Source organism: Microvirga vignae (assembly GCF_001017175.1).
Lineage (GTDB): Bacteria > Pseudomonadota > Alphaproteobacteria > Rhizobiales > Beijerinckiaceae > Microvirga > Microvirga vignae.
In genome coordinates, this window is sequence record NZ_LCYG01000032.1 from 169,052 (window position 1) to 225,043 (window position 55,992).

Annotated in this window: 53 protein-coding genes, 1 tRNA gene and 1 pseudogene (2 of these 55 only partly in view); 19 read left to right on the top strand and 36 right to left on the bottom strand. The window is 62.1% G+C overall.

Features of this window, described 5'->3' with window-relative positions; translation table 11 throughout:
- The 3 genes from cimA to cysS all read right to left on the bottom strand — a co-directional run.
- Positions 1–234 carry the beginning of a citramalate synthase gene (gene cimA / locus AA309_RS13340; protein WP_047189483.1) on the bottom strand. The gene continues 1,362 nt to the left of window position 1, outside the view, so only the first 234 of its 1,596 coding nucleotides appear in the window; the start codon lies at positions 232–234; its stop codon lies beyond the left edge, outside the window.
- Positions 231–740 (bottom strand): GNAT family N-acetyltransferase, encoded by a 510-nt coding sequence (locus tag AA309_RS13345; RefSeq protein WP_047189484.1) that lies wholly within the window; start codon positions 738–740, stop codon positions 231–233. The genes cimA and AA309_RS13345 overlap by 4 nt, the downstream gene beginning before the upstream one ends.
- A gap of 148 nt (positions 741–888) precedes the next feature.
- Positions 889–2,358, bottom strand: coding sequence for a cysteine--tRNA ligase (gene cysS, locus AA309_RS13350; protein ID WP_047189485.1), 1,470 nt, complete (start codon positions 2,356–2,358; stop codon positions 889–891).
- Between the two features lie 294 nt (positions 2,359–2,652).
- Between cysS and AA309_RS13355 the strand changes: the two genes are divergently transcribed.
- Positions 2,653–2,979 carry a hypothetical protein gene (locus tag AA309_RS13355; protein ID WP_052954697.1) on the top strand — a complete coding sequence of 109 codons (327 nt, stop codon included), beginning with the start codon at positions 2,653–2,655 and terminating at the stop codon, positions 2,977–2,979.
- A 19-nt stretch (positions 2,980–2,998) separates the two neighbouring features.
- Here the strand turns inward: AA309_RS13355 and AA309_RS13360 are convergent, their stop codons facing one another.
- Genes AA309_RS13360 through AA309_RS13370 form a run of 3 tightly spaced genes read right to left on the bottom strand, consistent with a single transcriptional unit; the run spans position 2,999 to position 4,452 of the window.
- A complete protein-coding gene (locus tag AA309_RS13360) occupies positions 2,999–3,460 on the bottom strand; it encodes a DUF4265 domain-containing protein (RefSeq protein WP_047189623.1) in 462 nt (153 codons plus the stop codon).
- Positions 3,461–3,502: 42 nt separating this feature from the next.
- Entirely contained in the window at positions 3,503–4,009 is a 507-nt protein-coding gene (locus AA309_RS13365; RefSeq protein ID WP_047189486.1) for a CreA family protein, read from the bottom strand.
- Between the two features lie 59 nt (positions 4,010–4,068).
- Complete coding sequence (locus AA309_RS13370; protein ID WP_047189487.1) at positions 4,069–4,452, bottom strand: VOC family protein; 384 nt, start codon at positions 4,450–4,452, stop codon at positions 4,069–4,071.
- Between the two features lie 154 nt (positions 4,453–4,606).
- Between AA309_RS13370 and AA309_RS13375 the strand changes: the two genes are divergently transcribed.
- From AA309_RS13375 to AA309_RS13385, 3 genes are all read left to right on the top strand, one after another.
- Positions 4,607–5,731: a DUF2865 domain-containing protein gene (locus AA309_RS13375; protein WP_052954698.1), complete on the top strand. Its 1,125-nt coding sequence runs from the start codon at positions 4,607–4,609 to the stop codon at positions 5,729–5,731.
- Positions 5,732–5,832: 101 nt separating this feature from the next.
- Positions 5,833–6,804, top strand: coding sequence for an ABC transporter ATP-binding protein (locus AA309_RS13380; RefSeq protein ID WP_244470345.1), 972 nt, complete (start codon positions 5,833–5,835; stop codon positions 6,802–6,804).
- Positions 6,801–7,562: an ABC transporter permease gene (locus AA309_RS13385; protein WP_047189489.1), complete on the top strand. Its 762-nt coding sequence runs from the start codon at positions 6,801–6,803 to the stop codon at positions 7,560–7,562. The genes AA309_RS13380 and AA309_RS13385 overlap by 4 nt, the downstream gene beginning before the upstream one ends.
- A gap of 133 nt (positions 7,563–7,695) precedes the next feature.
- Here the strand turns inward: AA309_RS13385 and gltX are convergent, their stop codons facing one another.
- From gltX to AA309_RS13415, 6 genes are all read right to left on the bottom strand, one after another.
- Positions 7,696–9,036, bottom strand: coding sequence for a glutamate--tRNA ligase (gene gltX, locus AA309_RS13390; RefSeq protein ID WP_047189490.1), 1,341 nt, complete (start codon positions 9,034–9,036; stop codon positions 7,696–7,698).
- Between the two features lie 57 nt (positions 9,037–9,093).
- On the bottom strand, positions 9,094–10,827 hold the full coding sequence (locus AA309_RS13395; RefSeq protein ID WP_047189491.1) for an NAD+ synthase: 1,734 nt from the start codon (positions 10,825–10,827) through the stop codon (positions 9,094–9,096).
- Positions 10,828–11,173: 346 nt separating this feature from the next.
- Complete coding sequence (locus AA309_RS13400; RefSeq protein ID WP_047189492.1) at positions 11,174–12,559, bottom strand: class II 3-deoxy-7-phosphoheptulonate synthase; 1,386 nt, start codon at positions 12,557–12,559, stop codon at positions 11,174–11,176.
- Positions 12,560–12,749: 190 nt separating this feature from the next.
- Positions 12,750–13,577, bottom strand: coding sequence for a M48 family metallopeptidase (locus tag AA309_RS13405; RefSeq protein WP_047189625.1), 828 nt, complete (start codon positions 13,575–13,577; stop codon positions 12,750–12,752).
- Positions 13,578–13,683: 106 nt separating this feature from the next.
- Positions 13,684–15,069, bottom strand: a complete 1,386-nt coding sequence (gene gor, locus AA309_RS13410) for a glutathione-disulfide reductase (protein ID WP_047189493.1) — start codon at positions 15,067–15,069, stop codon at positions 13,684–13,686.
- Entirely contained in the window at positions 15,066–16,310 is a 1,245-nt protein-coding gene (locus AA309_RS13415) for an O-antigen ligase family protein (RefSeq protein ID WP_052954700.1), read from the bottom strand. The genes gor and AA309_RS13415 overlap by 4 nt, the downstream gene beginning before the upstream one ends.
- Positions 16,311–16,465: 155 nt before the next feature.
- Here AA309_RS13415 and AA309_RS13420 point away from each other — a divergent pair, with 155 nt between their 5' ends.
- The 3 genes from AA309_RS13420 to AA309_RS13430 all read left to right on the top strand — a co-directional run bounded on the left by AA309_RS13420 (position 16,466) and on the right by AA309_RS13430 (position 19,485).
- Positions 16,466–17,437: a Bug family tripartite tricarboxylate transporter substrate binding protein gene (locus AA309_RS13420; RefSeq protein ID WP_047189494.1), complete on the top strand. Its 972-nt coding sequence runs from the start codon at positions 16,466–16,468 to the stop codon at positions 17,435–17,437.
- 66 nt (positions 17,438–17,503) lie between these two features.
- Entirely contained in the window at positions 17,504–17,977 is a 474-nt protein-coding gene (locus tag AA309_RS13425; RefSeq protein WP_047189495.1) for a tripartite tricarboxylate transporter TctB family protein, read from the top strand.
- 8 nt (positions 17,978–17,985) lie between these two features.
- A complete protein-coding gene (locus tag AA309_RS13430) occupies positions 17,986–19,485 on the top strand; it encodes a tripartite tricarboxylate transporter permease (RefSeq protein ID WP_047189496.1) in 1,500 nt (499 codons plus the stop codon).
- A gap of 82 nt (positions 19,486–19,567) precedes the next feature.
- Here the strand turns inward: AA309_RS13430 and AA309_RS13435 are convergent, their stop codons facing one another.
- The 3 genes from AA309_RS13435 to AA309_RS13445 form a co-directional block, all read right to left on the bottom strand.
- Positions 19,568–20,071, bottom strand: coding sequence for a DUF2059 domain-containing protein (locus tag AA309_RS13435; protein ID WP_047189497.1), 504 nt, complete (start codon positions 20,069–20,071; stop codon positions 19,568–19,570).
- A 30-nt stretch (positions 20,072–20,101) separates the two neighbouring features.
- The gene (gene rpiA, locus AA309_RS13440) at positions 20,102–20,797 is read right to left on the bottom strand and encodes a ribose-5-phosphate isomerase RpiA (protein WP_047189498.1); all 696 of its coding nucleotides are present in this window, start codon (positions 20,795–20,797) and stop codon (positions 20,102–20,104) included.
- Between the two features lie 234 nt (positions 20,798–21,031).
- Positions 21,032–21,487, bottom strand: a complete 456-nt coding sequence (locus AA309_RS13445; protein ID WP_244470346.1) for a hypothetical protein — start codon at positions 21,485–21,487, stop codon at positions 21,032–21,034.
- Between the two features lie 93 nt (positions 21,488–21,580).
- Here AA309_RS13445 and AA309_RS13450 point away from each other — a divergent pair, with 93 nt between their 5' ends.
- Positions 21,581–22,282: an HAD family hydrolase gene (locus tag AA309_RS13450; RefSeq protein ID WP_047189499.1), complete on the top strand. Its 702-nt coding sequence runs from the start codon at positions 21,581–21,583 to the stop codon at positions 22,280–22,282.
- A 65-nt stretch (positions 22,283–22,347) separates the two neighbouring features.
- Here the strand turns inward: AA309_RS13450 and AA309_RS13455 are convergent.
- Positions 22,348–22,422, bottom strand: a tRNA-Val gene (locus tag AA309_RS13455).
- 248 nt (positions 22,423–22,670) lie between these two features.
- Here AA309_RS13455 and AA309_RS13460 point away from each other — a divergent pair.
- On the top strand, positions 22,671–23,258 hold the full coding sequence (locus tag AA309_RS13460; RefSeq protein ID WP_047189500.1) for a L,D-transpeptidase: 588 nt from the start codon (positions 22,671–22,673) through the stop codon (positions 23,256–23,258).
- Positions 23,259–23,313: 55 nt separating this feature from the next.
- Here AA309_RS13460 and AA309_RS13465 read toward each other — a convergent pair whose 3' ends face one another.
- Complete coding sequence (locus tag AA309_RS13465; protein ID WP_047189501.1) at positions 23,314–23,682, bottom strand: gamma-butyrobetaine hydroxylase family protein; 369 nt, start codon at positions 23,680–23,682, stop codon at positions 23,314–23,316.
- A 99-nt stretch (positions 23,683–23,781) separates the two neighbouring features.
- On the opposite strand from AA309_RS13465, the gene moaA reads away from it, so the two are divergent.
- The 3 genes from moaA to AA309_RS13480 all read left to right on the top strand — a co-directional run bounded on the left by moaA (position 23,782) and on the right by AA309_RS13480 (position 26,651).
- Positions 23,782–24,819: a GTP 3',8-cyclase MoaA gene (moaA, locus tag AA309_RS13470; RefSeq protein WP_047189502.1), complete on the top strand. Its 1,038-nt coding sequence runs from the start codon at positions 23,782–23,784 to the stop codon at positions 24,817–24,819.
- Between the two features lie 164 nt (positions 24,820–24,983).
- A complete protein-coding gene (locus AA309_RS13475; protein ID WP_160310462.1) occupies positions 24,984–25,724 on the top strand; it encodes a transporter substrate-binding domain-containing protein in 741 nt (246 codons plus the stop codon).
- Positions 25,725–25,784: 60 nt separating this feature from the next.
- The gene (locus AA309_RS13480; protein ID WP_047189503.1) at positions 25,785–26,651 is read left to right on the top strand and encodes an NAD(P)-dependent oxidoreductase; all 867 of its coding nucleotides are present in this window, start codon (positions 25,785–25,787) and stop codon (positions 26,649–26,651) included.
- A 69-nt stretch (positions 26,652–26,720) separates the two neighbouring features.
- Here the strand turns inward: AA309_RS13480 and AA309_RS13485 are convergent, their stop codons facing one another.
- From AA309_RS13485 to AA309_RS13500, 4 genes are all read right to left on the bottom strand, one after another.
- Positions 26,721–29,228: a caspase family protein gene (locus AA309_RS13485; protein WP_052954702.1), complete on the bottom strand. Its 2,508-nt coding sequence runs from the start codon at positions 29,226–29,228 to the stop codon at positions 26,721–26,723.
- A 101-nt stretch (positions 29,229–29,329) separates the two neighbouring features.
- Complete coding sequence (locus tag AA309_RS13490; protein ID WP_047189504.1) at positions 29,330–29,536, bottom strand: hypothetical protein; 207 nt, start codon at positions 29,534–29,536, stop codon at positions 29,330–29,332.
- Positions 29,537–29,547: 11 nt separating this feature from the next.
- Positions 29,548–30,339, bottom strand: coding sequence for an enoyl-CoA hydratase-related protein (locus AA309_RS13495; RefSeq protein ID WP_047189505.1), 792 nt, complete (start codon positions 30,337–30,339; stop codon positions 29,548–29,550).
- A 13-nt stretch (positions 30,340–30,352) separates the two neighbouring features.
- Positions 30,353–30,997, bottom strand: coding sequence for a uracil-DNA glycosylase family protein (locus AA309_RS13500; protein WP_200901987.1), 645 nt, complete (start codon positions 30,995–30,997; stop codon positions 30,353–30,355).
- Between the two features lie 76 nt (positions 30,998–31,073).
- Between AA309_RS13500 and AA309_RS13505 the strand changes: the two genes are divergently transcribed.
- Entirely contained in the window at positions 31,074–31,655 is a 582-nt protein-coding gene (locus AA309_RS13505) for a LysE family translocator (RefSeq protein ID WP_047189506.1), read from the top strand.
- On the opposite strand, the gene AA309_RS13510 is transcribed toward AA309_RS13505, so the two are convergent.
- Both AA309_RS13510 and cobT read right to left on the bottom strand, forming a co-directional pair.
- Positions 31,652–32,155, bottom strand: a complete 504-nt coding sequence (locus AA309_RS13510) for a thermonuclease family protein (RefSeq protein WP_047189507.1) — start codon at positions 32,153–32,155, stop codon at positions 31,652–31,654. The genes AA309_RS13505 and AA309_RS13510 overlap by 4 nt on opposite strands.
- 2 nt (positions 32,156–32,157) lie before the next feature.
- Entirely contained in the window at positions 32,158–33,183 is a 1,026-nt protein-coding gene (gene cobT, locus AA309_RS13515) for a nicotinate-nucleotide--dimethylbenzimidazole phosphoribosyltransferase (RefSeq protein WP_047189508.1), read from the bottom strand.
- Between the two features lie 139 nt (positions 33,184–33,322).
- Between cobT and AA309_RS13520 the strand changes: the two genes are divergently transcribed.
- The 3 genes from AA309_RS13520 to AA309_RS13530 are packed head-to-tail and all read left to right on the top strand — an operon-like array spanning position 33,323 to position 35,073.
- Positions 33,323–34,159, top strand: coding sequence for an adenosylcobinamide-GDP ribazoletransferase (locus tag AA309_RS13520; RefSeq protein ID WP_084731217.1), 837 nt, complete (start codon positions 33,323–33,325; stop codon positions 34,157–34,159).
- Between the two features lie 15 nt (positions 34,160–34,174).
- On the top strand, positions 34,175–34,372 hold the full coding sequence (locus AA309_RS13525) for a DUF1289 domain-containing protein (RefSeq protein WP_047189509.1): 198 nt from the start codon (positions 34,175–34,177) through the stop codon (positions 34,370–34,372).
- A complete protein-coding gene (locus tag AA309_RS13530; RefSeq protein WP_047189510.1) occupies positions 34,372–35,073 on the top strand; it encodes a retropepsin-like aspartic protease family protein in 702 nt (233 codons plus the stop codon). Before AA309_RS13525 ends, AA309_RS13530 begins: the two co-directional genes overlap by 1 nt.
- Positions 35,074–35,125: 52 nt before the next feature.
- Here the strand turns inward: AA309_RS13530 and AA309_RS34250 are convergent, their stop codons facing one another.
- From AA309_RS34250 to dusA, 4 genes are all read right to left on the bottom strand, one after another.
- Positions 35,126–35,908: an ADYC domain-containing protein gene (locus AA309_RS34250; RefSeq protein ID WP_150117547.1), complete on the bottom strand. Its 783-nt coding sequence runs from the start codon at positions 35,906–35,908 to the stop codon at positions 35,126–35,128.
- A gap of 65 nt (positions 35,909–35,973) precedes the next feature.
- Positions 35,974–36,231 (bottom strand): hypothetical protein, encoded by a 258-nt coding sequence (locus AA309_RS35820; protein ID WP_047189511.1) that lies wholly within the window; start codon positions 36,229–36,231, stop codon positions 35,974–35,976.
- 478 nt (positions 36,232–36,709) lie between these two features.
- Positions 36,710–36,925, bottom strand: a complete 216-nt coding sequence (locus AA309_RS13545) for a hypothetical protein (RefSeq protein ID WP_047189512.1) — start codon at positions 36,923–36,925, stop codon at positions 36,710–36,712.
- Positions 36,926–37,180: 255 nt separating this feature from the next.
- Complete coding sequence (gene dusA, locus AA309_RS13550; protein WP_047189513.1) at positions 37,181–38,167, bottom strand: tRNA dihydrouridine(20/20a) synthase DusA; 987 nt, start codon at positions 38,165–38,167, stop codon at positions 37,181–37,183.
- A gap of 238 nt (positions 38,168–38,405) precedes the next feature.
- Here dusA and AA309_RS13555 point away from each other — a divergent pair, with 238 nt between their 5' ends.
- On the top strand, positions 38,406–38,726 hold the full coding sequence (locus AA309_RS13555) for a hypothetical protein (RefSeq protein ID WP_052954705.1): 321 nt from the start codon (positions 38,406–38,408) through the stop codon (positions 38,724–38,726).
- 53 nt (positions 38,727–38,779) lie between these two features.
- On the opposite strand, the pseudogene ybaK reads toward AA309_RS13555, so the two are convergent.
- The 7 genes and pseudogenes from ybaK to AA309_RS13590 all read right to left on the bottom strand — a co-directional run bounded on the left by ybaK (position 38,780) and on the right by AA309_RS13590 (position 45,796).
- Positions 38,780–39,251: pseudogene (ybaK, locus tag AA309_RS13560) on the bottom strand (Cys-tRNA(Pro) deacylase).
- 25 nt (positions 39,252–39,276) lie between these two features.
- The gene (locus AA309_RS13565) at positions 39,277–39,906 is read right to left on the bottom strand and encodes an urease accessory protein UreE (protein WP_047189514.1); all 630 of its coding nucleotides are present in this window, start codon (positions 39,904–39,906) and stop codon (positions 39,277–39,279) included.
- Positions 39,907–39,964: 58 nt separating this feature from the next.
- Positions 39,965–40,450, bottom strand: coding sequence for a nucleoside deaminase (locus AA309_RS13570; RefSeq protein ID WP_280136901.1), 486 nt, complete (start codon positions 40,448–40,450; stop codon positions 39,965–39,967).
- A 5-nt stretch (positions 40,451–40,455) separates the two neighbouring features.
- Positions 40,456–41,421, bottom strand: coding sequence for a xanthine dehydrogenase accessory protein XdhC (xdhC, locus tag AA309_RS13575; protein WP_047189515.1), 966 nt, complete (start codon positions 41,419–41,421; stop codon positions 40,456–40,458).
- Entirely contained in the window at positions 41,418–43,745 is a 2,328-nt protein-coding gene (xdhB, locus tag AA309_RS13580) for a xanthine dehydrogenase molybdopterin binding subunit (RefSeq protein ID WP_052954719.1), read from the bottom strand. Before xdhB ends, xdhC begins: the two co-directional genes overlap by 4 nt.
- Before the next feature lie 5 nt (positions 43,746–43,750).
- Positions 43,751–45,232 (bottom strand): xanthine dehydrogenase small subunit, encoded by a 1,482-nt coding sequence (xdhA, locus tag AA309_RS13585; protein WP_047189516.1) that lies wholly within the window; start codon positions 45,230–45,232, stop codon positions 43,751–43,753.
- Positions 45,233–45,355: 123 nt separating this feature from the next.
- Positions 45,356–45,796, bottom strand: a complete 441-nt coding sequence (locus AA309_RS13590; protein ID WP_047189517.1) for a VOC family protein — start codon at positions 45,794–45,796, stop codon at positions 45,356–45,358.
- 200 nt (positions 45,797–45,996) lie between these two features.
- Between AA309_RS13590 and pepN the strand changes: the two genes are divergently transcribed.
- Both pepN and AA309_RS13600 read left to right on the top strand, forming a co-directional pair.
- Complete coding sequence (pepN, locus tag AA309_RS13595) at positions 45,997–48,654, top strand: aminopeptidase N (protein ID WP_047189518.1); 2,658 nt, start codon at positions 45,997–45,999, stop codon at positions 48,652–48,654.
- A gap of 193 nt (positions 48,655–48,847) precedes the next feature.
- Entirely contained in the window at positions 48,848–51,178 is a 2,331-nt protein-coding gene (locus AA309_RS13600; RefSeq protein WP_047189519.1) for a PAS domain-containing sensor histidine kinase, read from the top strand.
- 102 nt (positions 51,179–51,280) lie between these two features.
- On the opposite strand, the gene AA309_RS37225 is transcribed toward AA309_RS13600, so the two are convergent.
- Positions 51,281–54,031, bottom strand: coding sequence for a calcium-binding protein (locus AA309_RS37225; protein WP_052954706.1), 2,751 nt, complete (start codon positions 54,029–54,031; stop codon positions 51,281–51,283).
- Positions 54,032–54,519: 488 nt separating this feature from the next.
- On the bottom strand, positions 54,520–55,992 hold the final stretch of the coding sequence (locus tag AA309_RS13610; RefSeq protein WP_047189637.1) for a bifunctional [glutamine synthetase] adenylyltransferase/[glutamine synthetase]-adenylyl-L-tyrosine phosphorylase. 1,512 nt of this gene lie beyond the right edge of the window; 1,473 of the gene's 2,985 nt are visible here — the last part of the coding sequence; its start codon lies off the right edge, out of view — the gene reads right to left on this strand; its stop codon occupies positions 54,520–54,522.

The window sequence follows — 55,992 nt, forward strand, 5'->3', positions numbered from 1 at the left end:
TGCCCGCTTCGTCATCCCGAAGGCCGTGAACTTGGCCTTCTTCGTGCGTTTCTCAGAGAAAAAGGCGGTATCCAGCGGGTTCGCCCCCGGATAACCGCCTTCCACGTAATCGATGCCGAGCCTGTCGAGGAGCGTGGCAATCGCCCGCTTGTCTTCAAGCGAGAAATCCACACCTGTGGTCTGCGCGCCATCGCGCAGAGTGGTGTCGAAGAGATAGACGCGCTCAACGCTCATGACGACATCTTCCTGTCCTCGACGGGTGCGAGGCGCTTTTCCATGGTGGTGGTGCCGAGCCACTCGTCGCCGAGCGACAGGGTATTGCGGCGCTGAGGCTGAAAGCCCTGCTTCTGAAAGAAAGGCTGCGCGTTGTCGCTGACCTCGGCCACGAGGCGCGCCGCACCGCGCGCGGTCGCGAGTTTTTCGACCGCATCATAGAGCATCGTGCCGATCCCCTGCCCTGCCACCGTGGGATGCACATGGAACAGCTCGATCAGCTCATTGCCCTTCAGCGCAATGAAGCCGACGGCCGCCCCCTCGATGGTCGCCACGAGGGTGAGATCCTTCGCCAGTTTCTCGGCGAAATCCTCCTCCTCGGATTGCATCATCCAGGCTTCCTGCTGGGCCTCGCTGTAATCCTCGCCTGTCAGTTCCTCGATGCTCGCCTGAAAAATCTCAACGAGCACCGGCAGGTCGGCGGGAAGGAAGGGACGCAGTCCCGGTTTCGGCAGTGACTGTCCCATCAGCGTGTCTCCAGCGCGAATGCGCAGCACAACGATTCCTCGTCATGGCAGCACTTGTTGCGGCAATCCACGTCTTGAAAGCGCCGCGCCAGAAAGACGTGGATACCTGGGACAAGCCCGGGCATGACGGAGGAGGATGACGAAACGCTCATCGCGCAACCTCCCAGGTGGTGGTGCCGTCCTTGTTGTCCTTCACGACAACGTTGAGCGCTGCGAGTTCGTCGCGAATGCGGTCTGACTCGGCCCAGTTCTTCGCAGCGCGGGCTTCCTTGCGGGCGGCGATCAGGCGCTCGACCACGGCGGGATCGACCGAAAGCGAAGCCTGCTTTCGTGCCTTCCACGCCTCGGCCCCTTCGAGAAGGAAGCCGAGCGCGCGCAGGTTCGCGCCGAGCTCATCGTGATCCCCCTGCCCATCGAGGGCATGAAGTTCCGCCAGCATCTTCGGGGTGTTGAGATCGTCCGCCAAAGCCTCGACGATCTGCTCCGAAAGCTGAGCCGATTGCCCATGGCCCGCCAGCTCGTACCAGCGGTCGAGGGTCTTCTGGCTTTCCTCCAGGCCCTTCTCCGTCCAGTCGATAGGCTGGCGATAATGGGTGCGCAGCATGTTGAAGCGCAGCACCTCGCCCGGCCATTGCTGCAGCAGATCGTGGATGGTGAAGAAGTTGCCGAGAGACTTCGACATCTTCTCGCCTTCCACCTGCAGGAAGCCGTTGTGCATCCAGACATTGGCCATGCGCGGCGTCTCGAAGGCGCAGCAGCTCTGGGCGATCTCGTTCTCGTGGTGCGGGAAGACGAGATCGATGCCGCCGCCATGGATGTCGAAGATCTCGCGCTCTGCCGGGTCGCTGCAGGTGAGACGCGTCTCGAAGGCTTGGATCAGATGCTTCCACGACATGGCGGAGCACTCGATGTGCCAGCCGGGGCGGCCCGGCGTCTTGATGCCGGCGGGAGCCGGCCAGGCCGGATCGTTCGGGCCAGAAGGCTTCCAGAGCACGAAATCCATGGGATCGCGCTTGTAGGGAGCAACGTCCACCCGGGCGCCGGAGAGCAGTTCGTCGAGGGAACGCTTGGAGAGGGCGCCGTATTTCGGCAGACCGGGCAGCTTCTGCATGCCGGCAACCGAGAAGAGCACGTGGTCCTCTGCCACGTAGGCGGTACCTCGTTCGATCAGCCGCTCGATGATCATGCGCATCTCGTCGATGTGCTCGGTGGCCCTAGGTTCCACGAAGCTTGGCCGTTTGCCGGGGACGTTCACATCTTCCGGCATGAGGACACCAAGTGCACGGATATCGGTGTGGAACTGCTCCTCCGTCTTCCGGGTCACCTCGCGGATGGCGTCGTTGTGGGGCAGGTCCGGGTAATCGCGGGCGGCGCGGGCGTTAATCTTGTCGTCCACATCCGTGATGTTGCGCACATACGTGACCGCTTCCGCACCGTAAACATGCCTGAGCAGACGGAAGAGAAGGTCGAAGACGATGATGGGGCGGGCGTTACCGATATGAGCGTAGTCGTAGACCGTGGGGCCGCAGACATACATGCGCACGTTCTTGAGGTCGACGGGGACGAACGCGTCCTTCGACCGGGTGAGCGTGTTGTAGAGCTTCAGCTGGGGCGCCATGAAACCAAATCCCTGTCAGGCCACAAGGCCGGAGGTTGGTTTCGATCTTGGAGTGAGAACGAGACGGCTCCAGCCAGCGTGGTGCGCTAGCCGCAAATAATCCCGGAAATGAGGATCGTTGCCGTGTTCATGAACCAATCAATGCCCCGTCCGGCGACAGGCGTCAAGGTTCCCGTGCTGGAGAGCACAGTTCCTTTGCAGGCATGCAAGAAACGGGTTTTTACCAAACCCGTTAGAGCTTTGTTCACGGGCTTCCGTGACAATAAAGCTCGAATTCAATCAATGAGGTTTTCTATGCGCCGCGCATTTGCCGTGCTCGGGTTGAGCACAGCCATGTTCATTGGAGCCGCGTCCCTGACGCTGCTTCCCAACGGCACCCAGGCCTCATCGACCGAAGCGACCTTCCTGGTCCCCGCCGCCGATGGCTACGGCGTTGCGGAATGCCTCATCTCAAACCAGGCTTGTGGCCAAGTTGTGGCAGATACCTGGTGCGAGGCTCAAGGCTATACGCGCGCGATTTCCTTCCGCCAGGTCGAGGCCGAGGAGACGACAGGGTCGATTCGCAAGGTATCAATGACCGTTCCCGAGCATCGCCCGATCTCGATTACCTGTTCGAACTGAAGGGTGCGTGCGGCAACAGTTACGCTTTATCCCACCACTTTAGGGGTGTTACCCCATCGGTAGGATCGTAAACATTGCCATAGTACCACTCGGCGTCGGGAAACAGAGCCGTCATTTCCCTGAAAGCTGCCTCAATGGCCTCAAAGCCACCTGCAACCGATACAGTGTAGACGAGTTGCATGTGGCTCTTACCATCAAGGTATCCGCCTAGCTGACCCAAATTTCCAGTTATATGCTGTTCGAGGGCGTTCAAATCACCTCTCGAAAAGATTTGGACGCAAACGTTTCCGCTACGTTCAATGATCTTGAACTGCCCATCGGGAATAGCCTCAAATACATCACCGGCTGCCAAACCCTGCACTAGACCTGGGGATTTGAGCAGCCTATACCATCCGTTTGCCTGCGACTCAGCAAGAACCTCCTCATGGACAGACGTCCCATTGGACCTCTGCCCTGCAAGCAATTGTAGTCTTTCGATCATCTCCAAATGCCCATTCGATGCTGGACGCAGCCTAAGCTGATTTCACTTATTGAGCCAGTCGCCGCATTTGGGCGGAACATCCGTCCCCCAGGGCATGAGCGGCACGGTGGAGGTCGAGTTCTTGGGCGAGCCCTCGATAGGCCGGTCCGAATAGACCATGTAGACCAGGGTGTTCCGCTTCGCGTCGCAACCGCGCACGATCTGCATCCGCTTGAAGATAAGGGAGCGACGCTCGCTGAACACCACGTCGCCCTGGCCGAACCGCTGCTTGAACTTCACCGGACCGACCTGACGGCAGGCGAGCGAGATGTCGGACACCTCCTCCGCCACCCCGAAGGTACCGGAGATGCCGCCCCGCTCCGGGGTCGTGTAATGGCAGGCCACCCCCTCCACCACGGGATCGTCGATGCCGTAGACGGCGAGCTTGTCGTCAGGCGTCAGGGCCCGCCAGACGGTGGACTTCTTGAAGATCAGATCCGGCTCCTGGGCTGCAGCGCCGATGACTGCTCCCATCACGAGGGCCAAAGCCAGAGCGATTCGAGCAAGCATTCCCGTTGTCTCCTAAAGTTACGCTGTCATGTGGGAATTCCGCCCGCCTTTGACGAGGGCTATTCGGCGTGGTGGCTGCAGATGCAGATCTTGTTGCCGTCGAGGTCGCGAAAGTAAGCCCCGTAGTAGTTGCGGTGATAGTGAGGCCGCAAACCCGGCCCGCCCTCATCCGTCCCGCCCTGCTTCATCGCAAGCTCATAGCAGGCATCGACCAGCGCACGCCTGGGGGCCAGAAGCGCGATCATGGAGCCGTTGCCCACGGAGGGTTCAGCTCTATCGAACGGCCGGACAACCAGGAACTGGGGACGCCCGCCCGGCAGGCCATAGCCCACCATGTCCTCGTCCGTGAACCGGACCTCGAGGCTCAAGGGAGTCAGCACGGCATCGTAGAAGACGCGCGCTCGCGCCAGGTCATTTGCTCCGATGGTCGTATGAGAGTACATGCAAGATCTCGTCAGGGTCGTTTTTCGACGGGCAGGCTAGAGGCCTTCCCCCGGAGCGGGCAAGACGGTAATCACAATAGGGCCCCATTCCGGCGTCAGATGACCAGCTTCCTGGCCATGGCGCCGTATCGGACCCGATTCTGCGATCAGCTTGATGACAAAGACATTCTTTCTCCGCTCATTCTTCGCCGTGATGGCCTTCCTGGCCGCCGGACAGGCAGCTCTCGCCCAGTCGCCCGAGTGCCAGCGCTACCGCGCGGAACTGGCGAATCTCGATCGCAGCAGCGGCGGAGCGCCGACTGGGCAGATGCAGGCCCAGCGGGCAGAGATCAACCGTCTGGTGCGCTACTACAGTTCCATCGGCTGCGAGCGCGGTCCATTGGGCTTCTTTGCAGGCCCCGCCCCGCGCGAGTGCGGCCCCATCGCCGCACAGATTCGCCAGCTCGAGGCCGGCTATGCCCGCTTGGCCCAGCAGGCCCTGGACCCCGCCGATGTGGAGGCCCGCCGTCGCCAGCTTCAGGCTGCCGTGCAGCAGACCTGCTCCACCGATCAGCCCCGCGGCTTCTTCGAATCGCTCTTTGGCCCCCCGCGTGGTCAGCAGCAGCAGGAGATCGCGCCTGAGGGACAGCCGATTATCGCCGATGAAGGGCAGCGTGCCCTCGGCGGCGGCCGCCTGATCTGCGTGAAGACCTGCGACGGCTCGTTCTTCCCGCTAACCACCCCGCCCGGCGGCCAGCAGAGCGCCGACGAGATGTGCCAGGCCCTCTGCCCCGGCACGGAAACGACGGCTTATGCGTATCCGGGCGGCGACGACGGCCTGACACGCGCCGTCTCGCTCTCGAGCAACCGGGCCTACACGTCGCTCGCCAACGCCTTCAAGTTCCGCAAGACCTTCGACGAAAGCTGCGCCTGCAAGAAGCCCAATGAGAGTTGGGCGGTTGTCCTGCGCAAGGCCGAGGGCATGCTGGAGCAGCGCAAGGGCGACATGATCGTGACTGCCGAGAAGGCGGAGGAAATGTCCCGTCCGAAGGCCGTGCAGGCCCGCAAGGCCGCAGACAAGAAGGCGGACGAGGAAGAGAAGGCCGCGGCTGAGAGCGCCGCCGCAGCTCCGACCGCGAGCAAGGAATCCTCCGGTATCGGTCCGCAATCGATCGAGACCACCCGCGTGGTCGGCGAGAACGAGGGCAATAAGCAGGAAATCGTCGGCGGCAACGGCGAGAAGAAGACGGTGCGCGTGATTGCGCCGAACCTCATTCCGGTGCCGAACGGACAGAACTGATCCGGTTCACGGCATCATTCGACGACGGGCGCCTTTTGGGGCCCGTTCTCCTTTGGGAGGGGGAATTTCGGGCAAGTCTCCGGCATGCTATCAGGCGCGTCATGAAACCACTCGATCATTCGCGAATGCCGGATTCCTTCGGCGCATCAAACCCGATCATCTCGGTCTCGGGGCTCTCCAAAACCTATGCCTCGGGCTTCCAGGCCCTGCGCAAGGTCGATCTTGAAATCCGCCGGGGCGAGATCTTCGCCCTGCTCGGCCCCAACGGCGCCGGTAAGACGACGCTGATCAGCATCATCTGCGGCATCGTCAACCCGAGCACGGGCACGGTCACGGCGGATGGGCACGACATCATTCGCGACTACCGGCCTGCGCGAACCAAGATCGGCCTCGTCCCGCAGGAACTCACCACCGATGCCTTTGAGAGCGTGTGGGCGACGGTGAATTTCAGCCGCGGTCTCTTCGGCAAGCCGGCCAATCCCGCCTATGTCGAGAAGATCCTGAAGGACCTCTCTCTCTGGGAGAAGAAGAACACGAAGATCATGGCGCTCTCGGGCGGCATGAAGCGCCGCGTGATGATCGCCAAGGCGCTTTCGCACGAGCCCAAGATCCTCTTCCTCGACGAGCCGACGGCGGGCGTCGATGTGGAGCTGCGCCGAGACATGTGGAACATGGTACGCGGTCTTCGCGAGAGCGGTGTCACCATCATTCTCACGACGCACTATATCGAAGAGGCCGAGGAGATGGCCGACCGGATAGGGGTGATCAACAAGGGCGAGATCATCCTGGTCGAGGACAAGCACGTGCTCATGCAAAAACTCGGCAAGAAGCAGCTGACCCTGCACCTGCAGAACCCGCTCGCGGACCTTCCCGCCGATCTGCGATCTGAGCATCTGCACCTTTCCGCCGATGGCGCGGATCTCATCTACACTTTCGACACGCAGAGCGACGAAACGGGCATCGCCACGCTGCTGCGCCGCCTCAACGAGCACGGTATCCATTTCAAGGATCTGCGCACCTCCGAGAGTTCTCTGGAGGACATTTTCGTCAGCCTGGTGAGGGGGCGCTCGTGAACGTCTACGGCATCAAGGCCATCTATCTCTTCGAGATGGCGCGCACGTGGCGCACGCTGATGCAGAGCATCGCCTCGCCGGTTCTCTCGACCTCGCTCTATTTCATTGTCTTCGGCTCGGCCATCGGATCGCGCATGGCCCATATCGACGGCGTGAGCTATGGCGCCTTCATCGTGCCGGGCCTCATCATGCTCTCGCTCCTGACCGAGAGCATCTCCAACGCGTCGTTCGGAATCTACATGCCGAAATTCACGGGCACGATTTACGAGATCCTCTCGGCGCCGATTTCGGCCATCGAGACGGTGATCGGCTATGTGGGCGCGGCGGCCACGAAGTCGGTGATAATCGGTACCATCATTCTCGTCACCGCACGACTTTTCGTGGATTTCTCCATCGAACATCCCGTCTGGATGATCGCCTTCCTGGTACTGACCTCCGTCACCTTCAGCCTTTTCGGCTTCATCATCGGCGTATGGGCCGACAGCTTCCAGAAGCTGCAGGTGATTCCTCTGATGATCGTGACGCCCCTCGCCTTCCTCGGCGGCAGCTTCTATTCCATCAGCATGCTGCCGCCCTTCTGGCAGAAGGTCGCTCTGTTCAACCCGGTGGTCTATCTGGTCAGCGGCTTCCGCTGGAGCTTTTATGGCGTCGCCGACGTGGATGTCGGCATCAGCCTCGGCATGACGTTTCTATTCATGCTGATCTGCCTCGCTGCAATCTGGTGGATCTTCCGGACGGGCTACAAGATCAAGGCGTAAAACCTCAAACGAACCTCTTCGTCATGGCCGGGCTTGTCCCGGTCATCCACGTCTTCCTGGCGCAGCAGTTCAAAGACGTGGATGCCCGCAACAAGTGCGGGCATGACGACGAGGACGTTAGACTTCTATGGCTTTATGCCATCTGCCCCGACAAACGCGCCTTCGCTCGCTCGGGGCCGACGAGCGGCAGGAGGTTGCCGAGTTCCGGACCGTGATCGAGACCCGTGAGTGCAAGGCGCAGCGGCATGAACAGCGCCTTGCCCTTCACGCCAGTCTTCGTCTTCACGGCTTCCGTCCAGGCTTTCCAAGTCGTGGTATCCCACGGCCCATCCGGCAGCACTTCGGCGGCCGCGTCGATGAAGGCGCGATCCTCGATCACGGGCGTCACCGGCCCACGCACGACCTTGGCCCATTCCGCGACATCGCGAACCTTTGTGAGATTGCCGCGCACGGCATTCCAGAAGGCTTCGCCGAGATCCGCATCGAGCGCCACAAGACGCTCGCGCACGATCTCGTAGGGCATCTCGTGGATGAGACGCGCGTTGAGATGCTCCAGCTCGCTCTCGTCGAACTTCGCGGGCGCGCGGGAGATGTGCGAGAAGTCGATGAGCTTGGCGAGTTCGTTGAGATCGGCCACGGGGCGCACGGCCTCAGCGGATCCGACAAGCACGGCGAGCGACGCCACGGCCTGCGGTTCGAGGCCCGCATCGCGCAGGCCCTTCACGGAGAGGTGGCCGAGGCGCTTCGAAAGCCCCTCGCCGCTTGCCGTAATCAGCAGGCTGTGATGCGCGAAGGTGGGAATAGCAGTCCCCAGCGCCTCGAATATCTGGATCTGCACCGCCGTATTGGTAACGTGGTCCTCGCCACGGATCACATGCGTGATTTTGAGGTCGATGTCATCGACCACCGATGGCAGCGTATAGAGATAGGTGCCATCCTCGCGCACCAGCACGGGATCGGAGAGCGAGCCGCAATCCACATGGGCCTCGCCGCGCACGAGGTCGTTCCACGCCACGTTCGTGTGATCGAGGCGGAAACGCCAATGGGGCTTGCGTCCTTCGCTTTCGAGTGTCGCGCGCTCCTCGTCCGTGAGCTTCAACGCAGCCCGATCGTAGATCGGCGGCAGGCCGCGGGCGAGCTGACGCTTGCGGCGAAATTCCAGCTCCTCCGGCGTCTCGTAGCAGGGATAGAGACGACCGACATCCTTCAGCTGCTCCGCCGCAGCATCATAGAGATCGAAACGCTCCGACTGGCGGAGAACGATATCAGGCGCGATGCCGAGCCACTTGAGATCGGTCTCGATGGAATCCGCATATTCCTGCTTCGAGCGCACGAGATCGGTGTCGTCGAAGCGCAGGATGAAGGTGCCCCCTTCCCGACGCGCGAAGAGCGCATTGAGCAGGGCCACACGGGTATTGCCGATATGGATGTGCCCGGTCGGAGACGGGGCGAAGCGAACGATGGGCTTGGACATAGCGAACCCTATGGCGAAGGGAGCCGGGCGACGCAAGGGGCTGCCGCCAATGAAAGATCAAACATCGAGCGAGCCCATGCGTGGTTTGCCGATGGCGCGCTCCAGAGCTTCGTCCTTTTGATGAGCGATAAGGCCCTGATCGCGGAAGCGGTTCACGATGGGATAGCGGCGATCGCGGCCGAAATTCTTGCGCGTGACCTTCACGCCCGGCGCCGATTGTCGACGCTTGTATTCGGCGATGTAGAGCAGCCGCTCCACCTTCTTCACCACCTCAAGATCATAGCCCTTGGCGACGATGTCGGACACGCGAAGCTCCTCCTCGATGAGGCCGCGCAGGATCACATCGAGATCCTCATACGGCGGCAGCGAGTCCTGATCCTTCTGGTTTTCGCGCAGTTCCGCAGAAGGGGCCTTGGTGAGGATGTTCTCAGGGATCACGATGCCATCCGGGCCCAGAGCTCCCTTCGGCTTCCAGCGATTGCGGAGCGCGGACAGGCGGTAAACCTCCATCTTGTAGAGGTCCTTGATCGGGTTGAAGCCGCCGTTCATGTCGCCATAAATCGTGGCATAGCCCACCGATATTTCGGACTTGTTGCCCGTGGTCACCACCATGGCGCCGAACTTGTTCGAGATCGCCATGAGGGTGCTGCCGCGCGCGCGGCTCTGGAGGTTCTCTTCCGTGATGTCCCGTTCCCTGCCCTGGAAAAGCGGCTGAAGCGCGGTCTCGAAGCCCTCCACTGGATCGGCAATGGGCAGGATATCGTAGCGAACGCCCAAGGCCTTCGCGCAGGCCTCCGCATCACGCAAGGATTCACCGGAGGTGTAGCGGTAAGGCAGCATCACGCAATGGACACGGTCCGCACCCAGCGCATCGACGGCCATGGCGGCGCAAATTGCGGAATCGATGCCTCCGGAAAGCCCGAGCACCACGCCGGGGAAGCGGTTCTTCTCCACGTAATCGCGAAGGCCGAGAACGCAGGCGGCATAATCAGCCTGTTCGCCTTCCTCCACCGTCATCATGGGAGCCTCGCGGCACACCCAGCCGTCCTCGCCCTTCTCCCAGGCGGTGAGCGCAATCACCTCCTCGTAAGCAGGCAGCTGGCAGGCCAGCGAGCAATCGGCGTTCAGCACGAAGGAGGCGCCGTCGAACACGAGTTCGTCCTGACCGCCGACCTGATTGAGATAGACGAGCGGCAAGCCGCTTTCCGTCACACGCGCGGCGGCGATGTTGAACCGTTCCTCCGTCTTGCCGCGCCAATAAGGCGAGCCGTTGGGAACGAGGAGCATTTCGGCTCCCGTCTCGGCAAGGCATTCGACCACATCGCCGGTCCAGATGTCCTCGCAGATCGGAATGCCTAAGCGAATGCCGCGGAAATTGACCGGACCCGGCAAGGGACCGGCATCGAAATTCCGCTTCTCGTCGAAAACGCCGTAATTGGGCAGATCGACCTTGAAGCGCACCGAGATCGCGCCGCGATCGAGAAGCGCATAGGCGTTGTAGAGCTCGCCCTTCTCGCGCCACGGCAGGCCGACGAGCATGCCGGGGCCGCCATCGGCCGTCTCGCGGGCGAGGCGCTCCAGCGCGGCGCGGCAGGTATCCTGGAAGGCAGGCTTGAGCACGAGATCCTCGGCGGGATAGCCCGCGAGGAACTGCTCGGCGAACATCACGAGATCGGCGCCCATCCGGGCCGCCTCGGCACGGGCGAGGCGCGCCTTTTGCTCGTTGCCGGCCACATCGCCGACAATGGGGTTGAGCTGCGCGAGAGCGATCTTGAGCATGTTCTGAGCCATAGCACCTGCAGAATTAGCGCGCCGTCGGATGCGCAGCAATGCAAAGCCTGAACTATCCCGTGAACTTAACGCCGAATGGATTGCTCCGATCCACTGAAGCTGAAACGGCAGAAAAAGTGCCCCGCAGCAATTTTCGGAACCCAATATAGCTCAGGTCGTTGTCCCCACACGATTTTGACAATGGAGGCGACGATGTTGAAAGGCGGTTTGCTTTGGCTGATCGGTATTCCTCTGCCGATCATCCTTATTCTCTACTTCATGGGCTGGCTGAGTTAAGTCAACGATTGTTCAAAGCCAACCCAAGAAAGTAAAAGGGGCGCTTGGAGGCGCCCCTTTTCTTTTATTCTCACTCAGCCGCCAGAGCGGCGGGCCTTTCCCTTGACTGGCGCTCGCGTTTGATCAGCTCCGAGGTCAGGAACGCGATTTCCAGCGCCTGCTCCGCGTTGAGGCGCGGGTCGCAATAGGTGTGATAGCGGTCCGAGAGGTCCGCATCGGTGAGCGCGCGGGCACCGCCGGTGCATTCCGTCACGTTCTTGCCGGTCATCTCCAGATGGATGCCGCCGGCATGGGTGCCTTCCGCCTGATGGATGGCGAAGAAGTCCCTCACCTCGCCCATGACGCGCTCGAAGGGACGGGTCTTGAAGCCCGAAGCTGCCTTGATCGTGTTGCCGTGCATCGGATCGCAGGACCACACCACCGTGCGGCCTTCCTTTTGCACCGCGCGGATCAGGCCCGGCAGATGATCGGCCACCTTGTCCGCGCCGAATCGGCAGATCAGCGTGAGACGGCCAGCCTCGTCCTCGGGGTTCAGGGCGTCGATGAGCTTGAGGAGCCCATCCGCCGTGAGCGACGGGCCGCACTTGAGGCCGATCGGGTTCTTGATGCCGCGCATGTATTCCACATGGGCATGGTCGAGCTGCCGCGTGCGGTCGCCGATCCAAACCATGTGGCCGGAGGTGGCGTACCAGTCGCCGGTGGTGGAATCCACGCGGGTCAGGGCCTCCTCGTAGCCGAGCAGCAGGGCCTCGTGACTGGTGTAGAAATCCGTCGAGCGCATCTCGGGATGCGTTTCAGGATCGATGCCGATGGCCCGCATGAAGTTGAGGCTCTCGGTGATGCGCTCGGCCAACTCGCTGTAGCGCGAGGATTGCGGCGAATCCTTCACGAAGCCGAGCATCCAGCGATGCGCGTTCTCGAGGTTCGCATAACCGCCCGTCGCGAAGGCACGGATCAGGTTGAGCGTCGCGGCCGATTGACGGTAGGCCATGAGCTGGCGGCGCGGATCGGGCGTGCGGGCCTCGGGCGTGAAAGCGATGTCGCTGATGATGTCGCCCCGGTAACTCGGCAGCTCGACGCCATCGATGGTCTCGGTCGCGGAGGAACGCGGCTTGGCGAACTGGCCGGCTACGCGGCCGACCTTCACCACCGGCGAGCCGCCCGCATAGGTGAGCACCACGGCCATCTGCAGGAACAGGCGGAAGAAATCGCGGATGTTGTCGGCGGAGTGTTCGGCGAAGCTCTCGGCGCAGTCGCCGCCCTGGAGGAGGAAAGCCTCACCCTTGGCCACTTTCGCCAGCTCACGCTTCAGCTTGCGGGCCTCGCCCGCAAAAACGAGCGGGGGAAAGCCTGCAAGCTGCTGCTCCACGCTTTCAAGCGCCTCCGGGTCCGGATAGGCCGGAACCTGCTGGATCGGCTTGTGTCTCCAGCTATCGGGCGTCCACCGCTCAGTCATGACACTTACCCCCGTGTCTTTTGTGTCCTCTCGTTCACCGCAACAAGCGGCACGAAAAGGCACCTATACACGACATAAATAAAAAGGCGAGTGCAGAGAGGTGACGCCAAAGCAAAGAAGCCCTGCATCTTAAGGTGCAGAGCCTCTCTTTTTGGGGAGCCCTGCCCTTAAGCACGACAGGCTTGCGACATCAGGCCGCCGCAGCGACCGGAGCTGCGGACTGGGCGTAGTTCTGGACTGCCAACCAGTTCCCGACCTCTTCCACGCGCTGCGTATGGCGCGGATACGTGGAGAATATCTTCAGGATGACGCCCGCAATCGGAGGAACAAGCTTCTCCTGCTCGGCGAAGACGGCACTGTTCATCTGGCCATTGAGCTTGGCGCTGCCGCAGGCGAGCATCTGCAGAGCGGAGCGGGACACTTCCAGATCCTGGACAATGAAGGCGCCGACGCGGTCGCAGGTGAGCTCGCGAGCCCGGGAATAGGCGGCCCCGAGGAACGGCACGAGGTTCGAAGGCCAGCGCACCAGGTTCATCAGGTCATCAAGGTGGCCCGCCACATGATGGCCGAGCTCATGCCCGATCACGAAGCGCAACTGCTCATCATCATCCGCATCGATAATGGCTGAGGACAGCCAGACATAGCGGTGCCGCCCGATGAGCCGGATTGCGATCGCGTTCATTACGCCATGAGAGTTGTAGACAAAGGCCGTCGGCGCCTCCAGGAGCCCGATCTTCTTTGCCCCCTCCTCGACCATGGCCTGGATATGAGGGAACTGCTGCGGCCCCACCATCACGTAATGGCCGAACATATGGGCGCGGAGCAGGGCGCGAGCGGCTGCCAGCGCGCACCAAATGACGAGACCATAGAAAATGAGCATGACCAGACCGAGGACCGGGTGGTCGCTGGCGAGTACGGAAACCAGAAGCAGAAACCACAGCACGCCTCCGACAATGAGGGTGATGTTGCCGTAATTTTCTTCCTTATGATGGCGGACTGCCCGGATGTTGAATTGCATTGCGAAAAACTCCTTCGCAATCATTCTAAATCGTGGCGTCCGACCACATAAAAGCCACCATTTCGCCGCAATTGGGACTATCCCCACTTCTTTTACGTAAAGGAAGCTATCCTACGGCAATGGGCTTCTTGATCACGACGGGCGTGCGCATGGTCACGAGTTCCTCCGCAGCGGTCGGATGAACGGCGACAGTTCGGTCGAAATCAGCCTTGGTGGCCCCCATGGTCACGGCGATACCGGCAAGCTGAATCATCTCGCCCGCGTCATTTCCCATGATATGAACACCCACGACCTTGTCAGTGGTTTTGTCGACAACGAGCTTCATGAGCACCCGTTCGGAGCCGCCCGAAAGGGTGGCCTTCATGGGCCGGAAAGCCGTCTTGTAGACGTCGATTTCCCCATAGATCTCCCGAGCCGCTGCCTCGCCACAGCCGATCACGCCGATTTCTGGAGTCGAGAAGACGGCCGTGGGGATCAGGTCGTGATCGATGATCGTAGGCTTTCCGCCAAATACAGTATCTGCAAAGGCGTGCCCCTCGCGGATGGCGATGGGCGTAAGATTGACTCTGTTGGTCACGTCGCCGACCGCAAAGATCGAAGGGATAAGCGTCCGGGAATAGCCATCGACCGGGATCGCCCCCACCTCGTCCACAGTGATGCCTGCCTTCTCGAGGCCGAGCCCCTTCGTGTTCGGCCGTCGGCCTGTCGCAACGAGCACTTGGTCGACTGTAACTACGGAGCCACTGGACAGGGTCACGTCAATATCGTCTGCGTTTTTGTCCAGGCGCGTCACAGTCGTCTTGAGAGCGAGATTGATTCCGCGCTGAGCATAGGCCTCACCCAGGGCATCGCGCACATCCTCGTCGAAGCCGCGCAGGAGCCTGTCGCCGCGGTGAACCAGGGTCACCTCGCTCCCGAGCCCCGCAAAGACGCCGGCGAATTCCACGGCGATATAGCCGCCGCCGATAACCATGATGCGCCTTGGCTGAGTCTCCAGGTGGAAGACCTCGTTTGAGGTGATGCCGAGCTCGCCGCCCGGAATGGGGGGGTCCATGGTCGGATGAGCACCGACCGCTACGAGGATGTAGCGTGCGCGGATGCGCTCGCCGGTCTTGAGAATATGGACCGTATGTGCATCCTCGATCACAGCGCGGCTGTTGATGGTCTCGACCCCGGCCTTTTCGAGGTTGGCCCGGTAGATCCCCTCCAGCCGGTCGATCTCCCTGTCCTTGTTGCGGATGAGCGTCGCCCAGTCGAAGTTCGTCTCCCCAACGGTCCAGCCGAACCCGGCCGCATCGTGGAACTCGTCGGCGAAGCGGCTGGCATAGACCATGAGCTTCTTGGGCACGCAGCCGCGAATGACGCAGGTGCCCCCGACCCGGTCTTCCTCCGCGATCATCACCTTCGCGCCGTAGTTCGCGGCAATGCGAGCGGCGCGGACGCCACCGGACCCCGCTCCGATGACAAAGAGATCAACATCGAACTGGGTCATAACTTGGTCTCCGTTTGGAATCGGCTGGCAGCTTGCATCCATATAATGGCCGCGCCAAGCGATGCTGCCCACCATCCTTGCCAAGCACCATGGCCAACGAGAGCCACCGGGCCTGCTCCGGCTATCAGCGCCATGGAAGCGCATCTGGTCAGGTGGGGTAACTGCCAAACCATCCGCAGGGTGAGAAAGGCAACCAACACTGCAATGGCAGCACCGATCGCACCAAGCTCCACCCAGATCTGCAGAGCTGCATTGTGAGGATGCCCGATGTTCAACATCCGCTGATGCTCCACCGGCACCTTCTGAGCAATGGTGGTTTCCGCCATGCGCGGGCTTATGCCAAAGCCGGAGCCCAGAATAGGCTTCTGCCGCACCACAAAGCCAAAGCTCTGCCAGAGCTCCACCCTCTCCCTCGAGTGGCTGCTGGCTATTTTCTCGTGCATGGCGGGGGTGATCAGCTGAGCCGTGATAGGGCCGATGAGAGGAGACACGCAGAAGGCCATCAGGACAGCGAAGGCGGTCAACCCGAACGTCACGCGCGGCAAGAACCAGGCCATGGGAAAAGTTAGACAGATGATGGCGAGCCCCAGAACGGCGGCATCACTCTCGGACCGGATCACAACAGCACTGAGGAACAGCAGCAGAGCCAATCCCCAGATCACCCCTCTCCGCACATTGCCAAGAAGCCAAGCCGTCAGAGGCAGGGCCAGCATGAGCAGCGTCAGCACAGGTCGGTTGAAAATAAACGGATCGGAACGTACGCCGATGGCCCTGCGCAGGATCAGGCCCGTTGCGAGTTCCGCCATGATGACGATGCCCGCCACCAGGAAGGTCCCGGTCAGAAGCCAGAACATCTGCTGCGTCAGATGCTTCGGCAAAGTCAGAGCCAAGACCAGGATGGCGGCGATCGGCAGCCAGAGTTCTCCCAAGGAGAAAAGGGAGACGGATTTGAACTCGCTCCAGCCGGCGGACGCAAGGCTCCAGCCAAAAAACGCAAGTACGGCGAGCCCGAGAGGTGAGGTCAATGCCCCTGCAAGATCCCGCAGGAAAGGACGGATCCGTCCCTCGACACACGTCGCCACCAAGCAAAAGACAGCACTCAGGACCACATACAGAGGACTGGAGCGGTGTGCGATCGACATTCCCAAGGGTATAATGGCCAAGCTCACCATGGCGGCACGCCAAAAGCCTTCGGCAACGCGAAGCCGAGTGCTGGTCATGGGAATGTCGACGAAGGCCATAGGGAAGCGTTCTCTTTGTTAGTCTCTAACATTAGGCTCTTACGACATGGTTCAACAGCGATAAAGGACCCAGACGCTTGCCCCTCAGAAAAAGCGCCTTTACGGTCTGCGGCACCACGCTGTGACGTGACTTTAAGTCCCATGGAGGAAACACTATGAGCCAACTTCGTAAGAGCCTTTGGCGCGGCGCCTTGGCTGCGGCTGCCGTTGCAGGCTTCGTGACATCGGCTGCGGCCCAGATGGAGCTGAAGATCATGGCCCCGGCTGCGCCTGGCGGCGGCTGGGACCAGACCGCCCGCTCCATGCAGCAGGCGCTCACCCAGTCCGGCATCGCCAAGAGCGTGCAGGTCACCAACGTTCCCGGCGCCGGCGGCTCTATCGGCATCGCCCAGCTCGTGAACAACTCCAAGGGCGACGGCAACCAGCTCATGGTCATGGGCTACGTGATGGTGGGCGCGCTGCTGACCAACAAGTCCCCGATCACCCTCGAACAGACGACGCCCATCGCCCGCCTGACGGCCGAATACGAGGCCATTGTCGTTCCGGCCGATTCCCCGATCAAGGACGCCAAGCAGCTCGCGGCAGCCTTGAAGGCGGATCCGGCCAAGGTCACATGGGCCGGCGGCTCGGCCGGTGGCGTCGACCACATCGCCGCGGCGCTGTTCGCCAAGGCGGCTGGTGCCGATGCGACCAAGATCAACTACATCCCCTTCTCGGGCGGCGGCGAAGCCCTGGCAGCCATCCTCGGCGGCAAGGTGACGGCCGGCATCTCCGGCTACGGCGAGTTCGAAAGCCAGATCAAGGCTGGCAAGCTGCGCCTCATCGGTCTGACCACGCCTGCCGACAAGGCCACTGCGGACAAGCCCTCCATCAAGGCTCAGGGTGTCGACCTTGAGATCGCCAATTGGCGCGCGGTCGTTGCTCCTCCCGGCCTCTCCGCCGACCAGACGAAGGCTCTGACAGACGCCATGGACAAGATGGCGAAGTCCAAGGAATGGCAGGAAATCCTGAAAACCAAGGGCTGGGAGGATTCCTACGTCTCTGGTGACGCATTCGCGAAGATCCTGGCCGACGAGCAGGCTCGCACCAAGGAGGTCCTGACCTCGGTTGGACTAGTGAAGTCTTAAAAATCACGATAATGCCATAAGAGGCGCCGCGTTCTCGGAGCGCGGCGCCTCTTTTTAGGATATCTCATGACGACAAATCCGCAGCGGCGCATCGACGTGGCAGGCCTTGCCATCGCGCTCCTTCTCCTGGTTCTCGCCGGCGTGGTCTGGTGGGACATGACCAAGCTCCAGATCCTGTCCCCTTACGATCTCGGCCCGAAGGTCATGCCGATCATCGTATCGATCGGTCTTGCCGTTCTCGGCCTCGGCAATGCCATCTCGGCTTTCAGGGGAGACCTGCCAGAGCGTGACAGCCTGGATTGGAAGCCGATCATCCTGATCCTCGGCGGGCTTGCGATCCTGATCGCTCTGATCTCTCTCGGCTGGGGCTTCATGATCGGCACGGCCATTCTGTTCGCCACGACCTCCGCAGCCTTCGGACGCCGCGCCTTTGTTGTCGATCTCCTGATCGGAGCGGGGCTGGCCGTCTTCATCTACCTGCTTCTCGGCAAGCTCCTGACCCTGTCCCTGCCGGCAGGGCCGCTTGAAAACCTGTTCTGAGGCCTGACATGGAAGCCTTTTTCTCGCTCGCCAGCGGCCTTTCCGTCGCCATCCAGCCGATGAACCTGCTCTTCGCGCTCATCGGGGTTCTCCTCGGCACCGCCGTCGGCGTTCTGCCCGGCATCGGTCCGGCACTCACCGTGGCTCTGCTCCTGCCGATCACTTTCAAGCTTGATCCGGCAGGCTCCATCATCATGTTCGCCGGCATCTATTACGGCGGCATGTATGGCGGTTCGACCACGGCGATCCTGATCAACACGCCGGGCGAGAGCGCCTCGATGGCCACCGCTCTCGAGGGCAACCTGATGGCCAAGGCCGGACGCGGCGGCCCGGCGCTCGCCACTGCCGCCATCGGCTCCTTCGTGGCCGGCACCATCGCCACCTTGGGCCTGACCTTCCTTGCCCCCTACCTCGTGGATATCGCCGTCAGCTTCGGACCTGAGGACTATTTCGCCCTCATGTGCGTGGCCTTTGTGACCGTCTCCGCCACGTTCGGCGACTCGCCGGTCCGCGGCCTCACCAGCCTGTTCATCGGCCTCATGCTCGGACTTGTCGGCATCGACATCCTGTCGGGCCAATCCCGTCTGAGCTTCGGCGTCCCGGAACTGTACGACAACATCGAGGTGACCACCCTGGCGGTCGGCCTCTTCGCCGTGGGTGAAGCCCTTTATGTCGCCTCCCGCCGCCATATCGTCGAGGAGAAGCTCGAGCCAGTGCGCGGCTCCCTCTGGATGACGAAAGAGGACTGGAAGCGTTCCTGGAAGCCGTGGCTGCGCGGAACGCTCTACGGCTTTCCCATCGGTGCCCTTCCGGCGGGCGGCGCGGAGATCCCGACCTTCCTGTCCTATTCGACCGAGAAGCGCCTGACGAAGTATCCGGACCAGTTCGGCAAGGGTGCCATCGAAGGCGTGGCCGGCCCGGAGGCGGCCAACAATGCGTCCGCCGCAGGCACTCTCGTGCCGCTGCTGACGCTCGGCCTACCGACCTCTGCGACGGCCGCCATGATGCTCGCCGGCTTCCAGCAATATGGTCTGAATCCCGGTCCTCTGCTGTTCGCTGAGCGGCCTGATCTCGTCTGGGGCCTGATCGCGAGCCTCTTCATCGCCAATGCCATGCTGCTGGTGCTGAACCTGCCGCTCGTCGGCCTGTGGGTGCGCCTTCTGGCCATTCCCCAGCCCTGGCTCTATGCCGGCATTCTGGTCTTCGCCACTATCGGCACCATCGCGGCCAATCCTTCGCCGGTGGAGCTCATCATGCTGGCCGTCTTCGGTGTGCTCGGCTTCCTGATGCGGCGCTTCGACTTCCCGATCGCCCCAGTGGTGGTGGGCCTCATTCTGGGTCCCGTGGCGGAAAGCCAGTTGCGGCGTGCGCTGTCGATCAGCCTCGGCGATCCGATGGTGCTGCTGCAGAGCCCGATCTCGGCGACCCTTCTCGCGATTGCGTTGATCGCCCTCATCCTCCCCTTCGTGATGAAGGGCCTTGGCCGCTTCAAGGCCGTTGAGGATTAAGAGCCAAAGCGACCAACAAAAAGGCCCGGTTTCCCGGGCCTTTTTCATATCTGGCGCTCTTGCCCGCCGCTCTTGGCGAATCTTAGTTCAGCGCATGACCGCGCTTGCCCATTTCCTCACGGGCGCGGCTCATGATGAATTCCGAGGTCCTCTGGGTCCAGATGGACATATCGCGGACAATGGCATCGAGGACACCCGGCTGGATCTGAACCCATTTCTGACCCACCGCCGACTTGTAGAAGGTGGTGACTTCCTTCAACTCGGCCTCGTTCATGCGCGCAGCGAGGATCTTCGCCGTGGCGTCGATCATCTCCTGCTTCTTCTGCTCGACTTCAGGACGGATGAGCGCAACCACCTGATCCAGATCCTGGCGGATCTCGGGACGGGTCACGTTCATCTGCTGAAGCTGCTTGAGAAGCGGATCGGTCATGGCATCGAAAGCGCCCGTCAGACCGGAGCTGACGGCGACGTCGCGGGCAGCGGCCAGATGGGTGGCGCTCGGCTGGCCCTGCTGCGCGAAGACGGGGCTGGCCAGTATGAACAGCGCAACCGAGGTCGCGGCCAGGCGTGAAGCGGAACGGATCATAGAAGGGACTCCAATCGTGAAGGCTGATGGTCAGAGCTGACCGAGTTCGACGAGCCCCTCCCCGGTCGCGAGAATCGCGCCGGTTGCGAGGCCGAGAAAGAGACCGTGCTCGACGACGCCGGGAATGTTGTTGAGCGTCGAGGCGAGAACATTGGGTTTGTCGATGCGACCGAGATGAGCATCGAGGATGAAGTGACCTCCATCGGTGACGTAAGGAGCCCCATCGGCGGCGCGGCGCAGGCGCAGCTCACCGGTCATGCTGAGGCTTTCCAGCAACTTGGAGATTGCCCGCTCCGTGGCAGTGAGCCCGAAGGGCACGACCTCGATAGGCAGAGGAAATTTGCCGAGCTTCGCAACGCGCTTGGAGCCGTCCGCGATCACGACCATGCGCCGGCTGGCGGAAGCGACGATCTTCTCGCGCAGCAGCGCGCCGCCGCCGCCCTTGACGAGGCGCAGGTCGTCATCGAGCTCGTCGGCGCCGTCGACCGTCAGATCGAGTTCCGGCGTCTCGTCGAGAGTCGCGAGCGGAATGCCTTCGCGGTGCGCCTGTTCGCGGGTCGCCTCGGATGTCGGCACGCCGACGACCTTCAGGCCGCCGCGCACGCGCTCGCCGATGGCCGCCACGAAATGCGCCGCCGTCGAACCGGTGCCGAGGCCGAGCCTCATGCCATCGGTGACGAGTTGGGCTGCCCTTTCGGCTGCTGCACGCTTGAGATTGTCGCTCACTGAGGACCTCTAAAAATGTCGCCCCGCTTGAGAAGAGGGCCACAGCCCGCGTCTAGCATGCGAGGATGTTGAAAAGAAAGATGGTTTCATATCCGCTCGAGCATCGGACGAGAAAAGTGGACTCCACTTTTCTCGTCCGATGTCCATTTTCTAGAGTAGCGCATCGTTCAAGCGGAAAACCGGATCCACTTTTCCACACGATGCGCTAGAGCACGACAGCCCCGGCGGGAAGATTCAAGGACGCTGGGGAGAGGCCCCCGAGCCCGAGCTGACGCTCGGTGTCGCAGCGGAGGGCGCCAGTGTGGACGCGGCAGAAGACGGCCTCGCCTGCGGCGTGCACACCACCCGCTCGTCAAAAACGTAGCAGATGCTCATCTCGCCGGTTCGGTAATTGACCCGGAACACACCGCCTTCGCGTTCGTGGCGGGACGCGACGAGCCCGTATTCTCCAGGCTGCTGGGCCCCTGCCCCCTCGCCGGGGCTGAAGCAGAGGGTGACGCCGATGGTGCCTTCCTGGAGGCCATATTGGCATGAACTGACCTCGCCAGTGACCCGGTCGATCCGGTAGATCCGGTTCAGGTCTGTCTGCGGCGCGGGCACGAAATCATAAGAGGCCGCCAGGGTCAGGCCCGGCAGGCTTACCATTGCCAGGGCCATCGACAGAAACGCCGTGCAACCAAAAAGCCGCATTCATCACTCCATAACGGTAAGAACGAATCAACCACGGGCACCATATCATTCCGACCAATTGATTCCCTTGCTTTGAGCAGGTAACCGAGCTTCATGGTCATTCATACCCCGCAAATCGCCCCGCCCATCGCCGTCTTCGATCTCGACGGCACTCTGGCTGATACAGCCGGCGATCTCGTGGGGACCCTGAACGTCATTCTCGAGCAGGAAGGCCTCGCGCCCCTGCCCCTCGCACAGGCCCGCGACATGATCGGCGCGGGTGCCCGGGCACTGATCGAGCGCGGATTCGAGGCTGCGGGCAAGGAACTCGCGCCGTCTCACCTCGATACGCTCTTCAAGCAGTTCATGGTGCATTACGGCGAGAATATCCGCGTCAGGACCGAGCTCTTCCCGGGCGTCACGGCAGCTCTCGACCAGCTTGAGGCGGCAGGCTTCATCCTGGCCGTCTGTACCAACAAGGTCGAGGAACATTCGATCAAGCTGCTCGACGAGCTTGAGATCGGCCATCGCTTCTCGGCCAATTGCGGTCGCGACACGTTCCCTTACTTCAAGCCGGATCCTCGGCACCTGACCCTGACCATCGAGCGGGCGGGCGGCGATCCATCGCGAGCGATCATGGTGGGGGATTCGCGCACCGATATCGTAACGGCCCAGAACGCGGGCATTCCGGTCGTGGCCGTGCCCTTCGGCTATACGGACGTTCCGGTGCAGGACCTCAATCCGGATATCGTGATTGATCACTTCGACGAATTGTTCGCCGCCGTCGAGACGCTGATGAAGCCTCTAGCGGCCTGACGCGCAGCTTCGCACGCGCTTGCTGCGGCGAACACGAAGATCCGATTCAATTGTCAGGAAGGAAATGGTGGGCGCGACAGGGATTGAACCTGTGACCCTTCGCGTGTGAAGCGAATGCTCTCCCGCTGAGCTACGCGCCCTGACCAGGGCCTTCTAATGGCGACGAAGGCCCGGCGTCAAGCCACTGATTTGGGAACCTCATGAAGATTTTTCAAATTCGGCCTGTGGCAGCGCGGCTTTAACACCTCGGTTACGAAGCGGCGAAAAGAAGGCGCGTCTGGGCTAGGATTTAATGGCGAGATCCTGATAAACACCGGGCCCGGAGCGCGGCTATACGCGTTGATCAACCACAAAAACCGCCACCAAACTTGTTCATATCGAGGCAATTATGGGACGCATGCGCGCAACCCTTTCCGGTCTTGCCTGCGCTTTCGTCGCCCTTGCGACCCCGGCTGCGGCATTTACTGCAATCGATCCCCTCACCCGCCAGCCTCTCTACGGCGCCGAAGACGAAGCTGTGAGGGCGCAGGCCTCTCCGGTTCCGCGCGAGGTCGTGTCCTTCGAGGGCCGCCATGCTCCCGGCACGATCGTGGTCTCCACGAGCGAGCGCCGTCTCTATTACGTGCTCGGCGGTGGCAAGGCGATGCGCTACGGCGTGGGCGTGGGCCGTCGCGGCTTCACCTGGGGCGGGTCCCACTCCATCACCATGAAGCGCGAGTGGCCCGATTGGCATCCTCCGGCAGCCATGCTCAAGCGCCGCCCCGACCTGCCGCGCCATATGGAGGGCGGACCGGACAACCCGCTCGGCGCTCGCGCCATGTATATCGGCAGCACGATCTATCGCATTCACGGCTCGAACGAGCCCGAGACCATCGGCGAGGCGGTGTCTTCCGGCTGCATCCGCATGACGAACGACGACGTGATCGACCTCTACAACCGCGCCAAGGTCGGTGCCCGGGTCATCGTTCAGCGCTAAGCGCTCTCAGTAGGAACGTAGAAGGCCGGCACCAGCCGGCCCTTTTCATGGGGGCTCAGCGCAGCCGTTCGCGGGACAGACCCTTGGCGGCAAGCTCGGCGAGATAGGCCTGCCACTTCTCTTCGTAATGGGCTCCGAGTTCGTAGAGATAGTTCCAGCCATAGATGCCTGAATCGTGCAGATCGTCGAAGACGAGCTTGACCGCATAATTGCCGACCGGCTCGACGCCGACGATCTCTACGTCCTTCTTTCCCGGCACGGTCTTGCGCTCGGCGGGACTGTGACCCTGCACTTCCGCCGAGGGGCTCGTCACGCGCAGATACTCCGCGGGCAGGTCGAAAGCGGTCCCATCGTCGAAAACGACGCGCAGGCTGCGCCTATCCTTGGCGAGACGAAGCTCTGTGGGCCAGCGCTCGGTTGTCATGGAGTTGGACCTCTTTCCTGCTTTGTGCTTTGACGAGAGCTGCTTGAATTCTAAATTGAATGCAAGCCTTCGCACGCAACTATCGAGGACAAGCTCCTGATGCGGGGATCGCCGATCCAGTTCCCATCGCCCTCCTCCGGCACTCCTCTGCTGGATCCCTTCGGGCGTTCCATCACCTATCTGCGCGTCTCGGTGACGGATCGCTGCGATTTTCGCTGCGTCTATTGCATGTCCGAGGACATGGCGTTCTTGCCCAAGCGCGACCTGCTGAGTTTGGAAGAGCTGGACCGTATCTGTTCGGTCTTCGTCGCACATGGTGTGCGCAAGCTTCGCATCACGGGCGGCGAACCGCTGGTGCGGCGGGACATCATGACTTTGTTCCACTCTCTTTCCCGACATCTCAAGTCCGGCGCGCTCGACGAACTCACCGTCACCACCAACGGATCGCAGCTCGCACGCTACGCGCAGGAGCTTGTGTCCTGCGGCGTGGAACGGGTGAACGTATCCATCGACACTCTCGACCCCGGCAAGTTTCATCAGATCACGCGCTGGGGCGATCTGTCGAAGGTGCTGCAGGGGCTCGATGCGGCGCAGACCGCGGGACTGAAGATCAAGATCAACACCGTCGCGCTGAAGGGCGTGAACGAGGAAGAGATCGAGAGTCTGATTCATTGGGCTCATGGACACGGCATGGATCTGACGCTCATCGAGGTCATGCCCCTCGGCGAAATCGACGGTCAGCGTGTGGATCAGTTTCTGCCTCTCTCGGAGGTGAGACAGCGGCTCGAAGGCCGCTACACACTGCAGGATTTGCCTGAGCGCACCGGCGGTCCGGCCCGCTACGTGAGGGTGGCGGAGACCGGCGGCAAGCTCGGTTTCATCACGCCGCTGACGCACAATTTCTGCGAGAGCTGCAATCGTGTGCGCCTCACCTGCACGGGCCAGCTCTTCATGTGCTTAGGCCAAGAAGACGCTGCCGATCTTCGCGCGCCTGTTCGGGTCTCGGAGGATAATGCTCTGCTCACGCAAGTCATTGCCGATGCCATCGCCCGCAAGCCGAAGGGGCACGATTTCATCATCGACCGGAACCATTCCGGCCCTGCCGTCAGCCGTCACATGAGCATGACAGGAGGTTAAGTGATTCTGCGACTATTGAGTCAGAATACTGATGCTTTCTGTCGATTGACTGTTTAGACTTTTCAAGTGATATCGGCCTTACATAAGCGGGCTGAAAAACTGTGAACGCGTTTCATTTCGGGCGGAAATTGGCAATACTTGCAGGTCTCTTTCTGGGGCTTGCCGTGCCCGTGGCATCCGCTCAAGAGGCGACGTCCCCTCAGAAGCCTGTGATCCGCATCGCGATCGAAGGCGCCTATCCCCCCTTCAACTTCATCGACCCAACCAGCAACGAATTGCAGGGTTTCGAGGTCGATCTTCTGAAAAGCCTCTGCGACGCGATGCAGACCCGGTGCGAGCTCGTTCAGCGTGAGTGGGATGGCATCATCAGGGGCCTGATCCGCAGCGAATACGACGCGATCATGTCGTCGCTGGAGATCACCGAGAAGCGCCAGAAGCGGATCGCCTTCACCGACCCTTATTATCGCATTCCGGCTGTCTTCATCGGCTCCAAGGAGATCAAGCCCGGCGAAGTCACGCCGCAGGCTCTTACCGGCAAGAAGATCGGCACTACCGAGCGCAGCGATCACGAGACTTATCTCAAGGCCTTCTACAGGGACTCCGAGATCGTCCTTTACGCGAAAGCCGAGGAGGCCAATCTCGATCTGCTCGTGGGACGGCTCGATGCTGTCTTCGGAGACGAGCTTTTGCTCTCGAAGTTTCTGGAAAGCCGCGAGGGCGAATGCTGCCATGTGCTGGGTGACGCCCCGGCCGAGCCCGCCTATCGCCGCGAGGCTTACGGCATCGGTCTTCGCAAGGAAGACGAGGACCTGCGCGCCCGCTTCAACCGCGCCATCGCACAGGTGAAGGCGGACGGCACCTATGACCGGATCCGCGCCAAATATTTTTCCTTCGATATCAAATAGACTCGTTTGACCCCTGCCCTTTCAGTTCCTAGAAATTCGGGGACGAAACGGGAGCACACGATGGCGAAGGTCGCTTTTCTGGGTCTGGGCGTGATGGGCTATCCCATGGCGCGGCATCTCAAGGACAAGGGTCATGAGGTGACGGTCTACAACCGTACGGCGGCCAAGGCCGACAAATGGGTATCTGAGAACGGCGGCCGCGCCGCCAAGACGCCGCGCGAGGCAGCGGAAGGCCAGGAGATAGTATTCGCCTGCGTGGGCAACGACGACGATCTGCGCCAGGTGACCATCGGTGAGGACGGCGCTTTCCACGGCATCCCCAAGGGCGCAATCTTCGTCGATCACACCACCGCCTCGGCCGAAGTCGCCCGCGAGCTTTATGCGGCGGCACGAGACAAGGACTTTGCCTTCATCGATGCACCGGTCTCGGGCGGTCAGGCCGGAGCCGAGAACGGCGTACTCACCGTGATGTGCGGCGGCGAGGCGGAGGTTTATGCCAAGGCCGAGCCGGTGATCATGAGCTTTGCCCGCGCCTGCCGCCTCATGGGCGAGGCCGGTGCCGGCCAGCTGACCAAGATGATCAACCAGATCTGCATTGCCGGCCTCGTACAGGGCTTGGCCGAAGGCATTCATTTCGGCAAGCGGGCAGGCCTCGACATCGAGGCGGTGCTGGACGTGATCTCCAAGGGAGCTGCCGGCTCCTGGCAGATGGAGAACCGCGGCAAGACCATGAACCAGGGCAAGTTCGATTTCGGCTTTGCGGTGGACTGGATGCGCAAGGACCTGTCGATCGTGCTGGGCGAAGCGCGCAAGAACGGCGCGAGCCTGCCAGTCACGGCGCTGGTGGATCAGTTCTATGCGGACGTTCAGAAGATGGGCGGCAGCCGCTGGGATACGTCGAGCCTCATCGCTCGCCTCGAAAAGTAAGCCGCACCACAGCTTTGATAAAAAAGCGCCGGGGCCCTTAAAGCTCCGGCGCTTTTCGTTTTGTTTGACTTAATCCTGAGGCAGACAGGGCCGCCCGGGCTGGCAGCCACGCCTGCCCGGCGCGGCTCCAGGAGCCGATGGCCTCTCGGGCTGAGGCCTTGCCGACGGCACCCGTGGGGAAGCGGGGCGGAACGCGGGCGCGGCAGGCTGCAGCCTGGCTGCAGGAGGCGCCGACCTGACCTCAGGCGCCGCAGGGCGGGGCTGCACTATCGGCCGCGGCGGACGGATCTCTCTCGGCTCAGGCGCGGGCCTGAACTCAGGCTCAGGCCGTGCTCGGAGCACCCGCGGAGCCGCGGGCCTGAATTCCGGCTCGGGCCGCACCTGTGGCGCACGCGGACGTGCGGGCTGCACAGGACGTTCCACTTCGATCCGAGGCTCGGGCCTGGGCTGAACTGCAGGACGAGGCGGACGCTCCTCCCTGACTGCCGGGCGCGGCAGACGAGGCCCATCCGAGCGATCGTCATCCACTTCCGGTCGCGGGAGACGCGGCGCAACAGGACGCTCCTGCTCGACACCCGGACGGAGCGGGCGCGGTGCCGCAGGACGTTCCCGCTCGACGTCGAAGCGCGGCGAACGCACGGCGGACGGACGATCCCGCTCAATGCCGGGGCGCGGGGCGCGGGGCTCATCGTCGGGGACATCGCGAGCCGATGGGACAGACAGGCGACCGGGTCGCGGTGCCGCTGGCAGCGAAGGCCTCGGTGCTGCCTCCTGCCTGTCATCGGCAGCAGGATTGGGCCTTCCGGAAGCCGACGGAACGGGCAGCGCAGAGCGAGGCGCCACGGGCGCGGCGGCTCCGGGAACTGTAGGCGTGGGGCGATCCGCCTCCGGCCTCGCAGCGGTCGGGACTGGAATTGGGCGACTTGGTAGGCGGGGCTGGCGTGTCCGAGGCGCGTCCGGAACCCCTGACAGCTCACGAGCGGTCGGCACACGCGGCGCAACAGGACGTGCGACAATTGGGATCGGCTGCGGCTGCGCGGCGAGGCCGGGCTGGCGCGGCACCACAGGTTCAGGACGAGGACCGCGGGAAGGCCGAACATCAGACCTGTCTGGAACCCCTGACAACTCACGAGCGGTCGGCACCCGCGGGTCGACGATCCGGGGCGGTCGCACGGGAATGGCAACCGGACCCCGCGGCGTCACAGGCGCGATGGGCTCATAGAAGTAGCGCGGCGGACGGGCATAACGCGGCACCGGGATCGGAGCCGGAATCGGCAGCACGCCGACCAGGATCGGAGGCGGAGGCGGCTCACGGATGATGGTGACGAACTCCACATCCTCCTCATAAGCCGGCAGCAGATAGACCGGCGGAGGCGGCGGAGGCGGCACCTCGCGGATGATCGTCACGGCTTCCACGACCTCGATGGTTTCCACCGCGGGAAGCGGAGGCGGCAGATCCTCGTAAACGACCTCTTCGAACACCGGCGGCGGAGCAACCGGCGCGGAGAGACGCGTGAGCCTCCGGCGGCAGTCGGCCGCGTGCGGGCCGTTCGGGTAGCGGCGCAGATAGGTCCAGTAGGCCTCGCTCGTGTTGCGGGTGACGGTCTGGCGCCAGACGATGGCCTCGCGGCGCGCGGCCAGCAGCGCCGAGACGCGGCGAGCAAGCGGATGATCGGGGTAGCGGCGCAGGAACGCCTGATAATCCTGGATCGTGTCGCGCTCGATAGCGATGTTGTAGGCCTCTTCGGCAGGAACCTCTTCGATGCGGCGCACCTCGCGAACGGGTGGAGGGAGGGCGGCGGATTCCTCGGGCTCGAAAAACGCGAAAGGCACGTTGCCGAGATTGGTCTTGTGCCAGGGCGTCTGCAGGCCCTTTGTGGTCTCGTGCGTGCGCAGTCGGACGCGGTTGAACACTTCATCCACCGGCACGCCGGGCTGACGCATCATTTCCGCCAGAGCGGTGGCGTAATGGCCATAGGGACCGGGCGCATCGCCGGAAGTGATGTTCGGGGCCGAGGAGAAGGCGATCAGGTAGCCGGCGGGCGGCTCCATCAGCGCAAGGCCGCGAGCAATCGGATTGCTGCCGGAGGGAAGCGGATAATCGCGCGCCATATCGGCCACGATGATGCGGGCCTGAGCCGGGGTGCGCTCCAACGAGCGGACGAGGTCCGACAGGCGGAAACCCTCGATCGGCACATCCACATCGCGCTGGATACGGGCATCGACCGGCAGGAGATAGTTCTCGCCTTCGAGCTGAATGCCATAGCCCGAGAGATAGACCATGATGGCGGCATCGCCCTCGAGGGCCTGGGCCTTGTCGAGGAAGTCGCGCATGACGCTGCGCAGATCGTTGGCGTTCAGGTCACGGCCCTGGACGACTTCGAACCCGGCGCTGGTGAGCGTCTGGGCGATGAGGCCCGCGTCGTTGGCGGCAGTGGCAAGCTGGCGGCCGTCATAGGCGCTCTGGCCGATCACCAGCGCGAGGCGCTGCTGCTGAGCCGACGCATAGGAGAGCGTCCCGGCGAAGGCCGTCAGAAGAAAGACGGCAAAAACGATAGCACGTTTCAGTTGGTACAAGATGCGCGAGCCTTCTTCACCCGGAGAACGGGCGTCTCGAATTAAAGGTAAGATGTTACACTTGAATGCGCCGTGAACAAACGAGAACGCATTGAGGCGCCTCAGCGTCGGGTCACGGTGAGATAGACGATGAAAGCACCGATACCGAGAGCGAGCAGCATGATGACCATCTCGCGCGTCTCGCCGGTGAACGCCACGCTCCGGTACATTTCTGACAAGCGCTCGGCGCGCTTAGGATCGCGCGAGACGATGATTGTCAGAACGATGCTTAACGTTGCAAGGATCAGGATCCACGGAAGACGACGCATGATTGATCCCCTCACCGCCCCTCGAACCGCGGCGCGCGCTTCTCGCGGAATGCGGTGACTCCTTCGAGAAAGTCACGGCTGAAGCCTGCCTCTCGCTGCAGCTGCGCTTCGAGCTCGAGCTGCGCCTGCAGATCGTTTGAGAGACTTTGCGCCACGGCCTGCTTGGTCAGGCGTTGGGCAAGTCCCGGACCGGCGGCGATCGATGCCGCAAAGGCGGCCACATCGACCGCGAAGGAGGCATCGTCGAAGACCTTGAAGATCAGGCCCATGCGCTGCGCGTCCTCGGCGGAAATGGGCTCGGCGGTGAGCATGAGGGCCAGCGCCTGCTTGGGTCCGACAAGGCGGGGCAGAATCCAGGTGCCGCCGGCATCCGGCACGAGCGCGATCTTGGCGAAGGCCTCCTGCAGATAGGCCGAACGCGCGGCCACGACGATGTCGCAGGCCAGCGCGATATTCATGGACGCGCCGACCGCTGGACCGTTGAGGGCAGCGATGGTGACCTTCGAATAACTGGCGAGTTTCAGAACCAAAGGATTGTAGTCGCGGGCGAGCGGCGGTCCGAGGTCGATGCGGCCGTTCTCGTCCTTGGGGAGATTCTCGGTGAGATCCTGGCCCGAGGAGAAGGCCCTGCCCTCCCCGGTCAGCACTACGACGCGCACGGCTTCATCCTGCTCGCACCGTTCGAGCGTCTCCCGCAATTCGGCATGCATGATGCCGTTCAGGGCGTTCAACTTGTCGGGCCGCGCCAGCGCGATAGTGGCGACGGGGCCTTCGATGGTGCAGCGCAGGGTCGTCAGGCTCACGGCTCAAAGCTCCTCAACGGTCGAGCTTGAACATAGTGCGGATTTCGGACCGAAGAACAGGCAAAAGCTCCTCCTCGAACCAGGAATTGGTCTTAAGCCACCCATTGTTGCGCCAGGATGGATGCGGGAGCGGCAGGATGCGCGGCTTTTGCGGGCTGGAGAGGATTTCCCGCCAGCGCCTCACGGTATTCGTCAGCCCGTCCCGAAACTCGTCTCCGAGATGCCAGGCTTGCGCGTACTGGCCGATGAGCAGGACGAGTTCGAGACTGGGGAGCGCCTGGAAGAGCGGCTGCCGCCAGGCCTCCGCGCATTCTCGGCGCGGGCCTAAATCGCCCCCCTTTGCGTCCTGCCCCGGGAAGCAGGAACCCATCGGCACGATGGCCACCTTGGAGGCGTCGTAGAACGCCGCCTTGTCGAGCCCCAGCCACTCGCGCAGCCGGGTACCGGAGCGGTCATCGAACGGAATGCCGCTGGCGTGGGCCCGCGTGCCGGGCGCTTGGCTGGCGATGCAAAGCCGTGCCGAGGCACCACCCTGGATGATCGGGCGCGGCTCATGGGGCAACGCGGAGCCGTAGCGCGGCGCGTCGCGGCAAATGCGGCAGGCCCTTATGCGACGGGCGAGTTCGTCGAAATCGAGGGAAGGATCCATCCCCTTCATTTGGGAAGCGAGAAAGGCATTCGCGAGGTTGAGCCGGATCAAGGCTCCCATGCCCTGGATGCCCTAAACGGTCCTCATGATCGATCTCCTCACCTTCGTTCCGGCCGTTGCCGCCATCCTTGCGACGCCAGGGCCGACGAATACGCTGCTGGCAACCTCCGGCGCACAGGCGGGCTTTCGCCGCTCGCTGCCGCTCGTTCCGGCGGAGCTCGCCGGCTACGGCATCGCCATAGCCACCTGGGGGCTTTTTCTCGAACCCGCCTCTGCTGCCCTTCCCTGGCTGAAGCCCCTTCTGAAACTGGCTTGTGCGGTCTATCTCGTCGCGGTGGCCTGGGACCTGTGGCGGGATGCAGGAAGCCCAGAGAACGGTGACCATCTCGGTGCCCGCCGCGTGTTCTCGGCAACGCTGCTCAACCCAAAGGCTCTTCTCTTCGCCATTGCCATCTTCCCCGAAGCGGCTTTCCGCGATCTCAGCGGTTTCCTGCAAACGATGAGTTTCTTTGCCGCTATCGTCGTGCCGACAGCACTTGGATGGATCGTCTTCGGATCGACCTTCTCAGGGCCAAGCGCCAGGATCCAGCCGAGGCTCATACAGCGCGGCGCGGCCCTGGCTCTCCTGACCTTCTCAGTGTCGCTCGGAGTGACAACCCTCGGCTAGTCGCCCGCACGCGAGCGTCGCCAATCCTGCGGCCGCTCGAACTCGCCGGCCCAGAGACCTTCCCCGCGGCTTCGCGCACGCATTTCCTGCATGTCGTAATCGCGCCTATAGGAGACGGCCCAGCCGCTCTCCACCATCCGTGCGCCGATATCGCTCCCCTTCACAGAGCAGCGGGCGAGGATCCGCTGGTAGCGGTCACGGCCTGCGGCCTTGCACTGCACATTCTCGCCGGAGACGATGTCGATCAGCGCCCGGCGAGCCGTGTCGCCGCAGCGATAGGAACGGCCTGAGCGCGAGCAGGTCTGGTCCATCTCCGGCGCGTCGATCCCCTTCAGGCGGATTTTGGCATCGCCAATGTTTATGGTGTCGCCATCGGTGACATGGGCGCGTCCTTCCAGGGCACGGCCATTCGGCTTGAAGGCAATCACCGACCCGCCGGCGAGCGCCAGTGCGATGATGAGAGATTGAATTCCGCCCGCGCCGAAGCGGCCTCGGCGCATTCTCACGACAGGCGCTCGGAAACTCCGGCCTGGCCGAAGGTGGCCATGTCGCGGTGAACGGCGGCGGCGGCCTTCACGATGCCCATCGCCAGCGCGGCACCCGAGCCTTCACCGAGGCGCATGCCGAGGGCGAGAAGCGGGATCTTGCCGAGGCGTGCCAGCACATCCTGATGCGCGCCCTCGGCGCTGAGATGCCCGGCGATGCAGTGATCGATGGTCGAGGGGTGGATCGCGTGGAGAACGGCGGCGGCTGCGGTCGTCACATAACCGTCGAGCACCACGGGAATGCGCTGGAGACGAGCCGCCAGGATCGCGCCCGCCAACGCCGCGATCTCGCGGCCGCCGAGACGGCGCAGGATCTCGAGCGGATCCTTGAGGTGATCGCGATGAAAGGCAATCGCAGCCTCAACAGCAGCGACCTTGCGCTTCAGACCCTCGTCATCCACGCCCGTGCCGCGCCCCACCCAATGCTCGGCAGGACCGCCGAAGAGCGCGGTGTAGATCGCCGCCGCGATGGTGGTGTTGCCGATGCCCATTTCGCCGACCGCGAGGAGATCCGTGCCGCCGGCAATCGCCTCCATGCCGAAGGCCATGGTGGCGACGCAGGCCTTCTCGTCCATGGCCTCCGCCTCGGTGATGTCGCCGGTGGGCATATCGAGGGCGAGGTCAAAGACCTTGAAGCCGAGACCGTAGGCTGCGCAGATCTGGTTGATGGCCGCTCCGCCTGCCGCGAAGTTCTCGAGCATCTGGCGGTTCACCTCGGAGGGGAATGCCGACACGCCCTTCGCCGTCACGCCATGGCTTCCGGCGAAGACGCAGACCAGCGGACGGTCCGCGGTGGGATTGGGCTTTCCCTGCCAGGCGGCGAGCCATTCGGCGATCCACTCCAGGCGCCCCAGGCTTCCGGCCGGCTTCGTCAGCTGCCGGTCCCGCATCCGCACGGCTTCGATTGCTGCTTCGTCCGGACCAGGCATGGTCGTGATCAGGCGGCGGATATCGTCGAAAGGCGAGGAGGCGGGATTGGTCATGAGGGAGGCTCCGGCCCAACGGGCATTGCGGAATCTGATTTGGCGTGACCTATAAGCATTTTCCGGCGAAGTGGACACTGGTTCGCCGCAAGAAAATGCCGTCGATAAGACAACACGGGCCAAGCACGCGGGGTGAAGCATGTCCGAGCAAACCGAACCGACGCAGAATGTCCCGACCGGCTTTTGGCAGGCCGTCACGATCGACTTGGCCTGTTGTCTGCGCTTCTATTCGCGCCTTCCGGTGCCTGCTCTTCCTTGCGAGCAGAACCCTCACGCATTGCCGGACTTCCCTCGCCTTGCCCGCGTCCTGCCCCTGGCGGGCCTTGTCCTCGGTGTTGTCCCGGCGCTCACGATGGCCGGTGCTCTCTGGCTCGATCTCGGCCCCTGGCTCGCCGCGGTGCTGGCTGTGAGTGTCATGACCCTGACGACGGGCGCCTTCCATGAAGACGGCTTGGCCGATACCGCCGACAGCTTTGGCGGAGCCACCCGTGAGCGGCGCCTCGACATCATGCGCGACAGCCGGATCGGCACATTCGGGGCGGCGGCCCTCATCCTTGCGCTGGTCCTTCGGATCGGAGCCCTGGCGACGCTGATCTCCCGCACCGATGGCGTCGCTGCCGCGGCGGCGATCCTCGGCATTGCCGCCCTGTGCCGGACGGCTGGCCTCATGCCGCTCGTCTTCCTCCCCCCGGCCAGGCTGGAGGGAGCCTCCTATGCCGTGGGCCAGCCCCCGCGTGACACCTTCTGGTTCGCAGCGGGCCTTGCCGGCGTCGCGGCGATCACCCTGGGGGTGCTCGGGAGCCTGCCCTTTTCCGGGATCATCCTGATGATCGCCCTCTCCGCCCTGTCCGGATACGGCATGATCCGGTTCGCCGATCATCACATCGGGGGCCAGACCGGCGATATTGCGGGTGCGACCCAGCAGATCGCTGAAATTGCCGCGCTGATCGGCCTCTTGACCGTGCTCCACCCGTAACAACATGAAGGTAACATGACCCGCGCCTCCAGCCCCTGCATCCGAGTCTGTACCCTCGACCCTGAAACGGGGCTCTGCGAGGGCTGCGGCCGCACGCGCGAGGAAATCGGGCGCTGGTATCGCCTGACGGAGGAAGAGCGCCTGCGGATCATGGCCGAGCTGCCGGAGCGCATGCGGCAGGCTTTCGCCATCCAGCAGGACGAGGCCGAGTGATGCCGGGCATTCGTGGCACGGGCGGGTTGCTTCTGATGGCGGCGCTGCTGATTGCGATGTTCGCCGAGCAGGATATCGGCGCCTTCACTCCTCTCGAAGCCGCAGGTCTCTTGGGCTTTGGCGGCGTCAGCCTTCTTCTCGCCGGCGGCATCATCGAGGGTTTTGCCCGTCACTGGACCTATGGCGTGCAGGCCATTGCCGTGAGCGGCGGCGTGCTGATCGCGCTCATGGTCATGTATGCCTCCCGCGGCGAGTTCCAGACCGTGATCGACCGCGCCATCGGCGACATTTCGGTCGGCCGCACGGTCGTTACACCGGACGGCGAAGTGGTCGCCGCGCGCAGAACCGACGGAAGCTTCCTGCTCCAGGGCAAGGTGAACGGGCACGAGACGCGCTTCGTGTTCGACACGGGCGCGAGCACGGTGGTGCTGCGTGCGGAAAACGCTACCTCCCTCGGTATCGAACCGGAAACACTGAACTACTCCGTTCCCGTTGCGACAGCGAATGGTGGTGCGCTCGCAGCTCCCATTGTGGTGGAGCGCCTCTCGATTGGACCGATCACGGAACGCAATGTCCACGCGCTCGTCGCAAGAGAAGGCGTGCTGCACGCCAATCTTCTCGGCATGACTTTCCTGGAGCGCCTCGGATCCTACGAGGTGCGCGGCAACAGGCTGATCCTGAGGGCGAAGACAGCTCATTGATGACGCAATGGGGCAGTTGAAGCACCGGCTTTTCGTCAACGGATCATCAAGCTCAGGGAAAGGAATGATTGAAGAGGAGTGCGCGCGGCTCCGGCCGCATCGTCTCGAGGTTGCAGTTCTTCGGCCCCAGTCTGCCTGCCAAACGAGGATGCCGCTCTGCGAGCTGCTCAAGCGTTACATTCTGCGCAATGCGCGGATGAGCGACGCACACCGCCCCGTCGGGTCCCCATGCGGCCTCGAACTGCATGCCGTCTGGTTTCTCTGATTTCTGGATGCCGAAACGATCGAAAACATCGACAGACGTGCCGTCGCGCGTCGTCGGTCGATCATCCCCGCCGTAATCGGCTCGCAGCATATGCATGCAAGCTCGATGCAGTTCCTGCATTGGCAGGCCCCTGCTGCTGTCCCAAGGGCGATAGCCCATGCGAACACATTTGCCTTCCGCACCGCTGGTACAAGTAAATCTGAAGCCGCCTGAGCCGTCAGGCATAGGAAAACCGGCACGGCGCCCTTGAGGATCGGATAAGCAGAACGGGCCGAGTTCTTTCCCGTCTGGAGAATGAATCGAGAGGCGGTACAGCAGAAGAGGACCTCCTGTTGCAGTATTATCCTCTTCTATGCCGTCGATCCGGACCTGTTTCTCGCCGTCCTGGTCGGTGAGAACCAATCTGACCCCGATCAGCGCCTCGCGCCGCAGAATCCGACCGTCGTCCAAGCTCAGCACAAGCTCCGGCCCATCCGCCTGAAGCCTGCCACCCGCGCTCATGGCAGCGTGGGGGAAGACGAGACCATGCAGGATGGTCAGCAGAGAAGATGCGAGGGACAGAGTGCGCATGAGATGAAGCCCGTTAGGGAAGTAGCCTCTCGAATGAGAGGCCACAGGTTATAAAGTAGCGCGAACTATTGGCCGAGCGAGATCTGCGTACCGTCCTGCAGGATTGCTGCTTGAAGCTGCATCGCCAAAGGTACGGTGCCTTGGGCATCTCGGCCGTTTACACTAAGGCCGTTTACGCTCAGGCCATTCACACTGAGACCATTCACACTGAGGCCGTTCACGCTGAGTCCGTTTGAGGTCTCAAGGGCGTTTGCACCCCAAGCTGCGGAAAGCCCAAGTGTGATAGACAGAACTGCGATGTAAGATCGATTGATCATATTCATCCCCTTAATTGCTCCTTCTGCGAATGAAGTAATGTTTCTTCTTGTTCGCGTAGGGGAAAATACACGTAATTTCCTTACAGCATAGCCTAGAGTGAAATGTTATATGTTAATAATTGCAAATCTTACTTTGCGCAAATGTTGCTAGTTGGGCGATTCCGGTTTTACTCAATTACTAATTGAACTTTGTTGACTTATCGTTGTGCGGTTGCCCCAGTCATAACTTTAAGTAACCATACTCCTGCCGAGGCAGGGGCCATCTCGAAGAATGATTCAGCGAACATGACAGACACCTCTGAAACGGACCTGACGGCGCTTCTCGGGAGAGCTTGCGGTGTTGCAAGCGCCCCCTTCCACCACGGGGCACGAGACCCGGAGCCACGTTTCAAGACTATGGTTCCGGCTGAGCAGGGTGCAGAGCCAATAAAAAAGCCCCCGCCGAAGCGGGAGCTGATGCAATCGGATCAGAGTGATGGTTCTGTTACTTTAGGGATATGACCGAGCCATCCTGCAGGATCATGGCTTTGAGGCGGGCCGTGCTCGACGAGGCATCATTGAGGCGGCCTCGAACATCCGCGCCATTCGCGCTGAGGCCATTGAGGCTGAGGCCATTTGCGATCTGAGCCGCGTGCGCGGCCGGTACTGTTGAGATTCCAACTGCAATTGCCAGAATGGCAGTGCATGAAAGACAAGACATGAACTTTCTCCCTCCAGGGTCAATGAGCGGGTGCCGAGGCTCGTCCGCTCGAAGGAGAATAGTGCGAACAATGTTACGGTAAAGCTCGCAGATAAGAATTATTCCAGAATCTGGAAGACAACGTGCGAGAACTCACGAGGAACACACATTATTAATTGAAACAACAATTCCTGATTGCAGAGCTTCTTGATGCTCTTATCAGTGCAAGTTGTAGCAGATCACGACAGCTAACTTACAGTTCAGTTGCGCTAGACTCTATTCTACGGGCTCCAGCTGCTTAACGCGCACATGAGCCACCGCATCGCGAAGGGTGTTGAGATTAGCTCCAGGCTTCGTCGCCTCTGTCGCCAAGTGTCGGCGGTAAGCCCGGGCGCCAGGTTGTCCCGTGAAAAGGCCGAGCATGTGGCGGGTGATGTTGCTCAGGCGCTCGCCCTTCTCCAACTGCTCCGCAATGTACGGCTCGTAAGCCTCCACCGCCTCGAAGCCGTCGGCCACCGGCGGCTCCTCGCCGTAAAGCTCACCGTCAACAGAGAGCAGGATCTCCGGCTCATGATAGGCCACGCGGCCCAGCATGACGCCATCCACATGCTTCAGGTGCTGGTGGATCTCTGCCCAGGTTTTGATGCCCCCGTTGATGGCAATCGGCAGATCCGGACGCGCCGCCTTCAGGCGATAGACACGGGGATAGTCGAGAGGTGGAATGTCCCGGTTCTCCTTCGGTGACAGACCCTGGAGCCAGGCCTTGCGCGCATGGACCGTGAGTTCGTCGCTGCCTGCGGCGACAACGCATTCGGTCAGGCGATTGAGGGCCTCTTCCGTATCCTGATCGTCCACGCCGATGCGGCACTTCACCGTCACCGGCAGCGAAACGGTCGCCTTCATGGCAGCCACGCACTCGCCGACGAGCAAGGGCTCCTGCATGAGGCAGGCGCCGAAGCGGCCGTTCTGCACCCGATCGGAAGGGCAGCCCACATTGAGGTTGATCTCGTCATAGCCGAAATCGGCACAGATCTTGGCTGCCTGGGCCAACTCTGCCGGGTTCGATCCGCCAAGCTGCACCGCCACCGGATGCTCCGCATCGCTGAAGCCGAGCAGGCGCTCGCGCGGCCCGAAAATGACCGCACCCGTGGTGACCATCTCCGTATAAAGCCGTGCCCGGCGCGACATGACGCGATGGAACGCGCGGCAATGCCGGTCGGTCCAGTCCATCATGGGGGCAACAGTGAAGAACTTCTGGGTCATCGTCTCAGCGCGGTTGGGATGAGGTCAGGGCGGCCTTTTCCAATATGGGGGCGACAATCACAAGGAAAATAAGCGGTCCTCGATGTCACATGGGCGCATGCCATTCACGGGACATTCATCTAATACTACAAGCGAATCGCAACATAGAATTGTATAAATTCATTCCAAGCAACGCTTGGAACACTCCTCACCAGCATACGTTCTTCAAGTCCAGTAACCGCATCCCATAAGGAGCGTAATGATGAAGAGACTGCTTGGTATTACTTGCGCCGCTGCCATGATGATGGCAATTCCTGTGGCCACTTATGCGCAGACTTCTAGCGAAAATACCAATCCCAATAGCGCATCCCAATACGCCCCGGGCCAACGGATGAAGTCCGGTACGACTGGTTCCACGACCAGCCCTGGCGCTTCGGGCTACGCTCCCGGTCAGCAGATGAAGTCGGACACGACTGGTTCTACTACCGGCTCCGGCGCTTCCGATTACGCTCCCGGCCAGAAGAAAAAGCTGCCGACTGACACCACCGGCTCGACCTCTTCGACCACGAAGAGCCAATAACACGCCTTTTTCAGCGGAGGGATGCCGAGCGCTCCCTCCGCGCCCTCATGACATCAGATCAGTTCAGCGACTTTGGCTTCCAGCGCCGAAGCGGCATCGCTTGGCGTCAACTTCACCTGGAGCCCGCGCTGGCCTCCGTTCATGAAGACCTCGCCATGGGCGAAGGCGGATTGCTCGATAAACGTCGGCACGCGCTTCTTCTGACCGAAGGGGCTGATGCCGCCAACGTGATAGCCGGTCACGCGCTCCGCATCCGCAGGCTTCATCATCTGCGCAGCCTTGCCGCCGAGAGCTGAGGCGAGCTTCTTCAGGTTAACCTCCTAGTCGGAAGGAACGACGACGCAGGCGGGCTTCCCATCCACCAGCACCATCAAGGTTTTCAGCACGCTGTTAGGATCCGCTCCCATCGCCTTCCGCAGCCTGCAGGCCGATGCGTTCCGCATTCGGATCATACTCATACGAATGAACCGTGAAGGAAACGCCGGCCTGCTGAAGGGCCTGCGTGGCGCGGGTCGACTTGGACATGGGACGGTTTCAGGAACTTTATCGATCAGTGATCGTGCTGGTGATCATGGTGATGATGGTGGCCGCATCCGCAGCCATGACCGTGCTCGTGGGGATGCTCATGATCGTGACCATGAGAATGCTTGTGGTCATGATGTTCATGCGCGTGGCCATGGGTATGGTCATGATGATGGTGATCATGATTGTGGTGATGCCCGTGGCCGTGATGGTGGTGATCGTGATCGCAGACATGGGCGCTGCGCTCCGGCTTGAACGGGCGCTCCACGGGCGTCACGGTGCAGCCCTGACCGCGCGCGAGTTCCGCAAGGGCCGGATCGTTCTCGATGTAGAGGGCATCGTTCGTGATCTCGGCGAGGCCATGGTTCGAGCCGAGATGCCAGGCAAGACGCATGAGACGCAGCGGGTTCTCCGCCTTCACCTCTAGCAGCCCTTCAGCCTTCGCCTTCACCTGAACGAGGCTGCCATCCTCCAGACGCAGGGCATCGCCGTCATTGATGGTGGTCTCCATGTCGAGATCGAGCAGGATCTCGGTGCCACCCTCACCGTTCAGCGTCGCCTGCCGACGGTTTCTCGCCTCATGGTCGAGGGTCACCGTGTCGACGATACGGTCGGCCTTCACGGCGGGCTTGCGGACAATGGTGGTGACACGGGGCATGGTTTTGTCTCGGGTGAATGCTCAGATCAGCGTTAGATAGGAAGCGTACGAGGCCAAGTTAATACTCGACCTTGTCCGGCTTGTCCGCCCAGGCCTGGAAGACGGCCTTGGCTTCCAGGCTCGGCAGGTGGTCCATGGGGATGATGCGCTCAGGGATGGGCTTAGGGATTTCGTCATAGATCAGGCTGTCATCGAAGCCGATATCGGCCGCATCCTGCCGGGTATTGGCATAGACGATGCGCGACACCCGCGCCCAATAAGCGGAAGCGAGGCACATGGGGCACGGCTCGCAGCTTGTGTAGAGAGTAGCACCTTCCAGCGAGAAGTCGCCGACCGCCTGGCAGGCACGGCGGATCGCCGTGACTTCCGCATGCGCCGTCGGGTCGGTGGCGGAGATCACTTGGTTCCAGCCCTCGGCCAGAACCTTGCCGTCGCGCACGATCACGGCGCCGAAGGGTCCGCCCTCCCCCTCTTCCATGTGCTCGCGGGACAGGTCGATGGCGCGCTTCAGATAGCGCTGATCTTGTGTGTTCATGTCGGTCATGGGGCCTATGTACCGCCTGAGACAGCGAGAGGCGAGAGATTTCGGTCAAGCTGCCGGCGCTCCCGCACTTGGAGCAGCTGGACCGCCACGGAAGCCGCGATCACGGCCGGCTCCTTGTCCGTGATGCCGGACACCCCAATGGGGCAGACCAGCGAGGCGATCCGCTCCTGAGGCAGCCCCAGCTCCCGGAAACGTTTCTCGAACCGGGCCCGCTTCGTCGCACTGCCGATGAGGCCGACATAGGGAAAGCCGCGCCGCAGGGCCGCAGCCGTGATCGCCAGATCGAGCGGATGATCGTGCGTCATCACGAGGACGACGGAGTCCGGCCTCGCTTCCGCAATTTCGGCTTCAGGGCTTCGCATGCGGATAGCGGACGTGTTCGCCGGGACATGGGAGGGAAAGGCATCTTCCCGATCATCGAGCCAGCGAACGGCGAATGGCAACGGCGCAAGCGCCAAGACGAGCGCGCGGCCTACATGTCCTGCGCCGAAGAGCAGAACGGGCGTGCGGTCCTCGCCATGAGTCTCGCGCCATTTGGAGCCAGGGGCGACATCCGCCTCCGATGCCAGCTCGCGCCAGACGCGTCCTTCCTGCATCCGGCATTCGATATCGAAGAGGCCGCCCTTGGCCTCCGCTTCGACAAGCGGAGCGATGTCATCGAGGTCGCGCTTGTCGAACGTCTCGATGAGGATCTTCACGCGCCCGCCGCAGCATTGGCCGAGATCGGGCCCCAACGCCTGATCGATGATGCGTGCAGGCCCGCGCCCCTGGCTCAGCATCTCGCGCGCGATGTCGAGCATGAGGAATTCGAGCTGGCCGCCGCCGATGGTACCGTGGAAAGCGCCATCGGGCCGCACGACCATGCGCGCATCTCTCTCACGAGGCGCAGAGCCTTTTACCTCGTGCACGGTAATCAGGGCTGCAGCCCCATGCCGCGTGATAAAATCGGTGAGCTGTCGCCAGACCCTCACCCCATCGGCCTCCCCCGCAAGCTCTCACAGGCACGCAGGACCGCCTCCGGCGTCGCAGGCGCATTCAGCGGCACAGGCTTCGAGGGATCGAGCGAGTGTATCGCATCGGCCAATGCACAGAACACGCTGTTGGCCAGCATGAGCGGTGGTTCGCCCACGGCCTTCGAGCGGTAGATCGTCTCTTCCCGGTTGGCATTGGGATAAAGCGCCACGCGGAAATCGGCAGGCACATCAGAGGCCACCGGGATCTTGTAGGTAGACGGCGCATGTGTGAGCAGATGTCCTTCCTTGCTGAATACCAGTTCCTCGGTGGTGAGCCAGCCCATGCCCTGCACGAAGCCGCCCTCGATCTGCCCCACGTCGATCGCTGGATTCAGAGAGCGTCCGACATCGTGAAGGATGTCCGTACGCAGAAGCTTGTTCTCGCCAGTCAGCGTATCGACGATGACTTCGGAGCACGCTGCGCCATAGGCGAAGTAGAAGAAGGGCCGGCCCGTACCCTTGGCGCGATCCCATGTGATCTTCGGCGTCTTATAATGACCTGCTTCTGAGAGCTGGACTCGGGCGAGGATGCACTTCTTTGCAAGCTCGTCGAAAGGAATGCTCTCGTTGCCGATGAACACGCGTTCGTCGCGGAACTCGATCTGGTCTTCCGGCACGCTATAAGCTTCGGAAGCATAGGCGATCATGCGCTTCTTGATCGTACCTGCCGCGATCTTCGCCGCCATGCCGTTGAGATCGGAGCCGGACGAGGCAGCCGTCGGCGAGGTATTGGGCACCTTCGCCGTCGTCGTCGCCGTGATACGCACGCGTTCCATGCCGATGCCGAATTCCTCGGCCACCACCTGAGCCACCTTGATGTACAGCCCCTGCCCCATCTCAGTGCCGCCATGGTTCAGATGTACCGAGCCGTCCTGATACACATGCACCAGAGCTCCCGCCTGGTTCATGTGGGTCAGCGTGAAGCTGATGCCGAATTTCACGGGGGTCAGCGCGATTCCGCGCTTCATGATCGGCGAGGAGGCGTTGAAAGCCGCAATCTCCTCGCGGCGAATGCGGTAATTCGAGGTCTCTTCGAGCGTGCGCACGAGGTTGTGGAGAGTATCGGGCTCCTCCACCTCCATGCCATAAGGTGTAAGGTTCTCGGCCCCCCGGTAGAAATTGGCGTAGCGCACATCGAGCGGATCGCGGCCTGTCGCCCAAGCTATCTGATCCATCACATGCTCGATGGCGAGCATTCCCTGCGGACCGCCGAAGCCCCGGAAGGCTGTGTTGGACACCGTGTTGGTCTTCAGTCGTTTCGAGGAGATGTGGACGGCAGGCATCCAATAGGCGTTGTCCGCATGAAACATCGCGCGGTCCACCACGCCGGCGGAGAGATCCGCCGAATAGCCGCACCGTGCGAGCAGATCGACGCCGTAACCCTGGATGCGCCCCTCGTCATCGAAGCCGACGCGCCAGTCGCAGCGGAAATCGTGCCGCTTGCCGGTGAGGAGGAAATCGTCGTCACGATCAAGACGGATCTTGCACGGTCTCCCCGTGATGCGCGCGGCGAGAGCCGCCGTCACGGCCCATTGCGTTGCCTGGCTCTCCTTGCCACCGAAGCCACCACCCATGCGACGGGTTTCGCAAGTCACATAAGAATCCGGAATGTCGAGCACGCGGGCGACGACGTGCTGCACTTCCGTGGGATGCTGCGTCGAGGAATAGACGTGGACATCGCCATCCTCGCCCGGAATAGCGAAGGCTACTTGGCCCTCAAGGTAAAAGTGCTCCTGCCCGCCAATGCGAAACTGACCTTCGAGCTTGTGAGGCGCTGTGGCGATAGCGGCATCCGCATCGCCGCGACCATAGGAATAATCCGGCAGGACGGTTTCCCCGCGCGCCAGCGCATCCTCGACAGTGATGCTCGGCGTCTCGGACTCGATTTCCATCACTGCTTTCTTCACCGCACGCCGTGCGATATCGCGGCTTGTTGCGACGACGGCGAAGACGGCCTGTCCGAGAAAGCTGATTTCGCTGTCGACGAACAGAGGATCGTCGCCGAAGGCAGGCGATACGTCGTTCTTCCCGGGAATGTCGGCGACCGTGAGAACAGCAATCACGCCAGGCGCATTACGAACGGCGGAGACATCCAGCGAGACCAGCCGACCGCGCGCTTTCGGCGCCTGGCCGACGGCGACGTGGAGCGTGCCCTCCGGCTCGCGGATGTCGTCGATATATTGCGCAACGCCCTGCACGTGCTTGGGGCCGGAATCATGCGGCAGAGGCTTACGGACGTGGCGGAGCGTCTCGGCGTCGATGGGTTTGGTGGGGGCGTTCATGGCCACTACTCCGCCGCCTCAAGCGCCTCGCGCTGGCCAATGATCCGCGTGGCGCGGGTTTCGCCCGAGGCCGTCTCGCTCAGGGCCTTGAACACGAGGTTTCGAGCCACCGTCGCGCGATAGGCGGCCGATGCGCGATGATCGCCGAGAGGCTGGTAATCGCGGGCGATCGCGGCCATTGCCTCGCCCCAGCTGGACGGATCATCGAGGGAAACGCCAACAAGCGCGGCTTCCGTTTCCGTGGCACGTTTCGGAATGCCCGCCATGCCGCCGAAAGCGACGCGGGCCTCGGCGACGCGGCGGCCATCAAGCATGAACTTGAAGGCGCCCATGACGGCGGAGATATCCTCGTCGAAGCGCTTCGAGACCTTGTAAGCGCGAAAGGTCTCATGCGCCTTCAGCTTCGGTACCGCGATCCTGCGCACGAACTCGCCAGGCCGGCGATCCTGCTCGCGATAGGCGATGAAGAAATTATCGAGGGGAATGACGCGGGTGTTCTCGCCCTGGCACAGCTCAAGCGTGGAGCCGAGGGCGATGAGCGCGGGTGCAAGATCGCCGATGGGTGAGCCGTTGGCGATATTCCCGCCGACCGTTCCCGAAGCACGCACCTGGGCCGATCCGAAGCGGCGCATGAGTTCGCTGAGATCGCGATCGATCGATCCAAGGCTCGCGAAAGCCTGCGTATGCGTGACCGTCGCGCCGATGGTTAGCGTATCGGCGCTGTCCTCAATCCAGTCGAGGCCAGCGACGCGCCCCAGCCAGATGATCTTCTCCAGCTCGACCATGCCTTTTGTGATCCAAAGGCCGACATCGGTGCAGCCGGCGACCAGTGTGGCATCGGGATGCTGCGCATAGAGAGCCGCAAGAGAGGCTTCGCTCGCGGGAGCAGCGAAGAAGCAGGTGTCAGAGCCGATGAAGATGTCCTGACCATCGGTGAGCTCATCGAGACTACGCGCCGTTGTCTCGTTCGCTTGAGAGAATGCGTCATGCGGTGCGCTCGCGCAGGCATCGAGGGCCGCCTCGACGATGGGTCTGTAACCCGTGCAGCGGCAGAGATTGCCTGCCAGAGCATCGTTGATACGTTCACGATCTAAAGGCCGCTCGGCTTCCTGATAGAGCGTGAACAGGCTCATCACGATGCCGGGCGTGCAGAAGCCGCATTGGGAGCCGTGATGCGCCACCATGGAGGACTGGACCGGATGCAACTCTCCGCTTTTCGCCAGATCCTCGATGGTCACGAGCTCTGCGCCGTCGATTTGGCCCAGCAGCAGGATGCAGGCATTGATGGGCTCGTAATGAACGCGCCCGCCCCGCACGCGGCCGAGAGCCACCGTGCAGGCACCGCAATCGCCTTCGGCGCAGCCCTCCTTCGTTCCAACCCGGCGTTCCTGAAGTCTCAAGTAGTCCAGGAGTGTGGTGCGCGGGTGAAAGCCAGAAACCTCAATGGGCTGTCCATTCCGCCAGAAGCGGATTGCGTCTCGTGCCAAGATCTTCCTCCGCCGGGTTATTCCCGGCCTCTTATGGTGGGCCGGGAAGAATGACGGAGCAAGGGCTTTTCGCCAAGAGGACCATTCGAGGGCTCTTCTCGAGCTTCCCGCGAACCCTTGAGCTTACCAGGTACCCGTATTCGGCATGGAAGCCCAGGGTTCCTGCACAGGCCTGGGTTCGCCGCGCTGCAGCAATTCGATGGATATGTTGTCGGGAGTCTTGATGAAGGCCATGTAGCCGTCGCGAGGCGGACGGTTGATTGTAATTCCGGCATCCATCAACTTCTGGCAGGTTTCGTAGATATCATCGACCCGGTAGGCGAGATGGCCGAAATTCCGGCCACCCGAATATTCGTGCTCGTCCCAGTTATAGGTGAGTTCCAGAAGCGGGGCCTTGGTGTCCTTGGCCTTCTCCGCATCCCCGGGAGCCGCCAGGAAGACAAGGGTGAAACGGCCCTTCTCGTTCTCCGTCCGGCGGACTTCGACGAGGCCGAACTTGTTGCAGAAGAAATCGAGGGATCGCTCCAGGTTCGAGACCCGGACCATCGTGTGGAGGTATTCCATAGACCATCTCTCCTATGCGTTCGGCTTACCGTGATGGCGCATTTGGCGGAGAGATCAAGCCTCATGCTTTATACCCCCGGAAAAAGCCTTGGAATTGTCCAAGTGGGCGTGACTTTTATCGCTAGTCGATTCAGACAATCTTGCCCCTTACCGCCGAGCCCCTAAGCTATAACGCAATCACATTTCACAGAGAGTTGCCGATGCGCACCGATGTCGCCCAGCTTGTCCGCCTTGAGGATTATCGGCCGAGCGATTTCCTGATCGACCGTGTCGAGCTGGATGTCAGGCTTCATCCCACGATGACGAAGGTGACGGCGACGCTCTCCATGCGGCCCAACCCAGCCGGGCGTTCGGACGTGCCGCTGGTGCTCGATGGCGACGAGGTCAACCTGAAGGCGATCGCGCTCGATGAGCGTGTATTGGAGGTTGGGGAGTTCGAGGCCTCGCCCCAATCTCTCGTGATTTCCCAGCCACCGCAGCAGCCCTTCAGGCTCACCATTGAGACCGAGATCGACCCCACGGCGAACACTAAACTCATGGGGCTTTACCGCTCCAGCGGCAACTACTGCACGCAATGCGAGGCGGAAGGTTTCAGGCGCATTACCTATTTTCTCGACCGCCCCGATGTACTCGCCGTCTATACCACGCGCATCGAAGCTGAGCGGGTGGAGGCTCCCGTACTGCTCGGCAATGGCAACCCGGTCGAGAGTGGCGCTGTCGAGGGCACCGGCCGGCATTATGCCATCTGGCACGATCCTTTCCCGAAGCCGTCCTATCTCTTCGCACTCGTCGGCGGACGCCTGGGCCGTGTTGCAAAGCCTTTCACGACCATGAGCGGACGTAAAGTGGAGATCGCCGTTTATGTAGAGCCCGGCAAGGAGCATCGTGCCGACTATGCGCTCGATGCGCTCGAGCGTTCCATGATCTGGGACGAGAAGGTCTTCGGCCGCGAATACGATCTCGACGTGTTCAACATCGTCGCCGTATCCGACTTCAATATGGGCGCGATGGAGAACAAGGGCCTCAACATCTTCAATGATAAATACGTGCTCGCCTCGCCTGAGACCGCGACGGACACGGACTACGCGAATATCGAAGCGATCATCGCGCACGAGTACTTCCACAACTGGTCCGGCAACCGCGTGACCTGCCGCGACTGGTTCCAGCTCTGCCTGAAGGAGGGCCTGACGGTCTTCCGCGACCAGGAATTCTCATCCGACGAGCGGTCGCGCCCGGTGCATCGCATCGCAGAGGTGAAAACCTTGAGGGCACGGCAGTTCCTGGAGGACTCGAGCCCCCTCTCCCATCCGGTTCGCCCGAGCCAGTATCGGGAGATCAACAACTTCTACACCGCCACCGTCTACGAGAAGGGCGCCGAGATTGTGCGCATGCTCAAGACCATCATTGGCGATGAGGATTTCCGGCGCGGGATGGATCTCTACTACGAAAGCTGCGACGGCACCGCTGCGACGGTCGAGGATTTCCTGAAGGCTTTCGCCGATGTGACGGGCCGAGACCTCTCCCACTTCTCGCATTGGTACGCGCAATCCGGCACTCCGCGCGTGAACGTGCACGGACATTACGACGAGGCCGCAAAGACTTATCGCATCGATTTCAAGCAGCAGATTCCTCCAACGCCCGGACAGCCCACCAAGGAGCCGATGGTGATCCCTGTCGTGTTGGGTCTCGTGAGCCAGGATGGGCAGCCCATGCAGGCGGCCTGCGAGCGCGTGAGTACGCGCGGCGTATTTCTTCTGGATAAGGCTGAGGACAGCATCACCTTCACGGGCGTAAGCTCCCGCCCTGTTCCGTCCGTCTTCCGCGGCTTCTCGGCACCGGTGAAGGTGTCTCTCGACCTCTCAAGCGAAGAGCTTCTCGTGCTGCTCCGGCACGACACGGATGCCTTCAATCGCTGGCAGGCGGCGCAGACGGTTGCAATGCGTATGCTCGTATCTCTCTCGACAGGTGTCGCAGTACGCGATGAGGAGATGAACTCGCTCGCCTCCGCCTTCTGCTCCTTCATGGATAGGGACGCCTTGAGCGATCCTGCCTTCGCCGCGCTCGTTCTGACGCTGCCGAGCGAGGCCGATATCGCTCAGGAGATTGGCAAGGATGTGGATCCCGATGCGATCCATCGTGCCCGCAAGGAGGTGCGCCGGCACATCGGCCGCGCCTGCTTCGAGCACCTGACTGATTTCTACCGTACCCTCGCTGAGACCGAAGCCTACAGCCCGGATGCGGCCAGTGCCGGGAGACGAGCGCTGCGCAATGCTGCCCTCGATCTCCTGACGGCCGCAGATCAGCAAGCGGGGGAGAAGCTCGCGAGCGAACAGTTCGAGACGGCCAGCAACATGACGGACCGTCTCGCCTCCTTGGGCGTACTCATGACGATTCCGGGCATGGTGCGTGAGAACGCCATAGGAGATTTCGAGCAGCGTTATCGCAACGAACCTCTCGTTCTCGACAAATGGTTCACTCTGCAGGCAGCCATCCCGGAGGATACGACGCTTGATCGTGTGAAGCGCCTGATGGAGCACCCCGCCTTCTCCATCAACAACCCGAACCGGGTGCGCTCCTTGATCGGAAGCTTCGCGATGCTCAATCAGGTTCAGTTCAACCGAAAGGACGGAGCAGGTTATGCGCTCCTCGCATCCATCGTGTTGCGTGCCGACGAGTTGAACCCACAACTCGCATCACGTCTGCTCACTGCCTTCAGCACGTGGAAGATGATGGAATCGACACGCCGGTCTCACGCGCGGCGCGCGCTGCAATCCATCGCGCAAAAACCGAATCTTTCCCGCGATGTAGGAGACATTGTGAATCGGTCGCTTGAAGAAAACACAGCCGGCCAAGATTAAGATCACAGTGACAAGTGCCACCGCGACTTATCCAGAACTATCCCCAGGCCGAGCCGGGAATAAGAATTTTTTATTAACCAAACCGTCGGCATAGCTAGACAAATCAGCCACCCGTGATTCTATTGTTAGTGATTCGGAGAGATGCGGCACGTCCTCCGAATGAGGACAGTAACGGTTCCGAAGGGAGCATCGCATGGCGGGGGCGGTGACCGCATGCGTACCCGCGCGCACGGGTACGATTCTGGGCGTAGCGCGATCGGACGCGAACCCGGCTTATCGTCGGCTCGAGCAGTACGAATCCTTGCTCCGGCTCGCAGTTCCTGCCGTTCTCATTATCTTTCTCATCACGCTCGCCGGCAGCGCCTGGGTTCAGATCCGCGACGGCCGACGCGACGCTATGCTCGACGCGATCCAGGACATCGACATCATTGCCTCGCTTTCGTCCGCCAAGCTCGGCACCTATCGCGCTCCCGCTGACAAAGCACAGGCTGCCGCGCAACTCGCCGCCCTCATCAAGGAAATGCCAGCCAGCGCCCTGAGCCAGAGCCGAAGCCTCTTTCTCATCGGCCAGTCCAGTGCTGTGCTTGCCATGCATCCGCAGACGGATAGCGTGCCGCAGACGCTTTCTGAGGTTTTAGGCGATGCGCAACCACTGGCGTTGTTCGCGGATCGTGCGGGTGTGATGACGATCAGAATGTCTGACGGCAACGAGGGCATTGCGACCGTTCGCTCGCTTCCCTCCTCCTCCGGTCAGATCGCTATCATCCAGCCTCTGCCCCATGTTCTTTCCGGCTGGTGGACGCGCACCATCGGGCATGTCTCCCTCCTTGGTGCGACGATCATGGTGCTTCTCGGGATCGGCGTCGCCTACATGATGCAGGCAAACCGCGCTCGCGCTGCCGATGAGGTTTGCGAGAAGGTGCGCGACCGCATCGACTCCGCCCTCAATCGTGGACGCTGCGGCCTGTGGGATTGGGATATCGGACGCGGACGCATCTACTGGTCCGACTCCATGTATGAGCTGCTCGGTTACGAGCGGCAGGACGAGTTTCTCTCGTTCGGTGAAGTGAACGCCATGATCCATCCCGAGGATCAGGATCTTTACGCACTCGCCGAACAGCTGGCTTCCGCCACCACCTCTCTTGCCGATTTCGAATTCCGCATTCGCAGCGTGACGGGCGATTGGGTGTGGCTGCGCGCCCGCGCGGAGCTGATGAACGATCCGGACGACGCCGCAAGCCACCTCGTCGGCATCGCCGTGGATGTCACCGAGCAGCGCGGCCTGGAGGAAAAGACTGCCCGCGCCGATGCGCGCCTGCACGATGCCATCGAGGCCATCTCCGAAGCCTTCGTGCTCTGGGATGCGAACAATAATCTCGTGCTCTGCAATTCGAAATTCCAGAAGCTCCACGAGCTGCCGCCGGACGCCGATCTCCAGGGCAAGTCCTATGCAGAAGTAATGGCGCTTGGCCGTCCGCCGGAAGTGCAGCACCAGTTCCTGCGCCGCGAGCAGCAGGATGTGGGCGCCCGTACTTTCGAAGCGCGTCTTCAGGATGGCCGCTGGCTACAGATCAACGAGCGCCGCACCAAGGATGGCGGCTATGTGTCCGTGGGCACGGACATCACCGCGCTCAAGCGCCATGAGCATCGCCTCGTTGAGTCCGAGAAGGAACTCATCGCCACCGTACTCGATCTCAAGCAATCGCGCCAGAAACTCGAAGCGCAGACGCACCAGCTGGCGGATCTCGCCGAACGCTATCTCGACCAGAAGGCGCAGGCCGAGAGCGCCAACCGCGCCAAATCGGAATTCCTGGCCAACATGAGCCACGAGCTGCGCACACCGCTCAATGCCATCATCGGCTTCGCGGAAGTGATGCAGAGCGGCATCTTCGGTTCGCTCGGCTCGGAGAAGTACGAAGAATATTGCGCGGACATCCGCTCGAGCGGTGAATATCTTCTGTCCGTGATCAACGACATTCTCGACATGTCGCGCATCGAGGCCGGCCGCACGACGCTGAAGAAGCAGTCGCTTGAGGTTCACGCCTCGATTCAGCGTGCGCTGAGACTTGTGAGCGAGCAGACCAAGGCAAAGAACCTTTCGGTCTCCGTCGACGTGAACCCGGAAGACATCATGGTTCCGGCCGACGAGCGTGCGCTGCACCAGATCCTCGTCAACCTGCTTCAGAACGCGACGAAGTTCACGAGCGAAGGCGGCTGCATTACAGTGCGCACTCGTCTCGCAGGCGGCGCGGTGAACATCTATGTCGAGGACAACGGCATCGGTATTCCGGACCATGCCCTGCACAAGATCGGCCAGCCCTTCGAGCAGGTCGAGACTGAGTTCTCGAAGAGCTACAAGGGCTCGGGCCTGGGTCTTGCGATTGCCCGCTCGCTTGCCGAGCTGCACGGCGGCTCGCTTCGCATCAAGAGCCAGGAAGGCCTCGGCACCATCGTGCTCGTCCACCTGCCGCTCACGGAGGCCACAAATGCCGACATCGCTCTTGCCGATGCGGCTGCCGCGTAAGCGACGCGCATTCTTTAACACTAGACAACCAGCAAAAGGCGCGACCCGTTTCGGAGCCGCGCCTTGTCTGTTTTCATCCGCTGCGCCGGTGCAGCGGTTGGCTCACCAGCCCATGCTGACGCCGCTGGCCACGACCAGGAAGTCGGTCGCGCTCAGCGCCGTGCCCGCCGTCACTGTGGCGAACTTCACCGCCGCCGAGGCCGTGCCCGACCCGTCCGCGTCCCAGAACAGCTCGCCCGTGGTCCTGTCGTACAGGATGTGCTGATCCAATGTCGTGGCCACCGTGCCCAGCTTGAACGCCGCCGTGGAGAGCGTCCCGGCCGCCAGGCCCTTGAAGGTCGCGCCCGAGAGCTGGATCTTGTCGGTTCCCACCCCGAAGTCGGTGATCGTGTCCACGTTGCCCGCCCCCGGCACCGCATCGAACCCGAACACGTCCTGGCCCAATCCGCCCGTGAGCACGTCCGACCCGGCCCCGCCGACCAGGGTGTCGTAGCCATAGCGGAGCCCGCCTTCGAGCGTGTCGTTGCCGGAGCCGCCCGACAGCAGGTCGTTGCCGCCGCCGCCGTCGAGCCCGTTCGCCGAGCTGGTGCCGGTCAGCTGGTCCGCATAGGACGAGCCGGTCAGGTTCTCGATCCCGACATAGCTGTCGCCGGCGGCTTCGCCCGTATTGGCATAGAACGAGGCCAGGTTCGCCACCAGCCCGCTCACAGCACTGCTGTAATCCGCCGTGTCGCTTCCCGCCCCGCCGTCCAGCACGTCCGCGCCGGCCCCGCCGTTGAGCAGGTCGTTGCCGAGCCCGCCCGTGAGCACGTCCGCATCGGCACCGCCGTAGAGGCGGTCGTCGCCGGCCCCGCCATCGAGCAGGTCGTTGCCGGTGCAGCCGGCAAGATAATCGTGGCCGGCATTGCCGAACAGCGAGTTCTGGCCCGCATCGCCATAGAGCTGGTCGGCAGAGGCCGAGCCGGCCACCGCCTCGATGCCCAACAGCGTGTCGCCGGCGGCTTCACCGGTCGCAAGGTTGATGATGACGCCGGAAGCCGCATCCTCGTACGAGGCGAGGTCATAGCCTTCGCCGCCGTCGAGGAGATCGGCGCCGGCGCCGCCCTGCAGGGTGTCGTGGCCGGTACCGGCATAGAGGCTGTCGTTGCCGTCGCCGGTGACGAGCAGATCGCTGCCGGCATCGCCGACGATCCAGTCGGCCCCGGTGCCGCCGAAGATCTGGTCGGCGAAGCCCGAGCCCCAGGCCCCGACGATCGACACGAACACGTCGCCTTGCGCTTCGCCGCTGTTGCTGCCGGAGCCGTCGAGATGCACGGTGACACCGCTCGTGGCATGCTGGTAGGACGCCACCCCGCAGCCGCCCGCGCCGTCGAGGGTATCCGCCCCCGCGCCGCCCTCGAGCAGGTTGTTGCCGGTCTCGCCATGGAGCACATCGTTGCCCGCGCCGCCCAGCAGGGTGTCGTCGCCGGTCGAGCCGTACAGCGTGTCGGCACCGGCCCCGCCGTCGACGAGATCGTTGCCGGCATCGGCGATGATCCAGTTGGCGGCGGCATTGCCGATCAGCGTGTCGTGGAAGGCCGAGCCCCAGAGGCCGTTGACGGCGATGAACACGTCGCCGGCCGCCTCGCCGGTGTTGGCGGCGGCATCGCCCAGGTTCGCGGTCACGGCGATGAAGGCATGCTGGTAGGAGGCGACGCCGAAGCCGCCGGAGCCGTCGAGGGTATCGGCGCCGCCGCCGCCTTCGAGCAGGTTGTTGCCGCCGTCGCCCTTGAGCACGTCGTTGCCGAAGCCGCCGACGAGGCTATCGTCGCCGTCGCCGCCGAGGGTATCGCTGCCATCCGCGCCGCTCAGCGTGTCGTTCCCCGCATCGCCAGTGAGCAGATCTCCATATGATGAGCCGATGACGAAATCGTTGCCACCACCGCCAAACAGAAGCCCGCGTCCCTTAAGCATATCATCGGCGGATGTGCCGAGCGTCGAACTGATTACAACAGCGACGGATTTGTTGCTTCCATCCACATAGAAAGCAGTAGGGTGAATATGATCTGGTGCAAAATGCTCTCCGTACGTTTCATAGGCTTCATTCATCCTGGCACGGATCTCGGTCTCATATTCCGCATGAGAGCAATTAATTCCGGTTTCACCAGACAAAATTAAATGAAAACTATATCCCAGTTGGGAGGCCGCTTGAACAAGGAAATCAATTGTGCTGGGCGTTTCGCCTGGCAGGAGGCGCGGCGCATAGATCGACATGTCCACATAGACGAGATTGCCATTCTCATCGAGAAAACTGTGACCAGCGATGGGTTCATTCGAGGAATAATCCTGCGTTCCGAGATTGTCGGAGCCAGTCGTCCCATCACTGATATCGTTAGGATAGCCTGTTCCCGCTTCCCCGGTATCAATGTGAACCCGGTAGTAAGGAGACCCGCCTTCCGGGTCTTCAGTTAGGATGTATCTCTCGGAGACGAGGGAGGTGATGGTACCGTTCTCAACCCTAACTATTATGCGGACGCTATCGGCACCGACAGTTCGGTTGGTGATGGGATCGTAGACGGCGTCAATATCGATGTATTCGGCTTCGGTACCCGTCCCATCGCCGGCCTGGGTATTGGTCGATCCCGTCGAGCTGGACGATCCAGTCTGAGTGTTGGTCGACCCCGTCGAGCTGGGCGATTCAGTCTGAGTGTTGGAGGATCCTGATTCGGCCGGCGGATAGGACGATCCTGTGCCTGACCCTCCCGTCGGGTTGCCGGTGATGTTGCCGCTCGTTCCGGTGCCCCAGTAAGAGCCCAGGGTGCCGTTTAAGACGCGCAGCAAGTCCTGCAAAAAAATGTCCGCGATCGTTGCCATGTTTCCGCTTCCTCTGTGACGCCGACTTTCCGGTTAGCGGACGCTCGGCGGGGCTAAAGAACGCCCGTTCTCCGTCCAGTGCGGCCCATGAGCGTCGTTCACCTCTAAACATTTGAAATAATATATAGTATCGGAACTCGCGCAAGTGATTTTGCGCACACAATCGAGGATTTATGTCATACAACCAAAAGTTATGTAAATAGTTATATGTTAAGAACAAACCTTAAGACAGGAAACTTCGCCGTACTTATAGCTAATATAACGAAAAATACTTTCTGGAATTCAACGATTACATTTAAATATAAATCTATCCTGCATTTCATTGAAATTTGTTCAAGTGCGATACAAGAATACCTTTCTCATACTGCTTCGTCATGTGCCGGAAAACAGGCGCACCCTCAACGTAATGTCCTGTTATTTTGCTTCCCCGGCCCGTCGATCCGACACTGCGGTCACGGCTCGCCGCCAGCCGCTCGGTACCCCCATTACTAGCGGAGAGTTGTGGATTTGCGACCATCGCGCGCATTCAAGACGCTGTCGTAGATGGCAACCACCTGGCCTTCCGTCTCCTTCAGATGGTGCAGGAGCACCTTCGGATTCGGCAGCCCGGCGATAGTCGCGAGCCGCTTGAGGATGGCGGGTGGGACGGAGGCTGGGTCGAAGCGTCCTTCGATGGTGAGACGCTGCCACTGGAAGATTGCATGGAACAAGCGGTGCGCCTCCACGAGAGCCTTTGCGCTGCCCTCGTCGACGAGCCGGGCCCTGCCGGCCTCCATAAACATTTCCTCAGACGCATGGCCGATGAGAGACGGATGCGCTGCGCCGAACGCGAGCACGAGTCCTTGCGCGATGAAGTCGAGATCGGTCAGCCCACCGCGCACGAGCTTGAGATCCCAAGGATCATCGTCGCCTTTTTCCTGTGCGATGAGCTCGCGCATGGAGCGGACCTCCGCGAAGACCTTTTCCGGCTCTCGTTGGGCGCCCACGATTTGCCGTACCGCCGCCTGCACTCTCACACCCAAGCCATCGTCCCCCGCCAGCACGCGCGCCCGGGTCAAGGCCATGTGCTCCCACAGATCAGCCTCGCTCTGCTGATAAGCGACGAAGCCCTTGAACTGCGAGGCGACGGGTCCCTTCCCTCCCTGAGGACGAAGGCGCAGGTCGACTTCGTAGAGGAGCCCTCGCCGCGTCGGCACCGTGAGCGCCGCGACGAGACGCTGGGTCAAACGCGTGAAGTAGACCACCACGTCGAGCGGGCGAGGTCCCGTGCTCTCGCGCCGCTCCTCGTCGAAATCATAGATGACAACGAGGTCGAGATCCGAGCCTGCCGTGAGTTCTTTCGTGCCGAGACGTCCCAGCCCGAGGATGACGATTTCCGCGTCCGGCACCGTGCCATGTTCGGCCTCGAATTCCCGGCGCACGCGCTCGAACGAAACACGGACGATGGCGGTCGCGATGGCGGCATAGGCCTCGCCTGCCTGGGCCGGGGAGATGATGTCGGAGAGAAGTCGCGCGCCGGTGATGAAGCGCATCTGTCGTGCCGCATCGCGGGCACGGTCGAGAAAATCCTCATAGCTTTCAGGATTGCCGATGATCTGTCGCACCTGTTCTTCGATGGCCGCTTCATCGACGAGCGGTACGTTGAAGGCTGGGTCGATCAGTACGTCGAGCACATGGGGTGACTGCGCCACGGTGTCGGCAAGGCGCGGAGCCGTTCCGAGCAAGTCCGCGAAGCGCAGGCGCAGTCTGTCATGGGATTGAAGGATGGTGAGGAGCTCTACAGCAGCCGGCATGCGGCCGAAGGCGCTGTCGAGCGCGGCCAGAGCTCCGTCGGGATCGGCTGTGCCGCCGAGAGCTGAGAGCAGAGCGGGTGTGAGTTCCGTCAACACCTCACGGGCGCGCTGGCTCGTGATGGCGGCACGCCGGCCGAAATGCCAGCCACGTACGGTCTCGGCTGCTTT

What these genes read in the sequence shown, in the direction of transcription:
- AA309_RS13345 (WP_047189484.1), bottom strand. Translation starts at nt 740, where the DNA reads ATGGGACAGTCACTGCCGAAACCGGGACTGCGTCCCTTCCTTCCCGCC.
- cysS (WP_047189485.1), bottom strand. Translation starts at nt 2,358, where the DNA reads ATGGCGCCCCAGCTGAAGCTCTACAACACGCTCACCCGGTCGAAGGAC.
- AA309_RS13355 (WP_052954697.1), top strand. Translation starts at nt 2,653, where the DNA reads ATGCGCCGCGCATTTGCCGTGCTCGGGTTGAGCACAGCCATGTTCATT.
- AA309_RS13360 (WP_047189623.1), bottom strand. Translation starts at nt 3,460, where the DNA reads ATGATCGAAAGACTACAATTGCTTGCAGGGCAGAGGTCCAATGGGACG.
- AA309_RS13365 (WP_047189486.1), bottom strand. Translation starts at nt 4,009, where the DNA reads ATGCTTGCTCGAATCGCTCTGGCTTTGGCCCTCGTGATGGGAGCAGTC.
- AA309_RS13370 (WP_047189487.1), bottom strand. Translation starts at nt 4,452, where the DNA reads ATGTACTCTCATACGACCATCGGAGCAAATGACCTGGCGCGAGCGCGC.
- AA309_RS13375 (WP_052954698.1), top strand. Translation starts at nt 4,607, where the DNA reads ATGACAAAGACATTCTTTCTCCGCTCATTCTTCGCCGTGATGGCCTTC.
- AA309_RS13380 (WP_244470345.1), top strand. Translation starts at nt 5,833, where the DNA reads ATGAAACCACTCGATCATTCGCGAATGCCGGATTCCTTCGGCGCATCA.
- gltX (WP_047189490.1), bottom strand. Translation starts at nt 9,036, where the DNA reads ATGTCCAAGCCCATCGTTCGCTTCGCCCCGTCTCCGACCGGGCACATC.
- AA309_RS13395 (WP_047189491.1), bottom strand. Translation starts at nt 10,827, where the DNA reads ATGGCTCAGAACATGCTCAAGATCGCTCTCGCGCAGCTCAACCCCATT.
- AA309_RS13400 (WP_047189492.1), bottom strand. Translation starts at nt 12,559, where the DNA reads ATGACTGAGCGGTGGACGCCCGATAGCTGGAGACACAAGCCGATCCAG.
- AA309_RS13405 (WP_047189625.1), bottom strand. Translation starts at nt 13,577, where the DNA reads ATGCAATTCAACATCCGGGCAGTCCGCCATCATAAGGAAGAAAATTAC.
- gor (WP_047189493.1), bottom strand. Translation starts at nt 15,069, where the DNA reads ATGACCCAGTTCGATGTTGATCTCTTTGTCATCGGAGCGGGGTCCGGT.
- AA309_RS13415 (WP_052954700.1), bottom strand. Translation starts at nt 16,310, where the DNA reads ATGGCCTTCGTCGACATTCCCATGACCAGCACTCGGCTTCGCGTTGCC.
- AA309_RS13420 (WP_047189494.1), top strand. Translation starts at nt 16,466, where the DNA reads ATGAGCCAACTTCGTAAGAGCCTTTGGCGCGGCGCCTTGGCTGCGGCT.
- AA309_RS13425 (WP_047189495.1), top strand. Translation starts at nt 17,504, where the DNA reads ATGACGACAAATCCGCAGCGGCGCATCGACGTGGCAGGCCTTGCCATC.
- AA309_RS13430 (WP_047189496.1), top strand. Translation starts at nt 17,986, where the DNA reads ATGGAAGCCTTTTTCTCGCTCGCCAGCGGCCTTTCCGTCGCCATCCAG.
- AA309_RS13435 (WP_047189497.1), bottom strand. Translation starts at nt 20,071, where the DNA reads ATGATCCGTTCCGCTTCACGCCTGGCCGCGACCTCGGTTGCGCTGTTC.
- AA309_RS13445 (WP_244470346.1), bottom strand. Translation starts at nt 21,487, where the DNA reads ATGCGGCTTTTTGGTTGCACGGCGTTTCTGTCGATGGCCCTGGCAATG.
- AA309_RS13450 (WP_047189499.1), top strand. Translation starts at nt 21,581, where the DNA reads ATGGTCATTCATACCCCGCAAATCGCCCCGCCCATCGCCGTCTTCGAT.
- AA309_RS13460 (WP_047189500.1), top strand. Translation starts at nt 22,671, where the DNA reads ATGGGACGCATGCGCGCAACCCTTTCCGGTCTTGCCTGCGCTTTCGTC.
- AA309_RS13465 (WP_047189501.1), bottom strand. Translation starts at nt 23,682, where the DNA reads ATGACAACCGAGCGCTGGCCCACAGAGCTTCGTCTCGCCAAGGATAGG.
- moaA (WP_047189502.1), top strand. Translation starts at nt 23,782, where the DNA reads ATGCGGGGATCGCCGATCCAGTTCCCATCGCCCTCCTCCGGCACTCCT.
- AA309_RS13480 (WP_047189503.1), top strand. Translation starts at nt 25,785, where the DNA reads ATGGCGAAGGTCGCTTTTCTGGGTCTGGGCGTGATGGGCTATCCCATG.
- AA309_RS13490 (WP_047189504.1), bottom strand. Translation starts at nt 29,536, where the DNA reads ATGCGTCGTCTTCCGTGGATCCTGATCCTTGCAACGTTAAGCATCGTT.
- AA309_RS13500 (WP_200901987.1), bottom strand. Translation starts at nt 30,997, where the DNA reads ATGAAGGGGATGGATCCTTCCCTCGATTTCGACGAACTCGCCCGTCGC.
- AA309_RS13505 (WP_047189506.1), top strand. Translation starts at nt 31,074, where the DNA reads ATGATCGATCTCCTCACCTTCGTTCCGGCCGTTGCCGCCATCCTTGCG.
- AA309_RS13510 (WP_047189507.1), bottom strand. Translation starts at nt 32,155, where the DNA reads ATGCGCCGAGGCCGCTTCGGCGCGGGCGGAATTCAATCTCTCATCATC.
- cobT (WP_047189508.1), bottom strand. Translation starts at nt 33,183, where the DNA reads ATGACCAATCCCGCCTCCTCGCCTTTCGACGATATCCGCCGCCTGATC.
- AA309_RS13520 (WP_084731217.1), top strand. Translation starts at nt 33,323, where the DNA reads ATGTCCGAGCAAACCGAACCGACGCAGAATGTCCCGACCGGCTTTTGG.
- AA309_RS13525 (WP_047189509.1), top strand. Translation starts at nt 34,175, where the DNA reads ATGACCCGCGCCTCCAGCCCCTGCATCCGAGTCTGTACCCTCGACCCT.
- AA309_RS13530 (WP_047189510.1), top strand. Translation starts at nt 34,372, where the DNA reads ATGCCGGGCATTCGTGGCACGGGCGGGTTGCTTCTGATGGCGGCGCTG.
- AA309_RS34250 (WP_150117547.1), bottom strand. Translation starts at nt 35,908, where the DNA reads ATGCGCACTCTGTCCCTCGCATCTTCTCTGCTGACCATCCTGCATGGT.
- AA309_RS35820 (WP_047189511.1), bottom strand. Translation starts at nt 36,231, where the DNA reads ATGAATATGATCAATCGATCTTACATCGCAGTTCTGTCTATCACACTT.
- AA309_RS13545 (WP_047189512.1), bottom strand. Translation starts at nt 36,925, where the DNA reads ATGTCTTGTCTTTCATGCACTGCCATTCTGGCAATTGCAGTTGGAATC.
- dusA (WP_047189513.1), bottom strand. Translation starts at nt 38,167, where the DNA reads ATGACCCAGAAGTTCTTCACTGTTGCCCCCATGATGGACTGGACCGAC.
- AA309_RS13555 (WP_052954705.1), top strand. Translation starts at nt 38,406, where the DNA reads ATGATGAAGAGACTGCTTGGTATTACTTGCGCCGCTGCCATGATGATG.
- AA309_RS13565 (WP_047189514.1), bottom strand. Translation starts at nt 39,906, where the DNA reads ATGCCCCGTGTCACCACCATTGTCCGCAAGCCCGCCGTGAAGGCCGAC.
- AA309_RS13570 (WP_280136901.1), bottom strand. Translation starts at nt 40,450, where the DNA reads ATGACCGACATGAACACACAAGATCAGCGCTATCTGAAGCGCGCCATC.
- xdhB (WP_052954719.1), bottom strand. Translation starts at nt 43,745, where the DNA reads ATGAACGCCCCCACCAAACCCATCGACGCCGAGACGCTCCGCCACGTC.
- AA309_RS13590 (WP_047189517.1), bottom strand. Translation starts at nt 45,796, where the DNA reads ATGGAATACCTCCACACGATGGTCCGGGTCTCGAACCTGGAGCGATCC.
- pepN (WP_047189518.1), top strand. Translation starts at nt 45,997, where the DNA reads ATGCGCACCGATGTCGCCCAGCTTGTCCGCCTTGAGGATTATCGGCCG.
- AA309_RS13600 (WP_047189519.1), top strand. Translation starts at nt 48,848, where the DNA reads ATGGCGGGGGCGGTGACCGCATGCGTACCCGCGCGCACGGGTACGATT.
- AA309_RS37225 (WP_052954706.1), bottom strand. Translation starts at nt 54,031, where the DNA reads ATGGCAACGATCGCGGACATTTTTTTGCAGGACTTGCTGCGCGTCTTA.